Annotated in this window: 45 protein-coding genes, 2 tRNA genes and 1 pseudogene (1 of these 48 running past the window's edge); 30 read left to right on the top strand and 18 right to left on the bottom strand. The window is 41.6% G+C overall.

Features of this window, described 5'->3' with window-relative positions; all coding sequences use genetic code 11:
* Nucleotides 1–407: the 3' portion of an ATP-binding cassette domain-containing protein gene (locus H5164_RS17165; protein ID WP_182743018.1), read on the top strand. 271 nt of this gene lie to the left of the window's left edge; the window shows 407 of its 678 coding nt (coding positions 272–678); its start codon lies off the left edge, out of view; it ends in the stop codon at nucleotides 405–407.
* Nucleotides 408–494: 87 nt separating this feature from the next.
* The gene (locus tag H5164_RS17160; protein ID WP_259396853.1) at nucleotides 495–2,000 is read left to right on the top strand and encodes an ABC transporter permease; all 1,506 of its coding nucleotides are present in this window, start codon (nucleotides 495–497) and stop codon (nucleotides 1,998–2,000) included.
* 95 nt (nucleotides 2,001–2,095) lie between these two features.
* Here H5164_RS17160 and H5164_RS17155 read toward each other — a convergent pair whose 3' ends face one another.
* Nucleotides 2,096–2,767, bottom strand: a complete 672-nt coding sequence (locus tag H5164_RS17155) for a LysE family translocator (protein WP_182757163.1) — start codon at nucleotides 2,765–2,767, stop codon at nucleotides 2,096–2,098.
* A gap of 165 nt (nucleotides 2,768–2,932) precedes the next feature.
* Nucleotides 2,933–4,243, bottom strand: coding sequence for a dicarboxylate/amino acid:cation symporter (locus tag H5164_RS17150; protein WP_124016486.1), 1,311 nt, complete (start codon nucleotides 4,241–4,243; stop codon nucleotides 2,933–2,935).
* Between the two features lie 224 nt (nucleotides 4,244–4,467).
* On the opposite strand from H5164_RS17150, the gene H5164_RS17145 reads away from it, so the two are divergent.
* Nucleotides 4,468–6,927 (top strand): hypothetical protein, encoded by a 2,460-nt coding sequence (locus H5164_RS17145; protein ID WP_182757162.1) that lies wholly within the window; start codon nucleotides 4,468–4,470, stop codon nucleotides 6,925–6,927.
* A 100-nt stretch (nucleotides 6,928–7,027) separates the two neighbouring features.
* Here the strand turns inward: H5164_RS17145 and trpA are convergent, their stop codons facing one another.
* From trpA to H5164_RS17115, 6 genes are all read right to left on the bottom strand, one after another.
* Complete coding sequence (gene trpA, locus H5164_RS17140) at nucleotides 7,028–7,831, bottom strand: tryptophan synthase subunit alpha (RefSeq protein ID WP_182757161.1); 804 nt, start codon at nucleotides 7,829–7,831, stop codon at nucleotides 7,028–7,030.
* Nucleotides 7,824–9,035 carry a tryptophan synthase subunit beta gene (trpB, locus tag H5164_RS17135; RefSeq protein WP_182757160.1) on the bottom strand — a complete coding sequence of 404 codons (1,212 nt, stop codon included), beginning with the start codon at nucleotides 9,033–9,035 and terminating at the stop codon, nucleotides 7,824–7,826. The genes trpA and trpB overlap by 8 nt, the downstream gene beginning before the upstream one ends.
* Nucleotides 9,036–9,099: 64 nt before the next feature.
* Nucleotides 9,100–10,503 (bottom strand): bifunctional indole-3-glycerol-phosphate synthase TrpC/phosphoribosylanthranilate isomerase TrpF, encoded by a 1,404-nt coding sequence (trpCF, locus tag H5164_RS17130; RefSeq protein WP_182757159.1) that lies wholly within the window; start codon nucleotides 10,501–10,503, stop codon nucleotides 9,100–9,102.
* On the bottom strand, nucleotides 10,496–11,539 hold the full coding sequence (gene trpD, locus H5164_RS17125; RefSeq protein ID WP_182757158.1) for an anthranilate phosphoribosyltransferase: 1,044 nt from the start codon (nucleotides 11,537–11,539) through the stop codon (nucleotides 10,496–10,498). The genes trpCF and trpD overlap by 8 nt, the downstream gene beginning before the upstream one ends.
* Entirely contained in the window at nucleotides 11,539–12,141 is a 603-nt protein-coding gene (locus H5164_RS17120; protein WP_124016534.1) for an aminodeoxychorismate/anthranilate synthase component II, read from the bottom strand. Before H5164_RS17120 ends, trpD begins: the two co-directional genes overlap by 1 nt.
* Before the next feature lie 41 nt (nucleotides 12,142–12,182).
* Nucleotides 12,183–13,754, bottom strand: a complete 1,572-nt coding sequence (locus tag H5164_RS17115; protein WP_182757176.1) for an anthranilate synthase component 1 — start codon at nucleotides 13,752–13,754, stop codon at nucleotides 12,183–12,185.
* A gap of 450 nt (nucleotides 13,755–14,204) precedes the next feature.
* Here H5164_RS17115 and H5164_RS17110 point away from each other — a divergent pair, with 450 nt between their 5' ends.
* The 4 genes and pseudogenes from H5164_RS17110 to scpB all read left to right on the top strand — a co-directional run.
* Nucleotides 14,205–15,065 (top strand): RNase RNM, encoded by an 861-nt coding sequence (locus tag H5164_RS17110; RefSeq protein WP_182757157.1) that lies wholly within the window; start codon nucleotides 14,205–14,207, stop codon nucleotides 15,063–15,065.
* The gene (locus H5164_RS17105; protein ID WP_124016493.1) at nucleotides 15,062–15,682 is read left to right on the top strand and encodes an L-threonylcarbamoyladenylate synthase; all 621 of its coding nucleotides are present in this window, start codon (nucleotides 15,062–15,064) and stop codon (nucleotides 15,680–15,682) included. Before H5164_RS17110 ends, H5164_RS17105 begins: the two co-directional genes overlap by 4 nt.
* Before the next feature lie 39 nt (nucleotides 15,683–15,721).
* Nucleotides 15,722–16,510, top strand: a complete 789-nt coding sequence (locus H5164_RS17100) for a ScpA family protein (RefSeq protein WP_182722225.1) — start codon at nucleotides 15,722–15,724, stop codon at nucleotides 16,508–16,510.
* Nucleotides 16,511–16,636: 126 nt separating this feature from the next.
* Nucleotides 16,637–17,197, top strand: a pseudogene (gene scpB / locus H5164_RS17095) (SMC-Scp complex subunit ScpB); the annotation flags it as partial.
* Nucleotides 17,198–17,483: 286 nt separating this feature from the next.
* Here scpB and H5164_RS17090 read toward each other — a convergent pair.
* On the bottom strand, nucleotides 17,484–18,410 hold the full coding sequence (locus H5164_RS17090; RefSeq protein ID WP_182696971.1) for a LysR family transcriptional regulator: 927 nt from the start codon (nucleotides 18,408–18,410) through the stop codon (nucleotides 17,484–17,486).
* Between the two features lie 191 nt (nucleotides 18,411–18,601).
* Here H5164_RS17090 and H5164_RS17085 point away from each other — a divergent pair, with 191 nt between their 5' ends.
* From H5164_RS17085 to H5164_RS17065, 5 genes are all read left to right on the top strand, one after another.
* The gene (locus H5164_RS17085) at nucleotides 18,602–19,681 is read left to right on the top strand and encodes an efflux RND transporter periplasmic adaptor subunit (RefSeq protein WP_182741245.1); all 1,080 of its coding nucleotides are present in this window, start codon (nucleotides 18,602–18,604) and stop codon (nucleotides 19,679–19,681) included.
* Nucleotides 19,682–19,684: 3 nt separating this feature from the next.
* The gene (locus tag H5164_RS17080) at nucleotides 19,685–22,750 is read left to right on the top strand and encodes an efflux RND transporter permease subunit (protein ID WP_182757155.1); all 3,066 of its coding nucleotides are present in this window, start codon (nucleotides 19,685–19,687) and stop codon (nucleotides 22,748–22,750) included.
* 419 nt (nucleotides 22,751–23,169) lie between these two features.
* On the top strand, nucleotides 23,170–24,042 hold the full coding sequence (rluB, locus tag H5164_RS17075) for a 23S rRNA pseudouridine(2605) synthase RluB (protein WP_124016499.1): 873 nt from the start codon (nucleotides 23,170–23,172) through the stop codon (nucleotides 24,040–24,042).
* Between the two features lie 194 nt (nucleotides 24,043–24,236).
* Complete coding sequence (locus H5164_RS17070; protein WP_182757154.1) at nucleotides 24,237–24,566, top strand: hypothetical protein; 330 nt, start codon at nucleotides 24,237–24,239, stop codon at nucleotides 24,564–24,566.
* 215 nt (nucleotides 24,567–24,781) lie between these two features.
* Nucleotides 24,782–24,867 (top strand) — tRNA-Leu (locus tag H5164_RS17065).
* Between the two features lie 356 nt (nucleotides 24,868–25,223).
* Here the strand turns inward: H5164_RS17065 and H5164_RS17060 are convergent.
* Nucleotides 25,224–25,499: an HU family DNA-binding protein gene (locus H5164_RS17060; RefSeq protein WP_124016501.1), complete on the bottom strand. Its 276-nt coding sequence runs from the start codon at nucleotides 25,497–25,499 to the stop codon at nucleotides 25,224–25,226.
* Between the two features lie 270 nt (nucleotides 25,500–25,769).
* Between H5164_RS17060 and H5164_RS17055 the strand changes: the two genes are divergently transcribed.
* From H5164_RS17055 to rplY, 3 genes are all read left to right on the top strand, one after another.
* The gene (locus H5164_RS17055) at nucleotides 25,770–27,206 is read left to right on the top strand and encodes a murein L,D-transpeptidase (RefSeq protein ID WP_182757153.1); all 1,437 of its coding nucleotides are present in this window, start codon (nucleotides 25,770–25,772) and stop codon (nucleotides 27,204–27,206) included.
* Between the two features lie 238 nt (nucleotides 27,207–27,444).
* The gene (locus tag H5164_RS17050; RefSeq protein ID WP_124016503.1) at nucleotides 27,445–27,996 is read left to right on the top strand and encodes a DUF882 domain-containing protein; all 552 of its coding nucleotides are present in this window, start codon (nucleotides 27,445–27,447) and stop codon (nucleotides 27,994–27,996) included.
* 349 nt (nucleotides 27,997–28,345) lie between these two features.
* Complete coding sequence (gene rplY / locus H5164_RS17045) at nucleotides 28,346–28,633, top strand: 50S ribosomal protein L25 (RefSeq protein ID WP_124016504.1); 288 nt, start codon at nucleotides 28,346–28,348, stop codon at nucleotides 28,631–28,633.
* Between the two features lie 64 nt (nucleotides 28,634–28,697).
* On the opposite strand, the gene H5164_RS17040 is transcribed toward rplY, so the two are convergent.
* Nucleotides 28,698–32,591 (bottom strand): translocation/assembly module TamB domain-containing protein, encoded by a 3,894-nt coding sequence (locus tag H5164_RS17040; protein WP_182757152.1) that lies wholly within the window; start codon nucleotides 32,589–32,591, stop codon nucleotides 28,698–28,700.
* Nucleotides 32,588–34,378: an autotransporter assembly complex family protein gene (locus tag H5164_RS17035; protein WP_259396856.1), complete on the bottom strand. Its 1,791-nt coding sequence runs from the start codon at nucleotides 34,376–34,378 to the stop codon at nucleotides 32,588–32,590. Before H5164_RS17035 ends, H5164_RS17040 begins: the two co-directional genes overlap by 4 nt.
* A gap of 188 nt (nucleotides 34,379–34,566) precedes the next feature.
* Here H5164_RS17035 and H5164_RS17030 point away from each other — a divergent pair, with 188 nt between their 5' ends.
* From H5164_RS17030 to hrpA, 3 genes are all read left to right on the top strand, one after another.
* Nucleotides 34,567–35,601, top strand: coding sequence for an isoaspartyl peptidase/L-asparaginase family protein (locus H5164_RS17030; protein WP_182757150.1), 1,035 nt, complete (start codon nucleotides 34,567–34,569; stop codon nucleotides 35,599–35,601).
* A gap of 245 nt (nucleotides 35,602–35,846) precedes the next feature.
* Nucleotides 35,847–36,263, top strand: a complete 417-nt coding sequence (locus H5164_RS17025; RefSeq protein ID WP_124016507.1) for a CBS domain-containing protein — start codon at nucleotides 35,847–35,849, stop codon at nucleotides 36,261–36,263.
* A 77-nt stretch (nucleotides 36,264–36,340) separates the two neighbouring features.
* On the top strand, nucleotides 36,341–40,216 hold the full coding sequence (gene hrpA, locus H5164_RS17020) for an ATP-dependent RNA helicase HrpA (protein WP_182757149.1): 3,876 nt from the start codon (nucleotides 36,341–36,343) through the stop codon (nucleotides 40,214–40,216).
* Nucleotides 40,217–40,845: 629 nt separating this feature from the next.
* On the opposite strand, the gene H5164_RS17015 is transcribed toward hrpA, so the two are convergent.
* Nucleotides 40,846–41,280: a DUF4878 domain-containing protein gene (locus H5164_RS17015; protein WP_182697080.1), complete on the bottom strand. Its 435-nt coding sequence runs from the start codon at nucleotides 41,278–41,280 to the stop codon at nucleotides 40,846–40,848.
* 569 nt (nucleotides 41,281–41,849) lie between these two features.
* Nucleotides 41,850–42,629 (bottom strand): hypothetical protein, encoded by a 780-nt coding sequence (locus H5164_RS17010; protein WP_182757148.1) that lies wholly within the window; start codon nucleotides 42,627–42,629, stop codon nucleotides 41,850–41,852.
* A 387-nt stretch (nucleotides 42,630–43,016) separates the two neighbouring features.
* Between H5164_RS17010 and cysB the strand changes: the two genes are divergently transcribed.
* Nucleotides 43,017–43,994: an HTH-type transcriptional regulator CysB gene (cysB, locus tag H5164_RS17005; RefSeq protein WP_124016511.1), complete on the top strand. Its 978-nt coding sequence runs from the start codon at nucleotides 43,017–43,019 to the stop codon at nucleotides 43,992–43,994.
* 90 nt (nucleotides 43,995–44,084) lie between these two features.
* Here the strand turns inward: cysB and purN are convergent, their stop codons facing one another.
* Both purN and purM read right to left on the bottom strand, forming a co-directional pair.
* Nucleotides 44,085–44,729: a phosphoribosylglycinamide formyltransferase gene (purN, locus tag H5164_RS17000; protein ID WP_124016512.1), complete on the bottom strand. Its 645-nt coding sequence runs from the start codon at nucleotides 44,727–44,729 to the stop codon at nucleotides 44,085–44,087.
* The gene (gene purM / locus H5164_RS16995; protein ID WP_124016513.1) at nucleotides 44,729–45,766 is read right to left on the bottom strand and encodes a phosphoribosylformylglycinamidine cyclo-ligase; all 1,038 of its coding nucleotides are present in this window, start codon (nucleotides 45,764–45,766) and stop codon (nucleotides 44,729–44,731) included. Before purM ends, purN begins: the two co-directional genes overlap by 1 nt.
* 241 nt (nucleotides 45,767–46,007) lie before the next feature.
* Here purM and upp point away from each other — a divergent pair, with 241 nt between their 5' ends.
* Nucleotides 46,008–46,634, top strand: coding sequence for a uracil phosphoribosyltransferase (upp, locus tag H5164_RS16990; RefSeq protein WP_124016514.1), 627 nt, complete (start codon nucleotides 46,008–46,010; stop codon nucleotides 46,632–46,634).
* A 145-nt stretch (nucleotides 46,635–46,779) separates the two neighbouring features.
* On the opposite strand, the gene H5164_RS16985 is transcribed toward upp, so the two are convergent.
* Nucleotides 46,780–48,102: a Na+/H+ antiporter family protein gene (locus tag H5164_RS16985; protein ID WP_124016515.1), complete on the bottom strand. Its 1,323-nt coding sequence runs from the start codon at nucleotides 48,100–48,102 to the stop codon at nucleotides 46,780–46,782.
* Between the two features lie 388 nt (nucleotides 48,103–48,490).
* On the opposite strand from H5164_RS16985, the gene H5164_RS16980 reads away from it, so the two are divergent.
* Complete coding sequence (locus H5164_RS16980; protein ID WP_124016516.1) at nucleotides 48,491–49,096, top strand: peroxiredoxin; 606 nt, start codon at nucleotides 48,491–48,493, stop codon at nucleotides 49,094–49,096.
* Nucleotides 49,097–49,239: 143 nt separating this feature from the next.
* Here H5164_RS16980 and rnt read toward each other — a convergent pair whose 3' ends face one another.
* Entirely contained in the window at nucleotides 49,240–49,905 is a 666-nt protein-coding gene (gene rnt, locus H5164_RS16975; RefSeq protein WP_124016517.1) for a ribonuclease T, read from the bottom strand.
* A 187-nt stretch (nucleotides 49,906–50,092) separates the two neighbouring features.
* Here rnt and H5164_RS16970 point away from each other — a divergent pair, with 187 nt between their 5' ends.
* From H5164_RS16970 to H5164_RS16930, 9 genes are all read left to right on the top strand, one after another.
* Nucleotides 50,093–50,962 (top strand): OmpA family protein, encoded by an 870-nt coding sequence (locus H5164_RS16970; RefSeq protein WP_124016518.1) that lies wholly within the window; start codon nucleotides 50,093–50,095, stop codon nucleotides 50,960–50,962.
* Nucleotides 50,963–52,097: 1,135 nt separating this feature from the next.
* On the top strand, nucleotides 52,098–52,499 hold the full coding sequence (ybgC, locus tag H5164_RS16965; RefSeq protein WP_124016519.1) for a tol-pal system-associated acyl-CoA thioesterase: 402 nt from the start codon (nucleotides 52,098–52,100) through the stop codon (nucleotides 52,497–52,499).
* Nucleotides 52,489–53,178: a protein TolQ gene (tolQ, locus tag H5164_RS16960; RefSeq protein WP_124016520.1), complete on the top strand. Its 690-nt coding sequence runs from the start codon at nucleotides 52,489–52,491 to the stop codon at nucleotides 53,176–53,178. The genes ybgC and tolQ overlap by 11 nt, the downstream gene beginning before the upstream one ends.
* Nucleotides 53,178–53,606 (top strand): protein TolR, encoded by a 429-nt coding sequence (tolR, locus tag H5164_RS16955; protein WP_124016521.1) that lies wholly within the window; start codon nucleotides 53,178–53,180, stop codon nucleotides 53,604–53,606. Before tolQ ends, tolR begins: the two co-directional genes overlap by 1 nt.
* A complete protein-coding gene (gene tolA, locus H5164_RS16950; RefSeq protein ID WP_182722238.1) occupies nucleotides 53,607–54,569 on the top strand; it encodes a cell envelope integrity protein TolA in 963 nt (320 codons plus the stop codon).
* Between the two features lie 43 nt (nucleotides 54,570–54,612).
* Nucleotides 54,613–55,941, top strand: a complete 1,329-nt coding sequence (tolB, locus tag H5164_RS16945; protein WP_124016523.1) for a Tol-Pal system beta propeller repeat protein TolB — start codon at nucleotides 54,613–54,615, stop codon at nucleotides 55,939–55,941.
* Nucleotides 55,942–55,964: 23 nt separating this feature from the next.
* Complete coding sequence (gene pal, locus H5164_RS16940) at nucleotides 55,965–56,501, top strand: peptidoglycan-associated lipoprotein Pal (RefSeq protein WP_124016524.1); 537 nt, start codon at nucleotides 55,965–55,967, stop codon at nucleotides 56,499–56,501.
* 55 nt (nucleotides 56,502–56,556) lie between these two features.
* Nucleotides 56,557–57,294 (top strand): tol-pal system protein YbgF, encoded by a 738-nt coding sequence (gene ybgF, locus H5164_RS16935; protein ID WP_124016525.1) that lies wholly within the window; start codon nucleotides 56,557–56,559, stop codon nucleotides 57,292–57,294.
* A gap of 270 nt (nucleotides 57,295–57,564) precedes the next feature.
* Nucleotides 57,565–57,640: transfer RNA gene (locus tag H5164_RS16930), tRNA-Lys, on the top strand.
* The last annotated feature ends 31 nt before the right edge of the window (nucleotides 57,641–57,671 follow it).

Raw genomic sequence — 57,671 nt, 5'->3', positions numbered from 1 at the left:
TAATATTGCCATTTAATAAGCCACAACAACAAATAGCCGCTATTTGTCAGCAGTTAGAGCTCACCATGCCATTAACACAAAAGGTCAGTGAGCTGTCTGGTGGACAACGTCAACGTGTCGCATTAGCCAGAGCATTATTTCAACAGCAATCCATTTTTATGGGTGATGAGCCCTTTTCTGCATTAGATCCATTAATGGGCTTACGGCTATTAAATTTGATTAAACAAGCACATCAAAGTGTGATTTGTGTGCTGCATGATGCTGAGTTAGCCTTAGCGCATTTTGATCGCATTATCGTGATTAGCGAGGGCAAAGTGGTGCTAGATGATGGCGCCGATAAGTTATCTCTGGCCCGTTTATCACAGCATTATGCTTTGGCCGATATGCCAAAGCAGGTTATGGCGTGAATATGATCACATCGCTGCAGCTCATTATATTGCTTATCACAGCTCTATCTGTGTGCTGTTACTGTCTTTTCTATTATGTCTGACGCCATGATTTTTCGTGGACGCGCTTTTGTGGGCCACTGGCAGAAAATCACTTTACTACTTTTAGTTACGGTATCTGTGTGTTGGTTTTTTGCTGATACCGAAGTGATAGCAATCGATCCTTGGTCCGAACTCGGCCGTATGTGGCAGGGTTTTGTGCATCCCGATTTTTTTGCGACAGAGAATCTGTTTGATGCACTGTGGCAAACTATCAGTTTTGCCTTGCTTGGGATCACGGTTGGATTGCTAGTGGGGTTTCCATTAGCCTTGTGGTATCAACATCCCTTAATTGCGGCCGTGTGTGCCTTTATCCGCGCGATCCATGAGATTTTCTGGGCGCTGATATTTTTACAGATCTTTGGTCTATCAGCCATTACCGGTATCTTAGCCATTGCACTACCTTATGCTGCCACATTTGCCCGAGTTTTTGCGGATATATTACAACAAGCGCCAATCCATACTTTATTTTCACTGCCCAAGGGTACTGATAAATTATCGGCATTTATCTATGGACGTTGGATGCACATGTATCCACAGATTATTGATTATATTCGTTATCGTTTTGAATGTGCGTTGCGCAGTAGTGCGGTATTGGGTTTTATTGGTATGCCGACATTAGGCTTTTATTTAGAATCCGCTTTTCGTCAAGGGCGTTATGAGCAAGGTGGGGCATTACTGATTTTATTTGTGTTATTAATTGGCAGTATACGCTTTTGGGCTAAACCGATTTTGCTGTGGCTATATTTACCGCTTGCGGTGTATTTTTTACCACCAATACCTGTGATTGACTCGCAACTTATTTGGCGCTTTATCAGTGTTGATATCTTACCGCCAATGCTCCAAGGGCAGGCTTTTTTTAACTGGTTTGATGCAGATAATCTATCAAAGTTGTTTGACTGGGTTTATGAATTAATAAGCCAACAAGTATTTCCGGGAATGATTGCCACTTTAGTATTGGCTTTTTGTGCCTTAGGATTAACTCACTTATTCACCATGATATTGTTGCCGCTAAACACGCGTTTAATGATGCCAAACCTGATCATCTTGTTCATGCGTGCGGTTAATTTAATATTACGTTCACTGCCAGAGTATTTATTGGCTTTTGTGTTTATGATGTTGCTGGGGCCTTCTATGTTACCCGCTATTATCGCGCTAGCATTACACAATGCCGGTCTTATGGTGTTTTTAATGGCGCGCCAAGCTGACAACGTGAGTGTTCCGCTCACATATCTGCCAAGAATTGACCAATATAGTTATTTGGTTGTGCCTACGCTATATCCACATTTTATGGGATTACTATTTTATCGTTTTGAAGTGATTATTCGTGAAACGGCTATTTTGGGTATGCTTGGCGTGATGACGTTAGGCTTTTATGTTGACAGCAACTTTTCTGAAATCCGCTTTAGCGGTGCCTTATTGTTATTGGTGTTCACTGCGGGTTTAAATGTTGCCGTGGATTATTTAGCGCGTCGATTACTCCATTATCCTCGACATCGTATACAGGTTTGCTAAAGCAGCCTTAAGATTAATCCTCGGATTAATCTTGGCCACGAATTACTTATAAGGCTTAAAACTCAGGCCGCTTTAAATGAGTATATCTATGTCAATTAGCTGATAATTTGTTGGATAATATTACTTGCAATAGTCAGCGCAACGGCAATAAAAATAATCCCTACCAGTAAATCAATAATGGTATTCGCTGCGAGTAATTTCTGCTGAACTCGAGGTTTAGATAATACTAATGCCAGTAAGCTAAACCATGCTAATGACAACACAAACAATAATACTGTCGCGGCTATTTTGGTTGAATGATTGACTTGTGGCGTAATTAATACTGAAAATAAAGTAATAAAAAAGATCAGCGCTTTAGGGTTGAGTAGATTGGTATAAAGACCCGCCTTAAACCCTTTTAACGACGAGACTATAGCCACCTGGGTGAGATTTTGCTGAACTGAAGGGATGTCTACAGTCCGGTGTTTGCTGATAATACTCGTCATCGCTGATTTAAGCGCCCCATATCCCATCCAAGCTAAGTAGCTGCTACCAATGAGTTGTACAGCCATGAACGCAATATGAGATTGTTGGATCATCACACTGATCCCCATCAAAGATAGAAAGGTATGTATCAAGATCGCCACCGCAATACCTAAGGCACAATAAAGTGCGGTTAAGCGTGTTTGTTGTGTGGCCATTTTTACAATAATGGCGAAATCGGGTCCAGGGCTCATCAATGCCACTATGTGAATAACCGCTAAACTTGCCAATAAAGTAAGGTCCATATTTATTCCGTTTTTTTTAAGCTATGACGAGTCATTTACCCATGAGTTTTAATGATAATGAAAGCCTATATCAATGTAAGTTGATGATAATGACATATTTATGCAGAAAAAAGATAATAAAAAAGCGCTAAATTAGCGCTTTTTTATATAAGGTGATGTTAAGTGTTAATTTTTGGAATTAAGCACTTGATCTTCAAAGTTTTTAGCGACTTTACCCGCTTGTGAGTCATTGAATATTTGTTCATTGAATTCACCCTCTGATTTAGCAATAATCACTGTCGCTACCGCATCACCGGTTACGTTCACCGCGGTGCGGATCATGTCGAGCATTCTGTCGACACCAATAATTAATGCAATCCCCTCTACAGGTAAGCCAACTTGGTTTAACACCATGGCGAGCATGATTAAGCCTACGCCTGGCACCCCCGCAGTGCCAATGGAGGCTAACGTTGCTGTGACCACCACAGTAGCGTAATCCATTATGCTCAGTTCAATACCAAACACTTGGGCAATAAATACCGTGGCGACACCTTGCATAATGGCGGTACCATCCATGTTAAGTGTTGCACCCAGTGGTAAAGTGAATGAGGCAATTTTATTGTCAACCCCCATTCGGTGTTCAGCTGTTTCAATGGTGACAGGTAATGTGGCATTTGAACTGGCTGTACTAAAGGCAAACAGTTGCACATCACGAATTTTACGCAAAAACATCAGCGGACTCAGGCCTGAGAATAACTTTAATAACGTCGGGTATACCACTAAGCCTTGAATAAATAATACTGCAACGACCAGGAAGAAGTATTTTACTACACTACCGAAGGTTTCTAAGCCTAACGTTAAGCTGAGAGTCGCCATCAGTGCAAACACACCATAAGGCGCGAGCTGCATAATCAAGGTAACTACACGCATAATCACATCATTTAAATCGTTAAAAAATGACGCTATACGCGTACCGCGTTCACCAATATGTGAGATGGCAAAGCCAAAAACAACTGCAAATAGGATAATCTGCAGCATATTGCCTTCACTCATGGCTTGCATAGGGTTTGTCGGTACAATATTAATAATGACTTCAGACAGGCTAGGTGCGTCTTTTGCTGAGTATTCTAATGCGTTACCGGCCAAACTAGCATTACCAGGATGGATCAACACTGCGGCTAGAATCGCAATCGTGAGCGCAATAGCGGTAGTGAATAAATAGAAGGATATGGTCTTGCCACCAAGACGCCCCAGTTTAGATGGATCGCTAAGGGAGCAAGTACCGCACACTAATGAGATAAATACTAAAGGTACGACAAGCATTTTTAAGCTTGAGATGAAGATAGTGCCAATGACATGCAAGAATCCATCGGTAATGTACTCTTGAATAAATTGGCTATCAGGAAAAGAGTTTCTCAATACTAGGCCAAATATAATGCCTAATGCCATGCCAAATAAAATTTTGCTCGTGAGTCCGAGCTTGTATTGTTTACTCACAGAGTGTTCCTTTTCATCATATTATTTTATTTCTTTATTGAATGCGCTAAAGACTAGCAGGAATCGTTAACTTAGGAAATGGCCTAAAAGTGAAAGTTTTAGCCGATAAATAGCAAAGAAATTATTATAGTTATGCTAAAGTTATAGGATGTTTGTGTATTGTTTAAATATAAGTAACTATAATAATTCTTAAGTTTTATTTCAATGTAACAGGGAGCCTGACAATGAGGTCAGCATATAAAGTTTATTTCGCACTTTTATGTACTTTTTTTCTCGTCGCATGTGGTGGCGGCGGCGCTATAACAGATGATGGCACTGGAGGAGGAACAACTCCCGATCCAACAGTCTCTATTACGTTAAGTATTGATAACGATCAAATTTCTGTTGCAGAACCTGCAACTATTACTGCGACTGTCAAAGACTCAACGGGGGCTGCAGTCAGTACCCTGGTTTCTTTTTCATTAAATAATGCTCAATACGGCACTTTTGCTCCTGGTACAGGTGAAGTTGCTACTAATGCTGATGGTATTGCTACTGTTCAGTTAAATTCCGCCGCAATCAACACTGGTGCGACCGTCACGGCAACCACTTCATCTGGCGAGACAAGTTCACTCAATGTGACTATGGCCGGTGATGGTGGTGTAGCAGGCGGTGGCGCGCAAGTTTCATTGGTATTAACTGATGCAGCTGGTAATGCCATTGAATCAATCAACACATTATCTCCTGGTAAATTAACGGCTACGGTTAGTGGGCTTTCTAAGTCTGTTATTGTCACTTTTGATAGTCCAATAGGTGATTTGCCGGTTAAAACAGCAGTGACTAATGCACAAGGAAAGGCGACCGTCGATATTTATGCGGGTAGCTCTTTAGGTGCCGGCGAAGCAACCGCTTCGTTATCAACTAATGAAACGGGTTCGACGATTGTTGTCGTCGGTGCCACCAATGTTGTGATGGGCAGCGGAACACCGTTTGTTCAAGGTGTAGCATCGGTAAGTACAGCCGATCTTTCGGCGGGCGGTACTGCAACGGTTTCAGTTTTGATTCAAGATGATCAAGGTAATCCTTTTACTCAGCCAGTTGATGTGAATTTCTCATCGACGTGTGCAACTAAAAATCCTGCTCAAGCCGTTATTAGCTCGCCGGTATCATCGAGTAATGGTGTTGCGACCTCAACCTATCGTGCTCAAGGTTGTGTTGGTGAAGATCAAATTAACGTCACAGCAAACGCCGGTGGCATTAGTTTATCAGCAGTTGGGACTATTAATGTACTGCAGGCGGATGTAGGTAGTATCGTATTTGTATCTGCAACACCTGAGAATGTTAGTATTTTGGGTACTGGTGGCGATGAATCGTCAGTGGTTCAATTTAAAGTACTAGATAAAAATAATAACGTTGTGACCAATCAAAATGTATTATTTGAACTCAATACAGAAATTGGTGGAGTGAAAATTGATCCTTTACAAGCCACAACCGACAACAGTGGTTTGGTTCAAACGGTAGTCACTACAGGTACAGTGGCTACCTCGCTGCGAGTCACTGCGACGGTAGACAATGGCTCAACCCCTGCAATATCGAGTCAGTCTAGTCAGTTAATTGTTTCAACAGGCATCCCTGACCAAGACAGTTTCTCATTATCTTCGACAATATTAAATGCTGAAGGTTGGGATGTTGATGGCACTGAAGTTACGGTCGTAGCCCGTATGGCCGATGCGTTTAATAACCCTGTACCTGATGGAACTACGGTATCTTTTACTACCGAAGGTGGCTCTATTGAAGATGCATGTCAAACGCTTAATGGAGCTTGTTCAGTAAAATGGACCAGTCAGTTGCCAAGACCAGAAGGTGAGACGATTCTCAATGGCGCGGGGCAGATGTTCCGTAATCCTAATGCTGATTTAGCTTTTGATTCAACGTTGGGTATTTATGGCAATATATATGGTCAAAAATACGGTGGTCGTGCAACGGTTACTGCAACCGCAATTGGTGAAGAGTCTTTTCCTGATTTAAACGGTAATGGTCGTTTTGATGCTGCAGAAGCATCTGAATTTCTTTCTGGTACAGACGTCACTGGGCAAGCATTTGATTTAAATGATGCCTTTAATGATTATAACGAAGATGGAATATTCAACCCGCAACAAACAGGTGGTCAGTCAGGTGGTTCATTAGAAAAGCTAGTTGATTTTAATTCAAATGGTGTATTTGATTTAAAAGACGGCAAATACAATGGGGTACTTTGCTCGGACCCTGTTCACAGTGCATGTGCTGATGGTACAAGTGATTCTAAATCTTTGTTTGTGCGTCGAAGTCTTGTCATAGTGATGTCTGGTAGTACTGCTTATGCTACTGAGTCAAATAACATTGTTATAGCTGACAGTACAGGTACTCATACTGGCGGTAGTATTCAAATTATTGGAAAAGGTTCTGCGACTGCAACATTTACTATTTCTGATTTACATAATCAGCAAATGCCAGCAGGGACTATTGTTAGATTTACAACCTCTGCAGGTTCTGTGGTAAGTACCAGCGAATATACTTGGCCAAGCACTAACTATAATGGTGGCCGTCAGTTCACGGCTACTCTAAAAGGTGAAGACCAACCTAACACTGGAGTGTTCATTGTTGAAGTTGAGTCACCAGGCGGGTTAATTACTCAAGTGGTTTCAATTGGTGTAGCGATTTTATAATCACTTGATACACCCCTAAGCAGAACGTTAGGGGCATCCATTAAAAAAGGCGCTTTAAGCGCCTTTTTTGTTTTTACTTTTTATTAAGAACACAACGTTTCTAGGTTGCCGCTTTCATTGCTGCGGTAAATTGAGCAAGTTTTGTCAGTAACGTGACTTCATCATGTTGATGAGCTTCGATAATTTTAACCACGGCAGAACCAGATATCGCGCCTGCGGCACCGGCTTTGATGGCCGCGCGTACTTGCTCTGGTTCGGCAATACCAAAACCTAATAGTGGCGGTGGGGCATTAAATTCGACCAACTGTGCCAGAATATTCTCAATTGGCACACCGGCTTTTGATTCAGTACCCGTTACGCCGGCACGAGATAATAGGTAGGTATAACCTTCACCTTGTTCACTGACCAGTTTTAAGGTGTCAGCATCAGCATTAGGCGGTGCGATAAAGATAGGTGCGATACCATGTGCTTTTGCGGCTAAACTAAAAGGTTTTGACTCTTCAACCGGCACATCGGCAATCAATACCGAATCTACACCAGCAGCTTGTGCTTTGGCATAAAATGAATCGATACCATTAGCAAATACTAAGTTGGCATATAGCAATAATCCGATAGGCAGATCAGGATATTGCGCGCGTATTTTAGCGATAATGTCAAAGCAATCGCTTTGTTTAGTTCCAGCGGCTAATGAGCGTAAGTTAGCACCTTGTATTACTGGGCCATCAGCTAATGGATCTGAAAAAGGAAAACCTAATTCAAGTGCATCAGCACCATTATCAACTAAGGTTTGAATGATCTTTAACGATAATTCAGGGCTCGGATCGCCAATGGTGACAAAAGGAACAAAAGCACCTTGATTTTGTGCCTTAAGTGCAGCAAATTTTGCTTGATAACGGTTACTCATTGCCGCTCTCCTGTTGTTTTTGTTTCGTTTCTAAAATATCTGCCACAGTGAAAATATCTTTGTCACCACGGCCTGATAAATTAACCACTAAAATGGTCTCTTTAGTCGCTTCTTTTGCCATGCGAACTGCGTAAGCAAGTGCATGCGCTGATTCTAATGCCGGAATGATACCTTCACAGCGAGCGAGGGTTTGGAACATCTCTAACGCTTCATCATCGGTTGCTGATTCATATCGTGCACGACCAATGGCATTTAAATGTGCATGTTGCGGGCCTACCGAGGGGAAATCAAGCCCGGCAGAAACAGAATACGACTCTTCAATTTGACCATCACTGTTTTGCATTAACGGTGATTTCATGCCAAAGAATATACCGGTTTTACCGTGTTTAAGCGGCGCGCCGTGCATTGCCGTATCAAGTCCTTTTCCTGCCGGTTCAACACCAATTAATTCAACTGATGGTTCGTCAATAAAGTCGGCAAACATACCAATAGCATTTGAGCCTCCGCCAACACAGGCGATGACAGCGTCAGGTAAACGGCCTTCTTTTTCAAGAATTTGTTTTTTGGTTTCTTCCCCAATAATACGCTGAAATTCGCGCACAATTGTCGGGAAAGGATGTGGCCCAGCAGCGGTGCCGAGTAAGTAGTGAGCTTTATCATAACTTGCTGACCAGTCGCGCATGGCTTCGTTACAGGCATCTTTTAGGGTTGATGAACCTGAAGTCACCGGAATCACTTCAGCACCCATTAATTTCATTCGAAATACATTTGGCGATTGACGTTCAATGTCTTTAGCGCCCATGTAAACTCTGCATTTTAAGCCTAAAAGCGCACAGGCTAGGGCAGTGGCTACGCCATGTTGACCAGCACCTGTTTCTGCGATGATTTCTTTTTTACCCATACGTCTTGCTAACAACGCTTGACCTAACACTTGGTTGGTTTTGTGGGCGCCACCATGGAGTAAGTCTTCACGTTTTAGGTAAATTTTTACCATTGGATTTGGACTTAAATTACGGGTAAGTGTTAGCGCTGTTGGGCGGCCTGCATAGTTTTTCAGCAGGTCGGTAAATTCAGCGATAAAGCTTTCATCTTGTTGCGCGTCAATAAAGGCTGTTTCGAGTTGTTTTAATGCAGGCACTAAAATTTGCGGTACATACATACCACCGTATTCGCCGAAATAAGGGTTAAGCTTGAGCTCGGTCATAAATGTTCCCTTTGAGTAATCGTATATTCATGTTGATTCGTTGTTCGTTGTTCGTTATTCAATGTTAATTGCGGCGTAACTGGGCAAATGCAGCGTTCAGTTTTTGATGGTCTTTATGGCCAGGAGCTGATTCTACTCCTGAATTTAAGTCGACCCCATAAAATCCCTGTTGGCTGGCAAGATAAACATTCTCTGCGGTTAACCCGCCGGCCAAGATGGCGTCTTGTTTATTACCAATATTGGCTTGCCAGTTAAATGTTTTTCCGGTGCCACCAAATTGCTGTGCAGATTTGCTGTCGTACAAATAACGATCGGCCCCGGCAGGTTTTGGACTCACTTCACCGCTCTGACTGTCAATTGCAATGGCTTTCCAAATCTCGGTGCTAAGTTGCTGCTCAGTCAGTAATGTTTTTAACTCTTTAATTTCAAGTTCTGTTTCATCGCCATGTAGTTGCACTGCAAAAAGATCCAGTGTTTTGGCTAAAGCTGCGATATCAGTAACGGCATGATTAACAAACACGCCGACCATGTTTAATCCAATATGATGTTGCTGCATTTGGGCGACTAAGTCACTTGCTTGTGCTGGCGTTACAGCTCTGGGTGATTTAGGATGAAATATTAATCCTCCAAATACTGCACCAGCTTGTGCCACTGCTGCAATATCGTCAATTTGAGTCAAGCCGCAAACTTTATTATTACCATAAATCAATTGTCTACAGGCTAAATCAATATCGTCTTGCGCCATTATTGAGCTACCGACAAGGTAACCGTCAACTAATGGGTTTAAGCGACACACTTGCTGATGATAATAAATCCCTGACTCACTGATCACCACTCTGTCAGCGGGGATTTGCGGTGCTAATAATTCTGTGGTGGCAAGGTCGGTACTCAAGTCGCGTAAATTACGGTTATTAATACCAATAATCGGCGCGTTTAGATCAATCGCTCTAACTAATTCTGCTTCGTTACTGACTTCAGTTAAGCAATCTAAGTGATACTTTGCCGCTTCGTTTGCTAACAATCGATATTGTTGATCATCAAGCACTGACAGCATCAGTAAAATGGCATCAGCGCCTTGGTGAGCCGCTAATTTCACTTGGTAAGGGTCGACAAAGAAGTCTTTACAAATAATCGGCTGAGTCACTCTAGCGCGCACTTTAGGAATGTAGTCCATGTCACCTTGGAAAAATTCTTCGTCGGTTAACACTGAGATGCCTGCAGCATATCGAGTATAAATATCAGCAATAGCTTCTACATCAAAGTCGGCGCGGATCAGTCCTTTTGAAGGGCTGGCTTTTTTACATTCAAAAATAAACTGAGCATTCGGCGCTTTCAACGCATCAAATAAGCTACGATCTGATATTTTAGGTTGTAAGCTAGCTTCGGGGAAACGCAATTTAAGTGCGCTAATGTGCGCGACTTTAGTTGCAACGATGCGGGTTAATACATTATTTTCTGGCTTACTCATGGTGTTCTCCTGCTTGGCTCACGGCAGCTAAATCGGTTAATAAGGTGAAGGCAGCGCCACTGGCAAGGGTTGCTAATGCTAGCTGTGTACCGGCTTGAACTGAGTCGCACACACCACTGATATACAAAGCACAACCTGCGTTAATGGCCACAGCATCTCGGTGAGCAGGGAGGCCATTACCTTGTAAAATAGCTTGCGTTATGAGGGCATTGTCTGCCGGTTCGCCGCCGGTGAGTTGCTCGATACTTGCGCGCTTAACCCCTAGATCTTCAGGGCTAAGTTGGTAAGTACGCACCACACCGTCTTTTAGTTCTGCCACATAGGTATTGTCATGCAATGCCACTTCATCTAAACCACTACCATGTACCACCATGGCGCGTTTTACCCCCAAAGCATGGAGCACATGTGCGATAGGCTCGATCAGTTCAAGTGTGTAAACACCTAGAAGCATAAATTCTGGGCTTGCAGGGTTTATTAACGGTCCTAGCACATTAAAAATGGTCCGGGTTTTTAACGCTTGTCTAACCGGCACAGCATGTTTTACTCCGCCATGGTAATGCGGCGCAAATAAGAAACACAAACCAAGTTTATCTAAACACTGGCTTGCGGCATCTGGTGCCATGGTGAGTGCAATACCGAAATGGGATAATAAGTCAGATGAGCCAGACTTACTCGATACACTGCGATTACCATGTTTTGCTACTTTAGCGCCAGCTGCAGCGGCAACAAAAGCGGCTGTAGTGGAAATATTGATGGTGTTATGTCCATCACCACCGGTACCGACAATATCAACAATGCCGCTTTGTTTTGAGGCATCACTGCGTGGGAAGGGTTTAGCGGCTTGCCGTAATGCGTCTGCCGCTCCGGCTATTTCATCAATGGTTTCGCCACGCATTTTTAGCGCCACTAACATCCCTGCCATGGTGGCAGGTTGCATATCCCCTTGAATAATCGCGCTAAAAACTTGTGTCATTTGTTCACGAGTTAACGCAGTACCTTGATAAAGGCGGTCGAATAAAGTTTGCAGATTATCCATTATTCTCCTCCAGTAAAGGCGTGGTCTTGGGTTAAATACGCTAATGTTTGCGTCAGCAGTTGGCTACCTAAGGTGGTTAAAATCGATTCTGGATGAAACTGAAAGCCTATTGCTTGATGTTGTGGATGCAATATTGCCATCGGCATATCATCGGTAGTGGCAATGATTTCTAAGCAGTCAGGCACCTTTGTCGCCACCAAACTGTGGTAACGAGCCACTGGTAATGGTGAGGGCAAATTGGCAAATACGCCTTGACCATTATGGAAGGTGGGGCTGGCTTTACCGTGAACCACAAATGGTGCTCGTTCTACTTTACCGCCATAATATTCGACCATAGCTTGATGACCTAAACAAATGCCCAACATTGGAACTTTGCCGGCTACTTTACCAATCAGTTCCATCATGCAGCCCGCTTCATGAGGGGCCCCTGGGCCTGGTGATAATACCAAGGCTGCTTTTGAGGTTTCATTAATAAGCTTTTGTGCAACATAATCGGCGCTGACATCATTACGGTAAATGATGACTTCACAACCAAGGCTGCGGAATTGATCGACTAAGTTGTAGGTGAATGAGTCAAAGTTATCCAGTAAATAGAGTTTCATGCGGTTAGTCGCTTGGTTACTGGCTTGTGTGGTTGCAGTGCTCATAGGCCACCTCCCATCTTTATTGCTGAGATAACCGCTTGGGCTTTTTGACGAGTTTCATCGGCTTCGGCTTGCGGGTCTGAATCAAACACCACGCCAGCACCTGCTTGTATATGAGCAACCCCATTTTTAACAAAGGCTGAACGGATAACAATGCAGGTATCCATGTCGCCAAGACCATTGAGGTAACCTACAGCGCCACCATAACTGCCGCGACGAGCTTGCTCTGCTTGGCGAACTAATTGCGATGCACGTACTTTTGGCGCGCCCACTAATGTTCCCATGTTCATGCAGGCTTGATAAGCGTGCAGGGCATCTAAATCTGAGCGTAATTGACCGGTGACGCGACTGACTAAATGCATCACGTGCGAATAACGATCAACTTTTAACAGTTCGGCCACTTTACGGCTACCGCTTTGGCTGATGCGAGCAATGTCATTGCGGGCTAAATCGACTAGCATTAAATGTTCAGACAATTCTTTCTTATCTAAACGTAGCTCGAGCTCTATACGACTGTCTAGGTCAAAATCAATCTCACCTTGGGCATTTTTACCGCGCTTTCGGGTGCCAGCAATGGGATACACTTCAACTTGGTTACTGGCCGCATCGTATTTCAGGGCACTTTCTGGCGATGCGCCAAATAAGGTGAAATCAGGACCTCTGAAATAGAACATATACGGACTAGGATTGGTTAAGCGCAAAGCCCGATACGCCCCAAGGGTATTCGGACAAGGTAGACTGAAACAACGTGATGGCACCACTTGGAAAATATCACCGGCGACAATATGTTCTTTTAAATCAATCACGGTCTGCTTAAATTGCTCGTCGGTGATGTTAACTTCTTCGTCGGTTGTCACTGGCGTTAATTGAGCAATATCACCTAGTTCAGCGCATTGTTCGGTAACGTGTTGCAGTTGCAAGGCTAATTGCTCTGCAATGATGTTATCTTGACCGAATTGGTGGCTGACAATCTCAGCTTGCTGAGTTTGATGGTCAATTAAAATAAGTGTCTCAGCTAGATAAAATAAATAGTCAGGGCAATCATTATGCGCATTGGGCGCAGCAGGGAGTGGCTCGACGGTATCAATTAAGTCATATGCTAATACGCCACCTAAAAATAAATCTTCAAATTTAAGCGGATTATTGGTTTGAATGTGCTTGATAAACATTCTTAAGCCATCAAGAGGCGATGTTGACTTTAACCGTGCATCTTCATCTTGTAACTCGGTGGCTTTTTGCAGCGTCACGATGAGAGTATCATTATCTCGTTGTTGCTGTGCATCACCGAAGAAGTTCGCTATTGGCGCTAACAATGCGGCACCATTTTGAGTTAATGCGCTAAAGCTAAGCTGATAACCGTCGCAACGAATCATCATTGCCGCATGGGTGAGGACGATACTTTTTAAATGGTCTTTACTTTCGACCTCCGCAGACTCTAACAGCATGGTATGCGGCGCGTTATTAGTCACTTGCTGATACAGTTTTAGCGGATCTGTATGGTAGGTTAGTGCCTGCTTTTGCGTGGTAACCTGAGCGAGTTGGTTTGGTGTAGTCACTGTTGTCGTCACTATGTCGCCGCTCCTTGTATCATGTTTATTTATCATCTATTGGCCTCTAATATTGTGTAACCCGAGTGACTAATTTTGCATGGGCCAGATAACAAGAAAGCCCACATTTCTGCGGGCTTTTTGGTAAAATCTTGTCTCTTAAAAATGAGCACAACGCTTCACACCACCCGTTAATTTGGGAAGTGCCACCACCAAGTAATGTGTAATGAAGCTAAAGAATGTGTCATTGTTAATCGCTATGTTATGTCTTTGTTTAATGCCTATAGGAAAACCCAGCTGGAGAGTAATGTCAATTGAATATTTCTCAAAAGCCATTAAAAAATGACAACCAGGATAACGAGAGGCTAATTATTGAGCGCTTTAGGTGGCTTGTGTATAAATAATTCATCAATTGCCATCATTTATTCATAAATCCAAGCAGTATTTTTATCGCTACTCTTGTACAATAAGCACATGATTACAGAGACTCTCCTGGCCGATCTTCATAGCCACACGACCGCATCAGACGGTCAATTAACACCAACCGAATTATTAACTCGCGCTATTGAAAAAGGCGTCGAGATGTTTGCTATTACTGACCACGACACAGTCGGAGGGTTAGCAGAAGCGCATCTTGCCAATCAAGCGCACGCCACACCATTAGTGTTAATTAATGGTTGTGAGATTTCAACGCGTTGGAACAGTTTTGATATTCATATTGTCGGTTTAAACTTAGATATCGGCCATATTGGATTATTAGACTTTTTAACTCACCAACGCCAATTGCGTGAAGTGCGTGCCCAAGAAATTGGCGAGCGTTTAGCTAAGGCCGGGATTGAAGGGGCTTATGACGGCGCAAAAGCAATTGCTGGCGACGCCGCACTTAGTCGTGGCCATTATGCAAGATGGTTAGCTGATAATGGTCATGCGACAGATATGCCTAGCGTGTTCAAACGTTACTTAGCGCGCGGAAAAACCGGTTATGTGCCTAATAATTGGGGCGACATGGCCAATGCGATAAACCACATTCATCAAGCGGGTGGCGTTGCAGTCTTGGCTCACCCTAGTGGTTATAAATTATCGGCCAAATGGCTTAAGCGCTTAGTACGTGAATTTGCAGAGGCCGGTGGCGATGCGATGGAAGTTATTCTAGGTCAGCAAACATTGGATGATCGTAATAATCTTATCGCATTAAGTAAGCAAAATAACCTACTTGCTTCTGTGGGGAGCGATTTCCACTTCCCCAGTAATTGGATCGAGCTAGGTAAAAACTTATTCCAACCTCAAGGTGTGGAATGGGTTTGGCAATCACAACATTGGACGGAAAGAGCATGAGTCAATTTTGGTATATTCATGATGAAAACCCACAAGCAAGGTTAATAAACCAAGCGGTGGCGATTCTTAAACAAGGTGGAGTCATTGTTTACCCAACAGACTCTGGTTATGCATTAGGCTGTATGATTGGCGAAAAAAATGCCATGACGCGCATGGCGCGTATTCGCCAGATTGAAAACGACACCAATTTTTCATTAATGTGTCGTGATTTATCTGAGCTGGCTAATTTTGCCCGGGTTGATAATCAAGCATATCGTTTATTAAAAAGCTGTATGCCTGGGCCATATACGTTTATTTTCAAAGCCACTAAAGAAGTGCCGCGCCGGTTACAATGCGATAAAAAACGCACCATAGGTATCCGCGTGCCTAATAATGTTATTGCATTGGCGTTACTTGAAGCATTGGGTGAGCCGATGATGACCACCAGTTTGGTTATGCCAAATGAGCAATTTGCTGAGTCAGACCCTGAGCATATTCGCGACATTCTCGATCACTTAGTCGAAGGTATTATTCATGGCGGCTATTTGCCTGAAAATCAAACGACTGTGATTGATATGTCTGAAGATGAGATGGTGATATTACGTCATGGTGCTGGCGATACCAGTGCATTTGAATAACCACAGGTGACCATGGTTGATGAACCGTCAAGGATAAATATGCAAGGTAGCCAGCAGAGCCTGCCATTGGCAGTGGTTCGTGGCCAAGTACTTGATAGCATGCCACTAGACTTGTTTATTCCGCCTGAGGCCTTAGAAGTGTTTCTTGAAACCTTCGAGGGCCCGCTGGATTTATTGCTGTATCTTATTCGCAAACAAAAATTGGATGTGGTTGATTTACCCATTCAACAAATTACCCAGCAATATTTACTCTATATTGAGATCCTGACTGAAGCACGGATTGAGCTGGCGGCTGATTATTTAGTGATGGCCGCAACCTTAGCTGAAATTAAGTCACGTTTGCTTTTGCCTAAAATGGCCAGTGAAAATGATGAGGAAGAAGACCCTCGCGTGGTACTGATCCGGCAATTAAAAGCCTATGAAGTGATAAAGCAAGCTGCTGCAGATATCGATGCATTACCACGGATTGAGCGAGATGTATTACAAGCATCTGTGAGTGCAGCTCCAGACATTAAACCTGTCACTGTGCCTCCTGAAGTGTCGCTGGTGGATATTGCCCGCGCGTTTGGTGAAGTGTTGAAACGCATTGATGCCAATGAAGATCATCATGTTAAGCGCGAACAGTTATCAACCCGCGAGCGTATGAGCCAAATTTTAGCCAAGTTATCCAGTACCGAATTCATTGGTTTTGAGTGTTTGTTTGATGTCAGTGAAGGTCGAGCCGGTGTGGTCGTGAGCTTTTTGGCACTTATGGAGCTGGTCAAAGAGTTACTGGTTGAATTAGTACAAAATGAACCTTTCTCGCCCATTTATGTAAAAGCCTATTAATCAAGCTCAACGCTATGAGCAAAACACATGACAAGTTTGACATAACGGACTTAACATAACGCAAATATTAACGATTTATCCCTCTCTTTTATTCAAAGTTGAGGTTAACGATATTCGAAGAGATCCATGAAGCCAATTAATCCTACACAGCTAAAGCAACTTATCGAAGCCAGTTTATTTGTCTTAGCTAAGCCATTGTCAGTTAACGCTATCAAAGAAACTGTGTTGGCTGACTTTAGTGTGTCGCGCTCGCGCATTCAGGAAGTGCTTGATGAATTACAACTAGATTATCAAGAGCGTGGGGTGCAACTAGTGAAAGTTGCCAGTGGTTATCGCTTCCAAACTCAGGAAATGCTCAGTCCTTACTTGCAACCTCTGTGGCAAGAGAAATCTCCTAAGTATTCACGTGCAACCCTGGAGACCTTAGCGGTTATTGCTTATCGACAACCGGTAACACGTGGCGATATTGAATACATCAGAGGCGTGGCTATTAGCAGCCATATCATAAAAAGCTTAGTCGATCGCCAGTGGATTAAAGTAGTGGGCCATAAAGAGGTACCTGGTAGGCCTGCGTTATTTGCCACCAGCAGTGTATTTCTCGATTACTTTAATCTTACCAAGCTAGCCGACTTACCAGCCTTAACTGATGCCGACTCTTTACATGCTTTATTTGAAAAAGCACAGCTAGGCATGGACAATCAATCTGATCTTGAAATCGTCGTTGATCCAGATAACGATGACGTCGTTACCCTTGATGAGGTATCTGACCCAGATGGAGCTATTAAGTTTGATGAACAAGATGGCGCGGTTAACAATGACATTGATCCTGACAATCAAAACGATAATAACCCTTCGCATCAGCCACATCATTAATTAAGCATGTGATATAACCCTTATCGGTAACATCTTGGTGAACCCTCTAGCGCTATTTCGTTTTCCTCATCAATATCTAAGAGTTGGTCTAGTCGCTTTATCACATCCACACTTTTACATGTGCCGACGGCGATTGATAATGGCCACTTTGAGGCAGATTGGCTAACATGTAATCGATAAAGCGTTGGCTGGCAAGACTTAAAAAACGCCTCGATGGGTAAACTAAAAAGACTACCGCCATATAAGGTGGGAGTTCATCAAACAATCGCACCAATTTGCCATGTTTAAAATCCTCCTGACAAATTCGCAAAGGTAAATAACCTATGCCGCGGCCAGAAAGCGTTGCTTCATAAGCGAGTTGGATACTATTGGTACACAAATTGCCTTTGACCGCTTGCATCGCATCATTTGCCAAAGGCACTTCGCTGAAGGTTTTACCATTAGGGAAGCGAAATAAAATCGAATTATATTGTTCTATGTCCTCTGGTGAATGCGGTGTTCCGGCGTTAGCCAGATATTGTGGACTGGCAACAAAATATAACTCTTCGCGAATAATCGGTTTTGCCACCATGTCTATTTCGCTAAACGTTTCTTGGACCATAAATGCAATATCGATATTGTGTCTGACCATATCGAGAGGTTCTGTGCTGCTAATAATTTCAACTGACAGCTTTGGATTTGCGTCCATAAAATTAAAAATTTTGCTGACAATGTCCATCATCTCTGGGATAGGGAAGATTAATATCCGCAGATGGCCATTGAGTTCAGCTTTGTTATCGGTGATCTCATCTAATGTCTGTGCCAAATCAGCTAGCATAGTTAAGGTTTTTTGATAGAAATGACTGCCTGCGGAGGTGAGGGTGATGGCGCGGCTTTGACGGTGAAACAGCTTTAAATTTAATGACTCCTCTAACGATTGCAAGCGTCTACTGACGGTTGACTTAGGCAAATTCAATAAGTTAGCCGCTTCAAGAATGCTGCCGGTTTCGACGATGCGGTGGAATAATGCAATGTCTTCAGTTTTCATATTGTTTGCTCTAATAATGCTTGATAAGTCAAACTCAAATAATGGGATTGATATTCCCAAATAAACCCATTTATTGCAACTATAATTCAGCGTATTGTTCGAACCAATTGTAAATTAACTGTCATCTCAAAAAGAGATGATGATGTTGTCATTACGTCAGTTTAAATCTCTGTTACCAAGGAACATAATCGATGAAATATCGCTCAACATTGCCGTTGGCATTGCTTATTTCTACTATTCTAGCTGGTTGTACGCCTGTCGAAAGCGCCGTTCAAGAAGAGCTTGTACGCCCCGTTAAATTGTTTGAGGTCGCGCAATCTTCAGGCAATACTATTCGCCAATTTCCTGCCAGAGTTGAAGCCAACAGTCGAGCACAATTATCATTTCGGATTTCAGGTCAGCTTGTCAGACTGGATCTTGTGGAAGGGCAGCAGGTTAAACAAGGTTTTTTACTGGCTCAATTAGACGATCGCGATGCGCGTAATAATTTAATGACGCGTGAAGCAGAGTACGATTTGTTGCTGGCCGATTTCAGCCGTAATCAAACGCTACTCGATCGTAAACTGATTTCACAAGCACTATTTGACAGCAGTAAAGCCCAACTTAAGTCGGCCAAAGCCGCGCTAGCAGCAGCCAATGATCAAGTGAGTTATACCCGTTTAGAAGCACCATTCAATGGCACCATTGCTAAGCGACTAGTGGATAATCACCAAATTGTTCAGGCAAACCAAGGGGTAATGACCCTGCAAAATAATCATTTGCTTGATGTCACTATTCAAGTGCCTGAAGCTATGGCAGCAGTCTTAACTCAAGATATTGCCAATGGCTTAGCGGCAAAAGTACGTTTTAGCGCAGTAGAGGGCATGTCGTTTGATGCCAAATTTAAAGAATACTCAACCCAAGTGACGCCGGGCACCCAAGCCTATGAAGTGGTGTTTTCATTACCACAACCTGACAATGTGCAATTACTGCCAGGCATGAGTGCTGAATTAACCTTAGCTACGCTTAACGAATCACCACAAGGCTTTACTGCGATTGTGCCTATTTCTGCTGTAGACAAACAAGATCAAACTGGTGAGGTGACGGTATGGCGCTATCAGCCAGATAGCGGTGACATTAATCCGGTGAAAGTGACGCTTGGTCGCGTAAGCACAGATGGTGTTGAAGTGTTGAGTGGTTTGCAAAAAGGCGACGTTATTGTTGCTGCTGGATTGTCGCAATTATCTGCAGGCATGAAAGTGAAGCCATTACGCTGGCAACGGGGAGTGTAGTTGATGAATGTTGCTGAATATTCCATTAATCATAAAGTGATTAGCTGGATGTTTGTATTTTTACTGCTTATTGGTGGCAGTGTGGCTTTTACGGGACTAGGACAATTAGAGTTTCCAGAATTTACCATTAAACAAGCGCTAGTGATCACCGCCTATCCTGGTGCATCGCCTGAGCAAGTGGAAGAAGAAGTGACCTTGCCGCTTGAAGATGCGTTGCAGCAGCTTGATGGCATTAAACATATCACTTCTATCAACAGTGCTGGGTTATCACAAATTCAGGTTGAGATTAAAGACAATTATGACAAACATCGCTTACCCCAAGTGTGGGATGAGGTGCGTCGAAAAGTAAATGACACCACAGGGGGCTTACCACCTGGTACCGCTAAGCCACAAGTGATTGATGACTTTGGTGATGTATACGGTATTTTATTGAACTTGTCAGGCAACGATTTTAGTAATCGAGAACTGAGCAACTATTCCGACTATTTACGCCGTGAGTTGGTGCTTGTTCCCGGGGTAAAAAAAGTCTCTGTTGTAGGTGATGTGACAGAGCAAGTGGTGATTGAGATTTCACAGCAAAAACTGTCAGCTCTTGGCTTAGATCAAAGTTACATCTATGGATTAGTGAACAATCAAAATGTGGTGTCTAATGCTGGCAGCATTGTGATTGGTGATAATCGTATCCGTTTACATCCCACTGGTGAGTTTAGTTCTGTAGAAGAGTTGTCTCGTTTAGTCGTCAGTTCACCGGGCAGTACTGAACTTATTTACCTTGGAGATATTGCCAATATTGAAAAAGACTATGACGAGACCCCTAATGTGCTTTATCACAATAGTGGTGAGGCGGCATTATCGTTAGGTATTGCGTTTTCTGGCGGCGTAAACGTCGTTGATGTGGGCAAGCGTGTGAGCGAGCGTTTAGTTGAGCTTGAATCGCAACGGCCGTTAGGGATGAGCCTTGATACGGTTTATAACCAAAGCTCTGCGGTTGATCATACCGTACAAGGTTTTTTGATTAACCTTTTAGAGTCGATTGCGATTGTCATCGCAGTATTATTATTATTTATGGGCCTGCGTTCTGGATTATTGATGGGCCTAATTCTGCTGTTAACTATTTTAGGTACTTTCATTGTAATGAAGGTATTGGACATTGAATTGCAGTTGATATCTCTGGGGGCGCTGATCATTGCGTTAGGTATGTTAGTCGACAACGCGATTGTGGTCACCGAAGGTATTTTGATTGGCTTACAGCGTGGTAAAACTCGTCTTGAAGCCGCCAAGCAAGTGGTATCGCAAACTCAGTGGCCATTATTAGGCGCAACTGTGATTGCCATTATTGCCTTTGCGCCAATTGGTTTGTCACAAAATGCGGCCGGTGAGTTTTGTCGTTCATTGTTTCAAGTGTTAATGATTTCTTTGTTTATTAGTTGGATTACAGCAATCACCTTAACGCCATTTTTCTGTAATTTGTTATTCAAAGAGACTTCACCACAAGCTGAACAGGTAGACCCTTATAAAGGCTGGTTGTTTACCACTTATCGTCGTTTTCTGTATTTTGTATTACGTTTTCGTCTAGTGACATTGTCAGTGGTGTTGGCGATGTTGGTCACCGCAGTGATAGGCTTTGGTCACATTAAGAACGTGTTTTTTCCCGCATCAAATACGCCAATATTTTTTGTTGATGTATGGATGCCTGAAGGGACAGACATTAAAGCCACGGAACGATTTACTGGCGAAATAGAGAAAAAGCTACTGCAAGAAAGTGAGCTTAATGACTCCGGGTTAGTGCACCTGACATCTGTCATCGGTCAGGGTGCCCAGCGTTTTGTGTTACCTTATCAGCCTGAAAAAGGCTATCCAGCCTTTGCTCAGCTTATCCTAGAAATGCGCGACCTAGCAGCCGTTAAGGCTTATATGCCCCAAGTTGAAAAGTTGTTAAATAGCCATTTTCCCCAAGCACAATACCGTTTAAAAAATATGGAGAATGGTCCATCACCAGCGGCGAAAATTGAAGCGCGTTTCTATGGCGAAGATCCTCAAGTGCTGCGCAGTTTAGCCGCGCAAGCGGAAAGTATTTTTAGAAACGAACCGACAATGGACGGTGTTCGCCACAATTGGCGCAACCAAGTACCACTCATCCGTCCACAATTACAAAATGCTCAAGCACGTGAAACCGGCATCAGTAAACAAGATTTAGATAATGCCTTATTGGTTAACTTTAGCGGTAAACAAATTGGCTTGTATCGTGAAACCAGCCATCTATTACCGATTGTTGCTCGTGCACCAGCAGCAGAACGGCTTCAAGCGGATAGTTTATGGAAGATGCAAATCTGGAGTACAGAGAACAATACCTTTGTCCCAGCAACACAAGTCGTCAGCGAGTTCAGCACTGAATGGGAAAACCCTTTGGTGATGCGCCGTGATCGTATTCGTATGTTGGCTGTCTTGGCAGATCCTAAACTGGGCTCTAACGAGACTGCAGACTCAGTGCACAAAAAAGTTAGGCATAAAATAGAGGCGATTAAACTGCCTTCCGGTTATCGCTTGGAGTGGGGCGGGGAGTTTGAATCGGCAGGCGAAGCGCAAACAGCTGTTTTTAGCTCGATTCCCATGGGTTATTTAGCGATGTTTTTAATCACAGTGTTTCTGTTTAACTCTGTACGACAACCCTTGGTCATTTGGTTTACGGTACCGTTGGCGGTTATTGGTGTATCAGCAGGGTTGTTGATATTTGATGCTCCGTTTAGCTTTATGGCATTACTTGGATTGTTGAGCCTGTCTGGGATGGTGATCAAAAACGGCATAGTGTTGGTTGATCAAATCAATCTTGAACTTGAAGAGGGGAAAGAGGCTGTATTTGCACTGGTTGATTCGTGTGTGAGTCGTGTTCGCCCTGTTATGATGGCTGCGATTACCACCATGTTGGGCATGATCCCTTTAATTAGTGATGCTTTTTTTGGTTCTATGGCGATTACCATCATCTTTGGTTTAGGTTTTGCTTCACTATTAACTTTAGTGGTGTTGCCCGTTATGTATAGCCTAGTGTTTAACCTTAAAGTGACTCGCTGATCGATCAATAATGCTATTTGATTGATTAAGGCTGCTGATACAATTGTGCCAGCAGCCTTTTTGAAGGCATTAATCTATCATTAGCGTCGTTGTACATCAGGCAGCTTAATGTATTTCTGTTATCAACAATGGCTGACTCAAAATCGGTTAGCTTTTACGCCTCCATTGGTCTTGTTCGCAAACCAATCGCCAGCTTGATATTGATGACATAGCATAGATTGATTTTGCTGCGTTTCAGTTACCTCTTATCCTTAGTTGAATGTAACTGTGGTATTTTTTGCTCACCAGCCCCATTCAGCGTATAATCTACGCACTTTTCTAATTGTATGCGCCTTAGGCGGGTACAATCCTAAAAAGACAATAAAACAAGAGTAATTAACCTTTTGTTTTTTATAAAACTTCTTTAAAGAGTCCCGCTAATGAGTGAAAAATTGCAGAAAGTCTTGGCCCGTGCAGGCCATGGCTCCCGTCGTGAGATGGAGGCATGGATTGCTGCAGGCCGAGTTAGTGTTGACGGTGAAATTTCTGGTTTAGGTGATCGTGTTGAGGCAGATGCCAAAATACGTATTGATGGCCGTGCCGTTTCATTAAAATCAGCTGACGACATTATTTGTCGTGTACTGGCATACCATAAACCTGAAGGTGAAATTTGCTCGCGCAAAGATCCTGAAGGTCGTACTACCGTGTTCGAACGTTTACCTAAAGTGCGTGATGCTCGTTGGGTTGCGGTAGGGCGTTTAGATATTAATACTTCAGGGTTACTATTATTTACCTGTGATGGTGAATTAGCTAATCGTTTAATGCATCCGTCTAATGAAGTAGAGCGTGAATACGCTGTGCGTACTTTTGGTGAAGTGCCAGAGGCTGCAGTGCAGCGTTTACGTACCGGTGTGACTTTAGAAGATGGCCCAGCCCAGTTTGATACCATCAAAGCTGCGGGCGGCGAAGGCATCAATCAATGGTGGCATGTCACCCTTCGCGAAGGACGTAATCGTGAAGTGCGTCGTTTGTGGGAGTCTCAAGACGTACAAGTTAGCCGTTTAATCCGCGTGCGTTATGGTCAAGTTGAATTGCCAAAAACATTGCCTCGTGGTGGCTGGATTGAACTGCCAATTGACCAAGTGAACTACTTACGTCAACTTGCTGGTTTAGAACCTGAGACACGTTCAATTTTAGGCTCGGACAAACACAGTGTTGCCCGTTCTAAAGTGAAAAGTGCTAAAATTCGCCGTGCAGTTCATAAGCATAAAGTGGTGGGTAATCACGGCAAACCAACGCGTCAGCGTAGCTAATACATCAGTTTTGCTTTGTTTATAGAAGGTCGCGAAAGCGGCCTTTTTTGTTATTTTTTATTGATAAAAATTATATATTGCTCGCCTACTTGTCAAAAGTTTTTTCTCAGATATGATTCTCAAAATTTACGGCCTATTGAGCTGTTATTCGACAATTTATGCGCTGCGGCGTTAATACTAATGATTAGGAATGTATGAAAAAAGTATTGGTTGGTTTATTGGTCTTGTTACTAGTAGCTTGCGCATCTGCACCGAGTTGGCAAGGTATGTCTGAGCGTGAGATCATTCAATGGAAAGCGATAGGGTTTGATTCAACCCAAGCGCAAAATTGGCGTGTCAGAGGCTTTGGACCTGCAGAATCTGATGGTTGGATAAAAGCAAACTTCACGTTAGATACGGCAACGATTTGGGCCAAAGAAGCCTTTAATGTTGAAGAAGCTCAAGTGTGGAGTGAAGCCGGTTTTGAGATTGAAGAAGCGGTAACTAATCGCAGTAAAGGCTTAACACCAGTAAGAGCAAATTAATTATTTATTGTGCTAAGCACTTTGTTTTGTTGGATTTTACATCGGATTGGCGTTTTTTAAAGCGTTCAGTTTGATGTAATGAAAATTTTAGTTGCTTGGCTCAAAAAAATCAGTAAAGTGTGCCCCAAGTTAAGCCGGACGCGAAAGCAGCTTGGTTTACCTTACGTAATAACAAATTAAGTGAGTTGATATTTTTATCAAAACACGCTCAGTTTGCCCGAGTGGTGGAATCGGTAGACACAAGGGATTTAAAATCCCTCGCTGAATAAGCGTGCCAGTTCAAGTCTGGCCTCGGGTACCATTATAATCTCTAGTAATAGAGAGTGGTGTAAAAAAGCCTCAACTTATGTTGGGGCTTTTTTACGTCTGTAATTTGGTGGTTAAGGGTAACAAACGCAAAAGAAGGTGAGGGCGATAAGAGCGAACGAGCCTAGATGCTAGGGCGGACTTCATCCTACTAGTTCGCTACGTGGCTATAAGAGCGTTTGAGGTCTGAATACTACAGAGTTATAGCCTATAGCTGCTAAACATTCTAGTACTTAGACTTTTAAGGTTTTAACGCTGACTTCAGTGGTATTCGCATTCGACAGCCTGCATATCGCCCTTTAGCTACTTCAGTTATACTAGCACCTCGGCTTTTAATCTCTAGTGCCTTAGCTAATCGTTGATTAGCGCTTTTAATGTTGGCGACGCTTTAAAGCTGGGTTGATTAAATCCGTCAATCTCTATGGCTGCACCCGTTTGTGGATTACGGCCTACTCTAGGTAAGTAAAAACGCAATTCAAACGTGCCAAATTGTGGAATGTAGATTTTCTCACCTTCAGCTAAACCTTGATGAATAATGGCTAGGATCTGTTCAAGTTGTTGCTTTGTTTGAGCTTGAGGTTGGTCCATTTTATTGGCCATTGATTGGATGAGTTGCTTTTTATTCATGACAGTCTCTATAACTTAAGTACTTCAAAACCCTCTTATAACAATTCAATATCGACCTTCCTAGTTGTGTATTCATAAATTAATGTTAAGTGGTTACTTTTTATATTTACGATTAACTTTTATACAAAGAGGTAATATTTTAGTATTCACTTTTGTTGCTTAAATGTTTCGTTCATTCAAAGCGCGTTATTATTTGCCATAATGACTATACCCATTTCACTTATGTCATAAACATGACAGTATCGTGGGGTGTCGCTAATGGGGAAGAGTATGTTCAGTAAACATAAACTGTCTATAAATGTGAGCATAGTAGCCATATTGCTTTGGAGTATATCGTCATTTGTTTTGGCCGATACTGATGATATATATCCTAACTTAACTCAAAATCTGCAATTACAGTATTTGGCTGAACCTAATGCGCAGCGAGCACACTATTTAGCAATATTACAAACAGGCTCAGCTGCAAAATCATTAGAATATATCGATCTCATTCAGCAAAGTGTTGCCACTTTTTGGCGCAATAAAAAGGTGCCTATCGCATTTGATGCAATCGAAAGTTCGGCCTCGTTGCTTGAAAAAAATATCGCACTGGAACCTGCCGTCGATGATTACCTGAGTGTCATAAACGCGCTACGCAAATTAATGTGGTTATCGCAAACTCAAGATTGGCAGGCTATCACAGTTGATGCCTTGCTTCGCCCTGGCGATAGCGATCCCAATATTAAGTTAATCAACCAACGTTTGTGGCTATTAGGTGATGCCAGCGAATTACTTGCTGATGAAGTTGTGTATCAACCCGCTTCAGCGGAAAGTGTTAAACGTTTTCAGTTTCGCCATGGGCTAAAACCTGACGCCGTTATTGGTCCAAAGACCTTATTTTGGTTAAATCAAACTCCGCTTCAACTGGCTTCTTTATTAGCAAAGAGCTTTGTTGAAAAAACAGCATATTTAAGTCAATTGCCTCAACCTTATTTGTTAATTAATATTCCTGCTTTTCAAATGGTATTGGTGGATGATAATCAGGTCGTATTGTCATCGAAAGTTATCGTGGGTAAACCGGACCGGCCTACTCCGCTGATGACAGGGCAAATTTCAAATATCATTATCAATCCTACTTGGACGGTACCTCGACAGATTTTACGCCAAGATATTTTGCCGCAAATAAGACACTATGGTGACTATTTTGCCGACAAGCATTTTGATGTGTTTGATTATGAAGGCAATCGAGTTAATAAAACTGCGGAGCAATGGCAGCAAGCAGCAATAGGGCGCTTTCCTTATCGAGTCGTGCAGCGTCCTGGAGGTGATAATGCTTTAGGCCGATATAAATTCCATTTCAATAATGATCAAAGTATCTATTTGCACGACACACCCAATCGAACGCTATTTTCAAAATCACAAAGAGATTTATCATCAGGTTGTGTCCGCATTGAAAAGGTACAGCAATTAGCCGACTGGTTTGTCAACCATTTGGTTATCGATAAACGAACCTGGAATCGCTTAGAGTCTAATTATACTCAAACCCAATGGTTTGCCTTATCTGCATCTTTACCCGTGCACATGGTCTATTGGCGTGCTTGGGTGGATGAGCAATATGTTATTCAGTATCGTGATGACATTTATCAGTTAACTCCAAAGGCAGCGGTCAATTTATTAAGCCATCAAGGCGCCAGCAAAGATATTGTGCAGGCATTATCAGTTAATTAAGTAAAGTTAATGGCTGCTCACTTTGCTGCTAAGCACTTGAGCAATATCACACTCTTATATTAGCGTGCGTGTTTTTAATCTCACGCAACAGCGCCAGACTTGCATTTATGAGCATTAATGGTTAATTTATTCGCCAGCTGGATAAAAAAGCAACAACTAGTTCGATCGTGTTGTGAAGATTAAATCATGCCTCAAAGGCTGATAAGTCCTGAATTTAGATAATTAAAGTGGTGTATAAATGACAATTGAGTGCCTAACTCGTCGGCAGGTATTATTAGGCTTAAGCGGTGCCGCAGTGGTGACTCTGTTACCTAATACCGCCCAAGCAAGTCGTGCAACTATTGGGGTTAAAGATTTACGTTTTTATAATCTACATACCGGTGAAAGAAGTCAGGGAAGCTTTTGGGTTGATGGTCAATATCAATCAGCGACACTGACTGAGTTTGATCATGTATTACGTGATCATCGTCAAAATGTAGCCGCACCAATTGATAAACGATTATTTGAATATTTGTATAAATTGCAGGCTACGTTAGATAATCAAGATGAAATCCATGTTATCTCCGCTTATCGTTCACCGAAAACGAACCAAATGCTCGCATCTCGTAGTAATGGCGTAGCGAAGAAAAGTTATCACATGAAAGGCATGGCAATGGATATTGCTTTACCTGGGGTAAAAACCAAACATTTGCGTGATGCAGCCGAGTCTCTTAAGTTGGGCGGTGTTGGGTTTTATCCTCGCGATGGCTTTGTACACATTGATTGTGGTCCAGTGAGACGATGGGGTTAATAAGACAAATCTCATTAAATATCTGGTCAGTTCAGAGTCTCTCAGGTTTCAAAGTCCTTTAGGCATCTTTAGACGCTTTAAAAATAAGACATTCCCACCATCCATTGCGGTCAGATGCTGGAGGGTGAGTTACCCAGGAGCTTGTTACCGAGAGTCACTGTTTGTTTCAATCATCTGTCTTGCCTATAGCACTTTGAACTCTCGCTGAAAGATCACATATTTAATAGGATTAGTATATCTTCTTGTGGCTTGATAATGGCTGTGGTAATATCCGCGCGCTTTATTTGAGTCATCGTTGGTCGAGAATGATGACGCCTTCATACTTTATTAATTATTAAGTGAGTGACTAATGTCTTACACAATCAACGCAGTAACCCGCACAGAAATCGGGAAAGGTTCGAGCCGCCGCCTACGTCATGCCGGTAAAGTTCCTGCAGTAATTTATGGTCCAGGTAAAGAGCCTGTATCAATCACGTTCGAACACAAAGACATCATTAACATCCAGTTAAATGAAAACTTTTACACAACTGATTTAACTATCGTTGTCGATGGTAAAGAAGTTAAAGTTCGTGCAAAGGCTATCCAACGTCACGCATTCAAGCAATTAGTTGAACATATTGACTTCATGTTTGTCTAACTTTTGCTTTGAAAAAAGCGCCTAAGGGCGCTTTTTTTGTGTCTGTTTTTTACAACCCTAAAGTTTAATCAATTTCGAAGCTATAGTAGATATCCAGTGATTGACTTAAGGTACTCGATACACTTTCTAAATATAATTGTGAAAATAAGTAATAGCGCACGGTCATTTCATACCCTGGGTTAAACACGCCCACACCATATTTAATCATTAAGTCTTCGCCAATATAGCCACTCACAGCTACTTTTCCATCATCATTGGTATCAAGTTGTACATTAGAAAAACCAAATTTTTCAATGAGTCCTGTCGCTGTACTGCCAATACTATTCATTGCGCCACCATCAAATTGTGAGCCTAAACTCAGCGCTGCCCCCATCATTAATGAGTTGCTTTGTTGGTTACTTGAACTGGTAAAGCCTTTACCCGTTAAAATGTACGATAATATCTCAGCTTGTTCTTTTGCCGGATTAGAAAATAAGGTTACAACAGGGCGCATTGGTGTCCCCGTAACTCTGACACCTGCGGTTATATCGCTTTCCTTAATCTCTCTGGTTGCCTCTATATTAAGATTTGGTGATGCAGTTGGTCCAATAAATTGCACTTCACCGGTATTGATCGTTAGGGTCTGCCCCATAAACTTATAGGTACCTTTATTGACTCTAATATCGCCAAACAACATCGGTGGTTTAAATGCTTGTTGCTGAAGTACAAGGTCACCTTCTAGCTTACCCTTGAGGCCCATGCCATCAATAGTGAGGTTTTTACCTACATTGATATTTAAGTCGGCTGTGATGGCGTAAGGGCTGGTTTTAACCGTTTGTTGAGACACTGAATCATTGAATACCACATCATTTGATACGGCTATGCCTCCTTCAGCCAATGGGGTGATTTTTATTTGTCCTGAGGGAACATTCACTTTGCCTTTTATTGCGAACAGTTGGTCATCAAAGGTCATATTAATATCTGGAGAGACATTTAAGATTGCCATTGGCGGTTGAATAACCGCTAAGTTACTGCCTTTAATGTCAATATCACCACTAAATTTACCTTGTGGCCACGCTAGGGTACCTTGGGTGGTGACTTGGCCATCTCCCATATGCCACTGGCCATTGAGCTGCCCTTGCTGACCTTCAAGTGAGAGTGATAAATAGAGTTTATCAATCAATGTCGGGTTAGTTGATAAGGCCAATGCTGCATCATTGAGTTTAATATTACCTGATAGACTAGGGTCCATAAGGGTACCGGATAACATTAATCGGCTCGATAGCATGCCTTCTAAGGTTTCAAGTCTTGGGAAAAATTCTCCAAAGGGAGCGAGATTGAGCTCATTCACATTAATCGTTCCTTGTAAGGTACGATCGGGAGTGATATTAACACTTAGCTGACTTTGCCAACTGGCGATTCCGGATGAATCGAAACTTAATGAACTGGTCACTTTTTTCTCATCAAGTGACGCTTGTAATAACAGCTGCTGATAGTCGATGCTAATGGTGTTGTTTTTAGTACGGCTTAGCTTAATATTACCGGGCAGGAGTGTAAATTGAAGATTGGCCGTAGGCTTTTTAGCTTTGGCCCAATTAACTTGACTGGTTAACGCTGCTTCACCGCTCCAGTTGATTTTTTTAGATAAAATGGGCTCCAAGGTTTTACCTGGGTTACCCGTAAGCGTGATATTGGCTTGGCCAGTGTGGCCCAAATTAACATCATTGATCAAACATAATTTATTGTGTGGGTGCACTAAACAGAAGCTGCTGATGCTACCTCTATGGTTAAGTTGATCCCAGTTTGCTGTAATGGGTTTATCTTGTTGCCATTGTCCAAGGACATTACTGATACTGAACTCGGTTAAGGTGGCATTAAATTGTTGTTTATCAATATTGCTACTACTGCTAATTTGAGTATTGACGACCAAATCACCTTGAGTATTCAGTTTACTTTGCTGTTTGCTTTGGTTGCCTTCACTGATAAAAGAAATATCTGTCAGTTTATAGCTACTCCATACAAGATTGTTATTATGCAGTTCTATTCGATATTGGTGTTGTAAATAAGGACGATAGTTAGCGAGTAAATTGAGGTTATCAATTTTACTACCTTGGTAGCTCAACTTGTTAATTTGTGCGTTCACATCAACGATAGGGTCTGCACTATTGCCGCTGACATCTACTTTAGCGAAGATACTACCGCGAGCGCCTGTTAGCCACTGGCTGACATCTGGCACACTCAGTTCAGCATTGATGTCCCAGATTTTATCTGCTTGACCGTTGACGATTAATTGGGCGCCGAGAGCATTGGCTTGTAAGTTAGACGCGTTAACTGCAAAATCTTGATTTAATGAAATATCGCCCTGTAAATTCAATGGATAACCATTTAAACGTCCTGTTAAATTAGCCTGTTCAATTGCCACTTGCCATTGTTTATCCGCAAGGCTGCCCGAACTATTAAAATGACCACTGAATTTACTTTTGACTGGATTTTGCTGATTAATATAATCAATGTATTGCAACTGGATATTGTCGCTAAACACCTTAGCTTGCCATGTTATGTTATCTTGATATGACAGTTCTCCCGTTAGCTCCACATTGCCAGCCAGCGACTGCACCTTCAGCTTATTAACCGTCAGTTTTTGCTTAACGTTAACAATATCAGCACTTACCGTTAAAGGTGGATGGTAAGGCGTGGTGATCTGCCCTTCAAACTGTGCCACTTGATCTTTACTATCGCCTTTGCTGGTAAAACGGCTAATGTTGCTGGTGTACAAGGGGTTACTCAGTGGCCACTGTAAAGCTGCGTCGGTCAGTGTTACTTGGTAGTCAAGCGCAGGAGACGTGAGATCGACTTTAGCTGTGAGGTTAAAATGGCTATCACCCTTAGCAATGGCGTCGATGTGTAACTGGCTTAAGTCTTCGCTAAGTTCAAGGCTAAGTTGTTGCTGTTTAAGCCCCGGTAATTCAGGCAGATTATCGACATTTGCTGTTAGTGTTAATGCGAGCGGATAGTGGTCATGCAAAGCAATGTCACCACTAACACTGACATTACCATCATCATGCTGAATGTCGAGTTGGCTTATTCCAAGTTGAAATTGACGAAAACTGGCCGCCAATGCGATATGGTTAAAATGATCAGTTCGTTCACCCAATTTGAGCAGACTGTCTGTAGCATTAAATTGCCTAATATCAATAGGAAAAGGCATAAACACTTGTGGTAAATTCGCTAGTGGCCATGCTGTCGCTTTTGCATCAACCGTTTGTGCAGTTTGTATACTCTCCACTGGAACATTGATTGGCTTGGTTGATGCTGGTGCTGCAGGGATATCAACTATCAGGCCTTGGCTGGTAAATGATTCAACCATCAGGCCTGCGCTGTTCCAAATAGCTTGAGTCGACAGCTCATCGGCATGAAATGTCATGCTATTGACCGCAATATCAACCTGGGTTAATTTTGCTTGGCTGAGGCTAATGTTTATCGGTAATTCAAACTTAGTAAAAGGGGCTGGTAACTCAGTGGATTTATCCGCATCTTTTGCAGCAGGAATATTATCGCTGACAATGTTCACTCCTATGCTTGAAGCCATTAGGTTTGTCACACACAGCTGTTTATTCATCAGACAGGTTGGCACCCATTCCAATGTTACATTTTGAGCATTAACGCTAATGCCAGGCATTGACCATGACATGCTATGAAGGGTGAGATCGCCATTTAAGGTGCCAGAAGCGTATTCAACTTCAACATCGCTGACTAATTGGTTAACCAAGAACACCGCTGTTTTGCTGCCAAATGGCGTGCCTATGAGGACGGCAAACAACATCAATAATGCTAAAGGCACATAAATTAAGATCCGAGTATAAAGCTTAATTTGGCGCCAAATGCGTGCAGGTAAGCTAGTTGCACGCTTAGTTTTGGTATTATTATTGGCAGCGGTCGCTTGTGGCTGCTGACCTTGCTCAGAATGCTCATCTGTCATAAATCAGTCCCCATGGTTAAATGGAAACGAAACGAGCGTGCAACGGTCTCAGTTTCTTTTAAGCCAAACCCTAAGTCCATTCGGATTGGACCAATCGGTGATATCCAGTGTAAACCACCGCCAACCGATACCACGGGTTCAAACTTCTGTGTATCAAATGCATTACCCGCATCGACAAAGGTAGCAACGCGCCAAGTAGGGGTGAGATAGTACTGATATTCTACGCTGCCAACGGCCAAAAAACGGCCACCGACCACTTGTCTCGATAAGCCGCCTTCACTGTTGGTGTAGTCAATATAGGGCCCTAATTCTTGGTAACTGTAACCCCGTATACTTTGGTCGCCACCAGCAAAATAACGCAGTGATGGGGGAATGTTGGCAATATCGTTATCATTTGCAATATTGGCGCCTAAGTCAACGCGAGCAACAAATCGATGCTTATCAAATAAGGTTTCTATCCATTTAAATCGTGCTTGTAAGCGAGTGAGACGAATAGTCGATCCTACAGATGGATCTGCATATTCAATGCTGTATGTTTGACGATAGCCAGATTTAGGATCGAGGGTATTGTCACCTCGAACCGTTTTGGTGAGGTTGTAACCTAATAAATAAAATCGCGGATCGTAATCTGTATCGAGTTGATTATAAAACTCTCTTGTGGATTCAAGGGAATAACCATGCAGCCAATTACTTTTGGACCGTCGTTGACGCGTTAAGCCAATAATGTATTTTTCAGACTCTAACTGGCCAGTATTATTAAATTGACGGTTATCTGGATCATAATCTTGAGTGACACCATAGGTGTCGCGTAATAATCCTAGTTTTATTTTTAGTTGATCATCTAAAGGATGCGTTAATGGAATGGTATAGGTAGTTAAAATTTTCGGCCGTTCAGGCGACCACTCCATACTGGTTTCTTGATAATGCCCATAGCGGTTTATTTGTGGGGTACGCCAAGTCACTCGCACGCGAGGATCGATACTTTTTTCGGTACTATTACCAATATCAGCACCTAAACCGACCTCAATAAGATGGCTAGGACGAGGACTTAGTTCAACTTTAATTGGCACAACACCGGTTTCAATCTTGTCTAATTGTGGCAATACTTTGATATTACTAAAGTAACCAGTATCTAACAAATTACGATTAAACTCAGTCAAAAGTTGCGTGGCATAAGGCGCATCAGCACCAAAAGGGATTAATGCTTCGACAATATCGTCATTAAGCGTTGAACCTTCAAAGTCAACATCACCAAATAAATATCGCTTACCTGAATCAAATTCGAGGTTAATTTGGGCGCTATTTAAGTCACGATTAATGCTGATTTCTGATTTTGTGTATTGACCATCAAAATATCCTCTTGCCATTGCCAGAGTGACTAATTGTGATTTAATTGAATCGTAAACCCCGTGGTTTAAGGTGTCACCAGGTTTGATTTTTAGGCTATTAAGCCATAGCGAAAAAGTATTGTCTTCAAGCATCTCTCCCTGAAAATGAATATCAACCCACTGAATAATCACTGGTTCCCCAAGGGTGATATCGAGCTTTAGCTCCCAAGGCCCATTGTCTTTTTCGTTAACGTCAATATCTACAATAGCGTGATAGTAGCCCATAGATTCAAGCGCATCATGGGTGTTATCGTCAACTGTGAATAAAAAAGCTCGGCGTTGAACATCATTATCTGGCAAGGTACCTAAGTGAGCTGAAATATTATTTTCAATTTGTTTGTTAACGCCATTAACGTTAATCGTTAGCCAATTATTATCAGCCAGCACAAAGCCTGACATCAATAATGTCAACGAAAGTAATAGAAACTGACTAAATTTAAGGCGTTTTGTCGGCAAATTAAGCTAATTTTTCCAAAAGTGATCATGATGACTATTGTCGCTACAAAGTCTAAAAGTCGCAAGGATATGATTGAAATTACAACCACAAATGGTTACAAAGATAAACCACTTTCAAGGACTTGCCTAACATGAATAAATTATATTTAACGATTGCAGTGTGTTTATGCTTAACCGCAAATATCTGTGCAGCCACAGATGATAAGCCTTTTTCAATTGCCATCCATGGCGGCGCGGGAACCATTTCTGCTGCCAGTTTAAGTCCTCAACAAGAAAAAGCTATTCGCGATAAACTCAAACAGGCTGTTGATACAGGCTATAAGGTGCTAGATAAAGGCGGTAATAGTCTTGATGCGGTTCAAGCGGCAATTAATGTGTTAGAAAATAGTCCATTTTTTAATGCTGGTGTTGGCGCGGTTTATACTTTTGACGGCGGCCATGAACTAGATGCCTCGGTAATGGATGGTAACACCATGAATGCTGGAGCCGTTGCGGGGGTTAAACACATTAAAAACCCAATTGATTTAGCTCGAAAAGTGATGGAAAAATCACCTCACGTGATGCTATATGGCCAAGGGGCAGAGGAGTTTGCATTAACGCAACAATTTAGGTTGGTGTCTAATAGCCATTTCGACACGCCTCATCGTTATGCACAATTGCTGGATGCCAAAGCGAGCATCATTGAAGCTGAGCGCGTAAATGGTGGTGATCACCAGGCGTCAGTTGCCCAGTTACCTGCTAACTACAAATACGGCACAGTCGGCGCAGTGGCGCTTGATAAACAAGGCAACCTTGCCGCCGGAACATCAACTGGCGGCATGACGGCAAAACGTTTTGGCCGCATTGGTGACTCACCGGTTATTGGTGCTGGAACCTATGCTGAAAATGGTGTTTGCGCCATATCAGCGACGGGTCATGGCGAATATTTTATTCGCTATCAAGTGGCAGGCGACATATGCGCTAAAGTCAAATACCAACAGAAATCGATTATTCAAGCGGCCGATGAGGTCATCAATCAACGCTTGCTCTCGGCTGGGGGAACTGGAGGAGTGATAGCGATTGATCAACGTGGCAATATCGCGACACCATTTAATACAGAAGGGATGTATCGCGCCACACGAAGTAAAGGCCAAGCTGCAACCGTTATGATTTGGCGTGACAAGTAAGTATTACTGCGCTGAATTGACTTAGGTTTATCAAATAGATTCATCAAGTCAGTTCATGACGTGGTTAATGCAGTGGGCTAATACCATTGATTAGTAAATCGATTAGTGCAATCGGTTATATTTTCTATCTCCTTAGCCATTATTGACTAAACTTAATCAAGTTAGTACCCGAGAGTTGATTCCTTATGAATTGCTTGACGGGGTTTATTAAACACGTAGTTAATTAGCGTGTAATAGGGGGCAACATGGATTCAATAAAAATTAAAGATTATATGGATAAGCATCCAGTATTATTAACTGCAGATATGTCACTGGCTATTGCGGTTGAAAAACTACTCGCCAGTAATAAAAATGGTGCTCCGGTTGTTGATCATATCGGTCAATTAGTGGGCTTTCTATCTCAACAAGATTGTTTATCTGTGATGCTAAAAAGCAGTTACCATTGCGATATGACCAGTACAGTAAAAGATTGCATGAAAAGCCCTGTATTGTCGGTGACGCCCGATGAAAGTATATTGGAATTAGCGGATCAAATGTTAGGCGCTAAACCGAAGATTTATCCTGTAGTGAGTGCAGGAAAAGTCATTGGAACGATTAATCGGACGAATGTTCTTAAGGCGATGAATATTTATATGCAACAGTGTTACTTATCTCCAATATAACAATCGTTAAAATCAATACCATTCTGCTGTTTTCCTTGCTAGGATCGCTTTTTTTGATGTAAGCAAGGGAATCAGATTTGAATTCGGACCTTCACCCGCTATCTAAGGCGTATCTCAATCTTTGTTATCAAACCGACGCCGCTAAAATTCGACGTCGTTTGTATCGTGTCAATAAAGAAGCCGAGTCTGAAAAAAAATCCCAAACGTTAGCGCAGTTAACTGAAGCTGCGCAGCAAGCCTATGCCAAAGCGCAGTTGCGCTTACAGTCTCGACCGGTTATTCATTACCCAGACGAACTGCCTGTGTCACAAAAACGTGATGATATCGCTTCTGCCATTGCCAATAACCAAGTGGTCATTGTCGCGGGTGAGACGGGATCGGGTAAAACGACTCAGTTACCTAAAATTTGTCTTGAACTAGGCTTAGGCACTCGTGGCTTAATTGGCCATACTCAACCTCGTCGTCTAGCCGCCCGTAGTGTTGCCAACCGTATTGCTGATGAACTTAATAGCCCTTTAGGTGATATTGTTGGTTTTAAAGTTCGCTTTGCAGATGCTCTGAGCGACAACAGTTATATCAAACTGATGACCGATGGTATTTTGTTAGCGGAACTCACTTCAGACCGATTTTTAAACCAGTACGATGCGATTATTATCGATGAAGCGCATGAACGCAGTTTAAACATTGATTTTATTTTAGGGTACCTAAAGCAAGTATTAAAAAAACGTCCTGATTTAAAAGTCATTATTACTTCCGCAACCATCGATGTAGACCGTTTCTCAAAACATTTCAATAACGCGCCAGTTATTGAAGTATCGGGGCGTACCTTTGACGTTGAAACGCGTTACCGTCCTTTAGTTCGCGATAGCGATGAAGATTTAGATGTCAGCGATGGTATTTTTGCTGCTGTTGAAGAGCTCATGGCGGCAGGGCCCGGCGACATTTTAATTTTTATGAATGGTGAGCGTGAAATCCGTGATACAGCTGATTTACTCAATAAACAGCAATATCGCGATACTGAAGTATTACCACTATATGCGCGCCTTTCTTACGGTGAGCAATCTAAAGTGTTTAAAAGTCACATTGGTAGGCGCATTGTACTGGCCACTAACGTTGCTGAAACCTCATTAACTGTTCCAGGGATCCGTTATGTTATCGATCCCGGAACCGCTCGCATAAGCCGATATAGTTACCGGACTAAAGTACAACGTTTGCCGATAGAACCTATTTCCCAAGCCAGTGCTAATCAACGTCAAGGACGTTGCGGTCGTGTAGGCCCTGGTATTTGTATTCGACTTTACGATGAAATGGATTTTATTCAGCGCCCAGAATTTACCGATCCTGAAATTTTGCGGACTAATCTTGCCTCGGTGATTTTACACATGTTGGCGATTGGTTTGGGTGACATTGGCGGATTTCCATTTATTCAGCCACCGGATCAAAAACATATTCGTGATGGTTTTTTATTGCTTGAAGAGTTACAAGCAGTGAAGAAATCAGGTAATGATTTAGTGTTAACCCCGTTGGGCAAAGATTTAGCTAAAATTCCACTTGATCCTCGTTTAGCTCGAATGGTTATTGAAGCGAACAAATTAGGCTGTTTGCATGAAGCATTAGTGATTACCTCTGGTTTATCTATCCAAGATCCGCGTGAACGTCCTGTGGATAAAAAACAAGCAGCTGATGAATGTCATCGTCGCTATGCCGATAAAGACTCTGATTTTGCCAGTTGGGTTAAGTTATGGGACCACGTTAAAGATCAAAAGCATGAGTTGTCAGCCAGTCAGTTTAGAAAACAATGTCGCGATGAATATCTCGCCTATCTACGCGTGCGTGAATGGCAAGATTTATATACTCAAGTGAAACAAGCTGTTCATGAATTGAAATGGCGTATTAATGACAGTGCAGCCAGTTATGAACAGTTACATCGAGCATTATTATCGGGCTTGTTAAGTCATGTTGGTTTTAAAGGCGAGAACAACGAGTATCTAGGGGCGCGTAACCGTAAGTTCTTTGTGTTTCCGGGGTCGCCTTTAGCCAAAAAAGGTCCTAAGTGGATTATGGCCGCAGAGTTGACTGAAACGTCACGATTGTTTGCCCGTTGTTGCGCTAAAATTGATCCTGAATGGTTGGAATCGCTTGCGAGCCATTTAGTGAAAAAGAATTATCTTGAACCGCATTTTGAAGCCAAAGCAGCAAGTGTTATCGCACTTGAGAACCAAGTGCTTTATGGCTTAACTATCGTTAATCGCCGTCGAGTGCAATATGGGCCTATTGAGCCTATTGAAGCTCGAGAGATTTTTATTCGTAGCGCCTTAGCAGAAGGGCAGTTACAGACTAAAGAAGCTTTTTTTGTAAATAACCAGCAGCTACTCAATGACATTGAAACACTAGAGCATAAGTCTCGTCGTCGAGATATTTTAGTCGATGAGCAAGTGCTGGTGGATTTTTATGAACCCTTGATCCCTGCAGGTATTTTTAACGCGCCGTTGTTTTTTGCGTGGTGGAAAAAAGCTCGCCAACAAACCCCTGATTTACTTGATTACAGCCAAGCCTTGTTAATGCAGCGAAGTGCCGAGCATATATCGGCGCTTGATTTCCCTGATATATGGCACAAAGGGAATTTAGCCTTAACTGTGAGCTATCATTTTGAACCTGCTAGCGCTGATGACGGAGTCTCTGTACATATTCCTGTTGCACTGATCAACCAAATTGACGACAGTGATTTTGATTGGCTTGTACCGGGATTACGACAAGATAAACTCATTGCGTTGATCAAGTCACTGCCGAAAAATTTACGCCGTAATTTTGTGCCTGCTCCAGACTATGCCCGAGCATGTTATCAAGCGATGAAACCGTTTGAGTTATCGATGCTCGATTCTATGTGTAAACAGTTACTGCGTATGAGTGGTGTACGCATATCGGCTGATGATTTTGATTTAACGCAACTAACAGAACATCTTAAGATGAACTTTAAGATTGAAGATGATCAAAGTCGTTTAGTCGCCCAAGGCCGTGATTTAGAAGCGTTAAAAGGTCAGTTACAAGGGGTAGTTGCCAAAGCTATTCGTAAAGTGGCTGATAAAGGCATTGAGCAACAAGCTTTAACTAGCTGGTCGTTTGGTGATTTACCGGTTCAATATCAGCAGCGTAAAGGTAATTACGAAGTAAAAGCGTATCCTGCCTTAATAGACAATAAAACGGATGTGGCGATCAAGCTATTTGATGATGAACACGAAGCTAAGCGCCATCATCGAGTAGGCCTGCGTCGGTTGTTATTGATTAATATCCCATCGCCAGTGAAGCACTTACAGCAAGCATTACCTAATAAAGCTAAGCTTGCAATGTACTTTAATCCCTTCGGCCAAGTGCAGATATTAATTGAAGATATTATTAATGCCGCGGTGCAGCAGTTATTGGATAAAAAGCAACTCGATATTCGCAATGAACAGCAGTTCGAGCAAGCAAAAAATTGGGTTCGCCAAGAGCTTAACCCAACTGCTGAGCAAATAGCATTAAATGTTGAGCAAATATTAACTATTTATCAACGTGTTAAGAAGCGTTTAAAAGGTAAAATTAGCCTGGATATTGCCTTTGCGATGAGTGATATTCAAACTCAGCTTGATAGTCTGGTTTATAAAGGCTTTGTTGAGGATTGTGGTTGGCAACGCTTAACCGATGTGAGCCGTTATCTCAGAGCCATTGAAAATAGACTCGATAAGCTACCTGTTGACCCAACACGCGATCGATTACACATGCATAGCATTGCTAAAGTACAAGAGGCGTTAACGGCGCAATTAGCTAAAGTGCCGCGTTCACAAGCAATACCTGAAGCATTGATTGAAGCTCGCTGGATGATTGAGGAGTATCGAGTATCATGTTTTGCCCAAGTGCTAGGCACAGCTTATCCTATTTCAGAAAAGCGAGTATTGAACCATATTAGCCAAATATAATTGTTGAGAATAATATTATCGCCGATGCCATGCATCGGCTTTTTTATGTAAAACTGAAAGTGTTTCATTTATTTTTGCTAAAAATGGGGTTTTTATAGGTTATATCAATAAAAAACCTACAAAACTGAAAGTTTTTCGTAATTTTGATTTGATTGTGATCTGACTATTGTTATACTCCACGGCATGAAGAATGTGATTGTCAGTCTTCTCTCTGTAAGGCAAATGTCATCCCCTCAGCATTAACAAGATGTTGTCTATATTAAAGATTTATCATCTTGTTGCTGTAAATAAAAAGACAGGCCTACACCTACAAAACGACCTAAAAGATTGGAGTTATTATGGAAGTTCATGAATACGAAAATGCTTACTATCAAGTGAAAGATGACGTGTTAGAGTCTTTACCTTCTGACGAAGAATAAGACGATTGAACGAGCATATTGATGTACTGACACTTGGTTCACTACATTAAAAAAACTCCGACACTAAAAACAAAAATAGCAGCCTAGGCTGCTATTTTTATTACTGATTACACTACTTTAATATGGCTAAGTATTTATTGAATGACAATTTAATAGCTATTCTATCCAATAGTGCAATGAAGCGAAGACAATACTTAAGCCTATTCAATATCAACCTTCAATACGACCTTTTTCAGTTAATATTTCAACAATAACCCAAGTATTACCTATTTTATGTAGACGGATAGTTCGATCATCAATCCAATTTCTGCCACCTTTCAATCCTTGCATTTTAACCACCACTGTTACGTCATCGGTGAATTTACGGAAGAAATCGATATCAATCTCATCGATAGACATAGTTACTTGCTTCATGGATAAGCCTAAGACATGTCGTTGTACCGCAGATGCAATATGGTAGTGATCCATGATCTCTTGGATATCAGCAGAGACAAACTTTTTTGCTTTATCTACATCACGATCGACGTAAATTGCTTCGAAGAAGCCCAAGGATACTTGTTCTGGCGTGAGTTGGGCTTCGCCAAATTCATCTGATTGACCACAGGCACTGAGAATGAGTAGCAGGAAAAAAGGTAAAACTCTTATCAAATTCATATTTAACATCATATTCTAATACAGTTGTTTTTATAATTTTAACCAGTATCTCGATTTATGTCATGGCTTACAAGGATAGGAGTGATATAAACCATCCTTTTATAGATCGCCATCATGTTAACCATTGCTTACCGGGACGAATAAGTGAGATTTTGTATATTGGAAATATAGAAGCAGATAATAAATGAGTGGATAAACTATTATTTGTTCAATTGACAGCATAAGAGAGTACTTTTGATCTTAATGGCTTGACGCGCTCTATATGACATGTCATAAATCAATATAGTAACTTTACGCGAGTTGTACACAGCCAGCTATGCCGTATCAGCGTACAGATGAATTATTACTTATTAATCCAGTAATAATAACGGATTAAAATGTTATCCACAGAATCTGTGGACAACTTTGTTGACGAATGTTGTTTATATCACTAAGCCTTTGTATTAAGTGATGTTTTGTGTGTGGTTAAAAAGTAACGACGACTTTACTTAAAATCAATTTCGCCTATAAAAAAAGCCTCATAACGAGGCTTTTTTTATAGCAAAATTAAAGCAAGACCATCACCATTTCTTTTTCGGTTGAAATAGCATATCAAGATCATCACCTTCTTTTTTCTGTTTTGGTGCACTTGGTTCACTATGCTTTTGAGCACCCATTATTTCATCGAGTAGTTGCTTGGCTTCATCGACTTTACGAGCAATAAAAGGATCATTCGGCGTTTGTCCCTTGATCGTGTGCAAAGTGTTTAAAGCTTTAGTGACCATCTGTTTACTTGAACCGTACTGTTTCATAAAGCAAGCGGCACGTGCTCGAGTAATCATAGATTCAACATTAATTCTTAATTGAAGGTTATCAATACGCATTTCTTCTTGACTAAAAATAGACGGATCAACTTTTCCCTTGTTATGTTCAGCTCGTAATATCGCTTTAAGTTTTTTGAGTGTTTTGACTAACTCTAAAACTTGTCTGTCATTATCAGGTAAGCGGAAGTTCTCAATCGCAGGGACTTGGCTTGCTGAGCTAGATACACTAGATACTTGTGCTTTTATGTCGTTTAAGCGACGTTCGTAATCAGATTTTAATTGCCCTGATGCATGTAATAATGACTGTTCTAAAGCATCTTGAATGCGGCGATAAAGGATTAACATGATATGGCTAGAAGATGGTGTCATACCTGTGTTAGATAAGACGGCATCGGTTTCATCTATGATGGCGCGCTGACGAGCAATTTCTATGCGACGCTCGGCTTCTGCACGCTCTTTTTGTTGTTGGACAATACTAAAGCCAATAATCAGCAGTAGCAGTGCACCAATAAGAATTAATACCAAAATTAAGGACATAAAGGTTCCATTTTATCTTTCATATCACATGGTAAGTATAGCCAAACAACGATGGCTAGAAGTAAATTTGATGTTGGAATAAGCTGTGCTAATAAAATTTCATCAAAAAGATTCTATATCTTAGCGTATGTTATCGTGGCTGTCGTTGAATAATAAGTCGTTTTGTTGATAAATCATTAAACAGACTAACCAAGATGTTTATAAAAAGCTAAGTCGATTCAATAACCGCTATTTTTACTTGCTCGTTATTCCTATTTATATTACATTTCAAGTGTCATATAACGTTTTATTATAGTTGAACAATTGTTCTTGTTATGTAAAACAACGACCGATTTTTTCTTATTTGCATATTTGCTGATGAGTGCCGGTTAAATCAAGGATAAAACCATGAAGCTGCAACAACTTAGATATATTGCAGAGGTTGTTAAACACAACCTAAATGTGTCATCAACGGCTGAGAATCTCTATACTTCACAACCCGGTATTAGTAAGCAAGTTAGAATGCTAGAAGATGAATTAGGCATTCAAATATTTGGTCGAAGTGGTAAACATTTGACTCACGTGACCCCTGCAGGTCAGCAAGTTATTGATATTGCAAATGATATACTTGGCAAAGTCGATAGTATTAAGAAGGTGTCTGAAGAATATACCAAGCCCAATCAGGGGGAATTGAATATTGCTACGACAGATACACAAGCTCGCTATGCTCTGCCACAAATAATTCGTGAGTTCATTAAACGATATCCAAAAGTTAATTTACATATGCATCAGGGCACGCCTTCGCAAATTAGTGAGCAAGCAGTCAGAGGCGATGCGGACTTTGCCATCGCGACAGAAGCGATGCATCTATATACCGATCTCATTATGTTGCCTTGTTACCATTGGAATCGTTCAATTGTCGTCACACGGGATCACCCGCTAGCTTCTCAATCGGCAAAAATCAGTATCGAAGACTTAGCGACGTTTCCATTGGTCACTTATGTGTTTGGTTTTGATAAAGCATCTGAAATTGAAAAGTCGTTTAAGCGTGCAGATCTTGATCCGCGCGTGGTGTTTAGTGCAACCAGTGCTGACGTTCTTAAGACTTATGTTCGTTTGGGGCTTGGTGTAGGGGTGATTGCCTCTATGGCAATTGATCCAGCGGTTGATAAAGATTTAGTGGCAATTGATGCAAGTCATCTGTTTGCCCATAGTACAACCAAAATCGGCTTTAGACGTGGTAGCTTTTTACGTAGCTATATGTATGATTTTATGCGTCATTTTGCACCGCATTTAACCCGAGATGTTGTTGAAAAAGCCGTGGCTCTTCGTGACCAACAATTGATTGATGAAATGTTTTCTAATATTGACCTACCAGTACGTTAGTACTTAATCTCATTTTTGTTTGTTACATAAAAAACCTCGCATGTCAGCGAGGTTTTTTTATGAGCAGCATGTTAAAAGCTGAGAGACAGATTAGTCCGGCGCATACCCAGATTCACCGATTAATAGGCCATCTAAATAAGCTTTACCATCAGTCATAGTCAAACGACCCAGACTGAACCATTTTACCACCAGTGGATAAATAGCATGTTCTTGTTCGTGAACACGCTCTGCTAATGTTTCAGCATCATCTTCAGGGTAAATCGGCACTTTAGCTTGCAATATAGCAGGTCCAGCATCGAGTTCTGGTATCACAAAATGTACACTCGCGCCGTGTTCGGTATCGCCAGCATCAATGGCACGCTGATGCGTGTGTAATCCTGGGTATTTAGGCAATAACGATGGATGGATGTTAATCATCTTTCCAAGGAAATGGCTAACAAAATCATCAGTTAAAATACGCATAAATCCGGCTAGAACGATCAGGTCTGGCTGATACTTTTCTATTGCCTTTAATAAACGCGCATCATATTCACTGCGTATTTCATTGGCATAAGGAATAACACAACTGGTATCAATTTCGCTTTGATGGGCGCGTATTAATCCATAAGCATCCGGCTTGTTACTGATCACTCCAACAATGTTAGCTTTTAAATTATCATCACAACCATCAATGATAGCTTGAAGATTACTGCCATTACCGGAAATCAGTACCACAACACGACAGCTTTGGCTCATTAGATGATCTCCACTTGCTCTTCGTCACCTTGACGAGAAGCAATTTCACCTATTAACCAAGCATTTTCGCCTTCGGCGGTTAATAATGCTAATGCGGCATCGACTTTATCTGCTGGTAGTGCAATCACCATACCGACACCACAGTTAAATGTTAGGAACATTTCGTGTTGTGCAATATTGCCGTTTGTCATTAGCCAATCAAACACCACTGGCCACTGCCAAGAGTCACCTTTGACGACAGCTTTGCAATCATCAGGCAGCACGCGTGGGATATTTTCCCAGAATCCACCACCGGTAATGTGTGCCATTGCATGAATGTCTGATTGTTCAATCAGCTTCAATAAAGGCTTAACATAAATTCTTGTTGGTTCAAGTAAATGGTCTATTAATGGCTTACCAGCAAGATCTTGCTGCGGGTCTGCTTTACTCACTTCTAATACTTTGCGGATTAACGAGTAACCATTTGAATGAGGACCACTAGAACCTAGAGCGATAAGTGAGTCACCCGCTTTGACTTTGGTACCATCAATGATGTCTGCTTTTTCAACAACACCAACACAAAATCCAGCTAGATCGTAATCTTCGCCTTCATACATGCCTGGCATTTCAGCAGTTTCGCCACCAATTAAAGCACAACCTGATTGGAAACAACCTTCAGCGATACCTGTAACAACAGAGGTAGCTGTTTCAACGTCAAGCTTACCTGTTGCATAATAATCGAGGAAGAAAAGTGGTTCAGCACCAGAAACAATCAGATCGTTGACACACATGGCAACTAAATCAACACCCACGGTGTCATGCTTTTTGTAATCAATAGCTAATCTTAATTTAGTGCCAACACCATCTGTGCCGGAAACCAGTACAGGGTGTTTATATTTAGTTGGTAATTCGCATAATGCGCCAAAACCACCTAAATTGCCCATAACCTCTGGACGGCGAGTGCGTTTTACCGCAGATTTAATGTTGTTTACTAACGCATTACCTGCATCGATATCAACGCCGGCGTCTTTGTAACTTAGGGGGGTTGGAGTGGTCACGGAGGATCCTCTAGGGTACATCGTTTTATGGAATTTTATGCGCCGATATTCTACCAGTTTGTCGTGCGAGTCGGAAGCCATCTTTTTACTTTATCCTATAAAGAAAACGATGATTTGCCTATTTTTTATTGGTTTAGCTCACGATTTACAGCAATTTTGAAACTTTATGTTTTATAGAGAGGATAAATCGTCTAACATTTATCAAATTTGCCTGAAATAGTCAGAAATCTAGGAGAAATAAATGAAAGTCGTTGAAGTAAAGCATCCTCTGGTTCGTCATAAAGTCGGTTTGATGCGTGAAGCAGATATCAGCACCAAACGATTTCGCGAACTTGCCACTGAAGTTGGCAGTTTATTAACCTATGAAGCAACAGCTGATTTTGAAACTGAAACGGTTACCATAGAGGGGTGGAATGGCCCTGTTACTATTGATCAACTTAAAGGTAAGAAAGTCACTGTCGTGCCTATTTTACGTGCGGGTTTAGGAATGATGGATGGTGTGCTTGAGCACCTACCTAGTGCTCGTATTTCTGTTGTCGGTATTTATCGTGATGAAGAAACATTACAGCCTGTGCCTTACTTTGAAAAAATAGTCAGTAATGTCGAAGAGCGTATCGCATTAGTGGTTGACCCTATGTTAGCCACTGGTGGTTCGATGATTGCGACTATCGATTTACTGAAAAAACGTGGCTGTACTTCGATCAAAGCACTGGTTTTGGTTGCCGCGCCAGAAGGTATCAAAGCGCTTGAACTTGCGCATCCTGATATTGAACTTTATACCGCAGCAATTGATGATTGTTTAAACGAGCAAGGTTATATTTTGCCTGGTTTAGGTGATGCTGGTGACAAGATATTCGGTACTAAGTAATATTAACTGAGTGATTTTTGTGCTCAATGTTACAGACCATTGTTTGATGGCTTGATGCTTTAATACCAGATAATAAAAAACGGGAGCCTTTGTTAGGCTCCCGTTTTTTATTATATCAAGACAGCTCGTCAGTATTTAGTCTATTTTACAATACCATCGCTGCAATCCAGCCAAATATCAGTAATGGGATATTGTAGTGAATAAACGTTGGGATAACGCTGTCTCGAATATGGTCATGTTGCCCATCGGCATTGAGACCAGCAGTGGGGCCCAGAGTGGAGTCCGATGCTGGCGATCCTGCGTCACCAAGTGCGGCGGCTGTGCCGACGAGTGCAATGGTTGCCGCAATCGAGAAACCAAAACTGAGAGCTAATGGCACATAAATGGTGGCGATAATAGGAATCGTTGAGAATGAAGAGCCAATTCCCATTGTAATTAACAGTCCAACAATCAGCATCAATAGCGCAGCTAATGCCTTGTTGTCACCAATGATGTCACCTAAAGAGGTTACCAGTGTGCTAACTTCACCAGTTGACTTAACTACTGCTGCAAAGCCTGCCGCTGCAATCATAATAAAGCCAATATTAGCCATCATGTGCACGCCCTGATTAAACAAGTCTTTGCTGACTTCGTGCTTGATTATTCCTGAAAACCGAAAAATGATAAATCCACTTAATGCGCCAAATATCATCGAGTCAGTTTGTAATTGAACAATTAGCGTCGCCAAAATGGCAGAGAGTGAGACCAACAAACTTTTTCGGCTAATGGTGGTTGAAATACTGTCACTGATCACAGGTTGTTCAATCATGTATTCTCTAGGTTTGCGATAACTAATAAATATCGCCGTAAGCAGACCAACAACCATACCTATTGCTGGTAGTAACATTGCCTTAGGTATTTGTTCGGCTACTGCATTTAAGCCATTAGTGTTTAAATTTGCTAACAGGATGTCATTGAGGAAAATGCCACCAAAACCGATAGGTAATATCATATAAGTGGTGACCAAACCGAATGTCAGAATACAGGCAATAAGACGTCGGTCGATATGGAGCTTAGAAATCACATGCAATAGTGGCGGAATAAGGATAGGAATAAAGGCGATATGAATAGGCAAAATATTTTGCGATGATATTGCCATTAACAGTATCGTGATCAATAACAACCACCGTACAACTTGGGTATTACCACTATTAGGTTCTTTACCCAGTTTTTTTATAATTGAATGAGAAATTAACGTTGTTAAACCTGAATGCGATAATGCTGCGGCGAAGGCACCGAGTAATGCATAACTTAATGCGATTTGAGCACCGCCGCCTAAGCCGTCATTAAATGCTGCTATTGTTTGATGAATATCTAATCCACCAACGATACCTGCGACAACAGCACTAATGGTCAATGACACCACAACGTTAATTCGAATAAAGCTTAAAAACAACATTAAGCAAACCGCGATGACAACCGCATTCATAATCATTTTTCTTAAAAGTAAGTGAGGCGGCTATTCTTGACTGCCAATAGTCTATTTGTCCAGCGTATATCGCTTTTTTGATTGTTTATGCTGATTTTTTAGCAATATTGACTAACGTTCATCAGTTGCTGCAAGTAAGGCATCAGTGAAATCTTCTCAACAAATCATCTTGTCATATTGGAAAGATATTATTCAAAGCGTCATGATGTTTTATTTTTCAGCAGGTAAACCAATTTTCATCTGAAATAACTTATAAGTCCGTTGAATTAGATGTATGGTATACAACTGATATATGTCCCAACGTTATAGTTAATTGTTTGCTAGATCACTATTTAGTAAGAACCTTATAACGTTGTCGAGTGTTTAAGCCATTAAATGGAGATAGATAATGAGCGTATTAGTAGGCCGTCCAGCCCCAGATTTTACAGCAGCAGCCGTTCTTGGTTCTGGTGAGATTGTTGACACATTTAACCTCACTACCGCAATTAAAGGTAAGCCTGCGGTTATTTTCTTCTACCCACTTGATTTCACTTTTGTGTGTCCATCTGAGCTAATTGCTTTTGATCACCGCATGGAAGAGTTCACTAAGCGTGGTGTTGAAGTGATTGGTGTTTCTATTGACTCACAGTTCACTCATAACGCATGGCGTAACACTCCAGTAGACAAGGGTGGTATTGGCCAAGTTAAATACACTCTAGTTGCTGACGTTAAGCACGAAATTTGTAAAGCATACGATGTTGAACATCCTGAAGCGGGTGTGGCTTTCCGTGGTTCATTCTTAGTAGATAAAGAAGGCCAGGTTCGTCATCAAGTGGTTAACGATTTACCACTAGGTCGTAACGTTGATGAAATGATCCGTATGATTGACGCACTTCAGTTCCATGAAGAGCACGGTGAAGTTTGTCCAGCGGGCTGGTCAAAAGGCGAAAAAGGTATGACTGCAAGCACTGAAGGTGTAGCGGCATACTTAAAAGACAACTCTGATAAGCTATAATTTAGCGTATTAGAGACAATAAAAAAGCTGCTTCGGCAGCTTTTTTATTGGATCAAACTCATGGTTTAGTATTGAGTTTGTCGATGTAAATAAATAGTTGGCCATTGATAGCCGGCGAAAAGTGATAAAAATACTGAGCTTAACTATTCGTTTGCTAGATCCTTGCTATCATCTTGGTCCACTAACGGCCAACCGCCCAGCGCCTTCCAACGGTTAACGATTAGGCAAAATAATTCGGCCGTGCGTTCAGTATCGTATAAAGCTGAATGCGCCTCGTTATTATCGAAAGCTATCCCAGCCATTTTACAAGCTTTAGCTAACACTGTATGGCCAATCGCAAGACCTGCTAGTGTCGCGGTATCAAAACTTGCGAAAGGATGAAATGGAGAACGCTTTAAGCCGTTTCGTTCAATAGCTTGGTTAACAAAACCTAAGTCAAAAGCGGCATTATGAGCAACAATAATACTGCGATGGCAATCTGCTGCTTTTTGAGCCTTTTTGACTTCTTTGAATATTTCTAAAAAAGCGACTTTTTCGTCAACGGCTCCACGAAGTGGGTTGGTGGGGTCAATACCATTAAACGCCAGTGCTGCAGGTTCTAAGTTTGCGCCTTCAAAAGGTTCAATATGAAAGTGAAGCGTTTTATCAAGTTCAATAATCCCATCGCTATTCATTTTTAATAAGCTGACTGCAATTTCAAGCAACGCATCGGTATTGGCATTAAACCCTGCTGTTTCGACATCGATAACCACAGGGAAATAGCCACGAAAGCGGTGTTTAAACTTGTTAGCGTCGCAAATATCAGTCATTACAGTCTTTATCCTCAATAGCTATCATTTATCGGTGCAAATGATGTAGGCCGAGTATTATGCGCAAACTCAAGCGCAGTGTCATGTTTGATTGTGGTTTTTATCATCGATTAACCATGATTGTTTTCTAAAGGAACAGACTTTGGGGCCGATAGTAAGAATGTAACTAGGTATAAAGGGTGTTTTTATGTGGCGAAAACTGATCGTTCTCACAAGTTTGTGTCTTTGCTCAACAGCCCATGCTGATTTGAGGCACTACGTTGCATCACTTGAAAACTCAGCATGGCGTGTTGGCGAGAATAATCCAATAGAGTGTCGCTTGGAGCATGATATTCCTGATTATGGCCGTGCAATATTTACCAGTAGAGCCGGTAAAAGTTTAAATTTAAGTTTCACCTTAGATATGTGGCTCAAGCCTGATGCTGTGACTAAAGCAACGTTAATTAGCCGAGCCCCTAGCTGGCGTCCAGGGCATAATGCTAAAGAAATTACTGAGTTAACTTACAGTAAGCAGTTTAATGGTGAAGTGCCTAAAAAAGCTGCCTGGTCAATGTTAAATGAGTTGAGTCAGGGGATGGAGCCGACGTTTTATTATGCTGATTGGTACAATAACGATACTAAAATTGCAGTGGGCATATCTTCAGCTAATTTCGGTGGAAAATATCGTGAGTTTCGCGCTTGTTTAGCAAATTTACTGCCTTATAGTTTTGATGATATCGCTTTTACAGTATTAAATTATCAAGAAGGTGGGGTAGAACTGACGCGTTTTTCTACCCAGCAATTACAAAAAATACAGCGTTACTTGTCTTTTGATCCAGACGTTGAGCTGATTTTAGTTGATGCATACACAGACAGTTACGGTGGGCGCTCTATTAATCAGAGGGTGTCAGATAAACGAGCTGCCTCAGTGAAAGATATTTTAATTGCTAGCGGTATCCCTAAAGATCGTATTCATACATCCGGTCATGGTGAAAAACGCCATGTTGCAGGCAATGATCTTGCCGAAGAACGTAAGCTAAATCGCCGAGTTGTAATTAAAATAACCAAGCCTATCTAATTCCTCTCATTTATTTTTTAGCTGCGCTACTTAGCGCAGTTAAACTCAGTTGTTTATTTATCACTATCTCTTTGGCCTTGAGCTAAAATAAATACCTTTTGATTGAATGCCGAAGTGTAAAAAGCTTACTAACTTTTTATTAACGGGTTCGATGCTGAAGGTTGAATACCAAGATGTATACTCATATGAGATTAATGTTGATTGCTGCGGCAAAAAAAAGACAAAAAAAACCCACTTAATCCAAGTGGGCTAAATAATTTGCAATCAACAAATCTAAGGAAGGAAGTCAAACATAAGAACTAGAGAAAACTGAGGTATTGGGTTACATCAGTTTGGAGTTCTTGATTTTCAATATCTGAATCACAAGTCTTGAAAACAGGATCATAATAGAATTAATACACTAAACTGACAAACTAGAAAAATTACTCTTTACGATTAGTAAAACTAATCCTTTTTAATGGTCTTATATTTTTATATCTGCCCTAATCGGCTTATATAGCGGTTTTGTAAGTTGTTATTTACATTTTTTGCATAAGTATTCGGATTAGATAATTGTGTGATAATATTATTTAACAAATAGAACATATTTGCGTAAATCATGAAGCCTAATAATGTTCCACAATGTGATTAATATTGCTCTTAATCGTTATTGATAGCATTAATAGACTTCAGTTACTGCGATGAAAAATACTTCAGATCAGTGTCTTTTGATCCTGTCCCCGAATAGTGTGATAAATAAGCCGCACTTTACCTCGCTCAAAACCATATTTAAGTGGAGTGTATTTTTAGCTTAACTTTTATTAACGTTTACGTTTATGTGGACGTGCGATAATGGGACTGCAGCGATTATTTTATATTCATTTGTGGTTACATTTTTTACTTTCGCAAGGGCTAATTGTCGGCTGTCAGCGCCAAGTAATATACTATCTTGATGGCATACTTTAGTTAACCGCTTGTTAATTATTAGGTGGAATACATTAATAAAGCTTCATCTCTTGCTGTTCCTGAGGTTTTTCGAGTGTTTCAGTTCATTTTGAGCAAAATAAAGTCTGTTTTTACCTTGGTACATTATTCACAAGCGTGTTGGTACTCGGTATAGTAAGCCAACTTTTACAACCTAAAAATTGATGTTCAAATTATGTTTGTTTGGCCCATTTCTGTCTATTACGAAGATACCGATGCTGGCGGTGTTGTGTACCATTCGAATTACCTAAAATTTTTCGAACGAGCTCGTACTCAATGGTTAAAAGCGATGGGTGTTAGTCAAGCGGAACTGTTGACAGAAGACATTGCTTTTGTCGTTAAACATGCTGCATTAGATTTTTGTAAAGCAGCGAAGTTTGAACAGGATTTAGTCGTTGAATCCAAGGTTATAGAATTAAAAAAAGTGTCGTTGGTGTTTCACCAGCGCCTAGTTGATCATCAGGGTGATTGCTATTGTGAAGCGACAGTGGTTGTCGCGTGTATATCTTTATCACGTATGCGTCCCCGCGCTATTCCCCTAAATATTGTTCAGGAGTTTGACAGTGCACGCTGAAATTTCATTTATTGGTTTGTTTTTAGAAGCCAGTGTGTTGGTAAAGTTAGTTATGCTGACCTTGTTGGCATTATCGATTGCCTCATGGGCTGTGATCCTTCAACGCAACAAATTATTAAGCTCAGCAAGAGTCAAGTCATTACGTTTTGAAGATACTTTCTGGTCTGGAGTGGACTTAAATCGACTTTATAAAGAACTGATAGCCAGAGGAAGTGCGATTTCTGGCTTAGAATCGATGTTTGTTGCTGGTTTTAAAGAATATACCCGTTTGAGTAAAGTAAACAGTAAAGCACCTGAAGCGGTTATGGATGGCACCTCTAGAGCGATGCGAGTGAGTTTGTCACGTGAAATGGAAAAACTTGAAAACCATTTACCGTTATTGGCAACCATTGGTTCAACGAGCCCATACATTGGTTTGTTCGGAACTGTTTGGGGGATTATGAATTCCTTTATTGCGCTAGGTGCGGTAGAAAACGCAACTCTTGCAATGGTTGCTCCAGGTATTGCAGAGGCATTGATTGCCACGGCAATGGGTCTGTTTGCCGCTATCCCTGCTGTTATTGGTTATAACCGTTTTACAACGCAAGTTGATAAAATTGAAATGACTTATGCTAACTTTATGGAAGAATTCTCCAACATATTGCAACGTCAAGCATATAGCGAGAAGGAAGCTGTTTAATGTATCAGCGTAAACGTCGTCGCCCAGTTGCAGAAATCAACGTTGTGCCTTACATCGACGTTATGTTGGTGTTGTTGATTATTTTTATGGTGACAGCGCCTATTGTATCCCAAGGGGTCAAAGTAGAATTACCGCAAGGTAATGCGGAATCTTTACCTCCGGACAGTAAGCCTCCTATCGTTGCTTCAATTGACGCTGATGGGCAATATTTCTTGAATACAGGTAGTAGCTCAAATTCTCAGGCAATGGACTTAGAGCAGGTATCAACTGAAGTTGGCGCGTTAATCCTACTTGAACCGTTAAGGCCTGTAGTCGTAAAGGCCGATCGTGCAATACCTTACGAAAGTGTTATTCAATTAATGATTAGCTTGCAAGGCGCTGGTGTGCCAGCAGTAGGGTTAATGACCGATTCACCAAAGGAGAAATAGGTGGCTGGCAAATCAGATTTAACTGTACCGATGTCTATTTCTGCTGGTATTCACATTGGGTTTATCATCATCTTGGCTTTAGGCATTAGTTTTGACGATAAGCCGAAGGTAATGCAAACGGCTGCTGCAAGTGCGCCAGCTTTGAAAGCGATCGTGATTGATCAACAGAAAGTGAATGATAGAGTTGAGCAGTTAAAGAAGCAAAAACAAGATGTGGCTCAGCAAGAAAAGGCTCGTCAAGCAGAATTAGAACGTAAAGCATTAGAAGCCCGTCGCGAGCGTGAACGCGAGCAGGAAAAAATTAAAACCTTAGAGATCCAGCGTAAACAAAAAGAGCAGGAAACTCAAAAGGCCAATGATGCCGCTAAAGCTGCTCAAGCAAAGCAGGTACTAGAAAAAGAGCGCGCAGATAAAGCTGAAGTGGTTCGCAAACAGAAAGAACAGGAACAAAAAGCTGCAGAAGATGCAGCTAAGAAAGCAGCTGAAAAGCGTAAGCAAGAAGAAGCTGCAGCGAAAAAAGCTCAAGAAGAACGTCAACGTGCTGAAGATGAACGTAAACGGAAGGAAGATGCTGAGCGTAAACGTAAAGCTGAAGCTGATAATAAAGCGCGTCAAGAGCGTGAAATGGCTGAAGCTATGGCTGCAGAGCAAGACTCACTTTCTAAAACGCGCAATAAGCAGGTGTTGTCAGAGGTTGATAAATATAAGGCCATGATTATTGCCACTATTCAACGAAATCTAGTGGTTGATGAGTCAATGCGTGGTAAAAGCTGTCGGGTATTTATTCGTCTAGCTGCAGATGGTTTTGTAACAACAAGCCAAACGTTAGACGGTGATCAGGTTGTTTGTCGAGCAGCGAAAGCCTCAATAAATAAAGCAGGGCGGTTACCTGTGTCACCTGAACCGGCTGTTTATCAGCAATTAAAAGAAATTAATTTAACCGTTTCACCGGAATTTAATTAATATTAATCGTATTTAATGATGGAATTGAGTTAAAAGGAGTCGCATGAAAAATTTGGCTAAATGGCTAACGCTGGTATTGATAGTGTTAACTACACCCGCTCGCGCAGCGTTAGATATTGTGATTACAGAAGGGGTTGATGCTGCAAGACCTATAGCTGTGGTGCCTTTTGTATGGCAAGGGCAAGGTCCTGCTCCAGCATCTATTTCTGATGTTGTGGTATCTGATTTGGCTCGTAGCGGTACCTTTAAAACTCTCGATGTACGTGCATTACCACAGTCATCTATTGCGTCAGTGAATGATTTTACTGCTCAGAATTGGACTAATGTTGAAGCTGAAGCACTTGTTGTTGGCTCGATTAAGCCCTATGGCGCCGATCAGTATTTAGTGAGTTTTGAACTCATTGATTTAGTTAAAGCACAGCTTCAAGCTGGCAAAGGACCTCAGAATAACAGTGAGTTATTGCTTGAAAGCCGTGAAACCGTTATCAGTGCAAACCAATTTAGACAATATGGTCACCGGATCAGTGATATTGTTTATGAAAAGCTGACAGGAATTCGTGGTGCATTTTTAACCCGTATTGCATATGTTGTGGTAAAACAAGGTCAAAAAGCACCTTACCATCTAATGATTGCTGACTATGATGGCTATAATGAGCAAATGTTATTGCGTTCACCTGAGCCATTGATGTCACCTACTTGGTCTCCTGATGGTCGTCGTTTAGCGTATGTGAGTTTTGAAAATAGAAAAGCCGAAATTTTTGTGCAAGACATTTATAGTCAAACACGCACTTTAGTGAGTAGTTTTGATGGCATAAATGGTGCGCCAGCATTTTCACCAGATGGTAAAAAACTCGCTGTCACTTTGTCAAAAGACGGTCAACCAGATATTTATATAATTGATATAACAACTAAAGCTGCTCGACGTATCACAGACCATTACGCAATTGATACCGAACCTTCTTGGTTCCCAGATGGTAAGTCTATTTTGTTTACGTCTGAACGAGGTGGCAAGCCACAGTTATATCGAGTAAATTTAGATACAAATAAAGTCTCGCGCATGACTTTTGAAGGAGAATGGAACCTCGGTGGTTCAATTACCCCAGACGGTCGTAGTATGATTTTTGTAAACCGTACTAACGGTAAGTACCATATTGCTAGAATGGATCTTGCAACACGTTTTATGCAGGTGCTTTCATCAACTCAACTTGATGAATCGCCAAGTGTTGCCCCTAATGGCACTATGGTTATCTACGGTACAACCCATCAAGGTAAGCAAGTATTAGCTGCTGTTTCTATGGATGGCAGATTTAAAGCAAGATTGCCTGTCGGCCAAGGCGAGGTGAAATCACCAGCATGGTCTCCGTTTCTCTAAATAGATATTGATAAGGATTTAAAATGGATCTGAATAAGTTGTTTAAAGCTATGTTGGTTGCAGTTCCGCTTATGGCACTGAGTGCCTGTAGCTCAACTTCAGACTCTGAAACTGACGCTAACGGTTCTATGAGTGGTACAGGTAGTGAATATGGTGTTGGTGGTATTGAAACAGGTGGTGTCGCTCCTGTGTTAAGCCCAACAGAGCAGCAACGTTTAAAAGAACAGGAATTACGTCGTCAAAATATCATTTATTTTGATTTTGACCGTAGTGAAGTTCAAAGCGAAAATGCTGAAATACTTCAAGCTCATGGTAACTATTTAGTTGAGCATCCAAATGTTCGCGTATTGATTGAAGGTCATGCTGACGAACGTGGTACTCCTGAATACAACATTGCACTAGGTGAGCGTCGTGCTAAAGCGATTGCTAAGTATTTACAAGGTATGGGCGTTCAGGCTGGCCAAATGAGCATAGTCAGTTATGGCGAAGAAAAGCCATTGGATTTTTCTCGTAACGATACTGGTTTTGCTAAAAACCGTCGTGGTGTGTTAGTTTACTAAGTAAAAGAAGTACAAGGCCAACCTTTATCGGTTGGCCTTTTTTTAGGAGATAAAAATGAAACAAGCCATATTAGTTGCGGCAATGTTTTTCACAACGGCTTCAGCTTTTGCTGCTCCAGCCCCTGTTGAAGATGTTGCAGGTGGTTCTAATAATGACAGAGTGTCAAGATTAGAACGCATCATTAAAGCAAAGCAGCAAGGCGAGTTTGATATGCAGCGTCGTATGGACTCGTTGCAAAATGAAGTGTTAGAGTTAAGAGGTATTACTGAGCAACAAAATTATCAAATGAATCAGATATTGCAGCGTCAACGACAGCTGTATGAAGAAATTGCTAATCTTACTGCTAAGTCATCAACTCCAGCAGTGCCAGCTCAAGCTGACGCGACAACAGTGGCGGCTGCCAGTTCAACGTTGGATGAAACCGGAAGCTATGAGGCTGCAGTGAATTTAGTCCTCAAAGAACGTAAATACGATGAAGCAATTCCTGCTTTTCGTACCTTCATATCAACATACCCTGAATCTAATTATGCCGCTAATGCAAACTATTGGTTAGGCCAGTTATTGTATAATAAAAGTGAATACAATGACGCGAAACAAGCTTTTAGTACCGTTGTCAGTAAGTTTGCTGATTCAAATAAGCGTGCTGATAGTTTAGTTAAACTGGGCATGATTGCCGAAAAAGAAAATGATTCAGCCGGCGCCAGATCGCTTTATAATAAAGTATTAAAAGAGTATGCAGATAGTGCATCTGCACGCCTTGCACAGCAGCAATTATCGGCATTGAAAGGCTAATCAAGACAAAAAACAGCCTCTTAGTCTGTTTTTCATGCAAACAACAAGAAATTATAAATTTGCGCTTGCATGAGAAATTGAAAAAGGTATTATAGGCGCCCTCAGAACGGCATAGCCTTCTGGGGGTGTTAAGAGCTATAACTTATTCTATCGTTACTGTCTAAGTTAGTGTTTCTTAGTTACCAAGATGGGTCGTTAGCTTAGTTGGTCTTGAAACAGAGACAGTTGGCTTTTTCCCAGTAAGAATAGATATTCTTGCAAAACCAAGATGGGTCGTTAGCTCAGTTGGTAGAGCAGTTGGCTTTTAACCAATTGGTCGAAGGTTCGAATCCTTCACGACCCACCACTTTTTAAATCGTGGCTAAACAATTTAAATG

Source organism: Shewanella sp. SG41-3, assembly GCF_014164545.1.
GTDB classification, from domain to species: domain Bacteria; phylum Pseudomonadota; class Gammaproteobacteria; order Enterobacterales; family Shewanellaceae; genus Shewanella; species Shewanella vesiculosa.
The sequence above is the reverse complement of the archived record's forward strand: the minus strand, read 5'-3'. Positions and strand labels throughout refer to the sequence as shown.

Coding starts and splice junctions, on each gene's coding strand:
- rnt (WP_124016517.1), bottom strand. CDS start 49,905: ATGACTGATATTTGCGACGCTAACAAGTTTAAACACCGCTTTCGTGGC.
- H5164_RS17110 (WP_182757157.1), top strand. CDS start 14,205: ATGATTACAGAGACTCTCCTGGCCGATCTTCATAGCCACACGACCGCA.
- H5164_RS17080 (WP_182757155.1), top strand. CDS start 19,685: ATGAATGTTGCTGAATATTCCATTAATCATAAAGTGATTAGCTGGATG.
- H5164_RS17010 (WP_182757148.1), bottom strand. CDS start 42,629: ATGTCCTTAATTTTGGTATTAATTCTTATTGGTGCACTGCTACTGCTG.
- cysB (WP_124016511.1), top strand. CDS start 43,017: ATGAAGCTGCAACAACTTAGATATATTGCAGAGGTTGTTAAACACAAC.
- H5164_RS17085 (WP_182741245.1), top strand. CDS start 18,602: ATGAAATATCGCTCAACATTGCCGTTGGCATTGCTTATTTCTACTATT.
- ybgF (WP_124016525.1), top strand. CDS start 56,557: ATGAAACAAGCCATATTAGTTGCGGCAATGTTTTTCACAACGGCTTCA.
- H5164_RS17025 (WP_124016507.1), top strand. CDS start 35,847: ATGGATTCAATAAAAATTAAAGATTATATGGATAAGCATCCAGTATTA.
- upp (WP_124016514.1), top strand. CDS start 46,008: ATGAAAGTCGTTGAAGTAAAGCATCCTCTGGTTCGTCATAAAGTCGGT.
- trpCF (WP_182757159.1), bottom strand. CDS start 10,503: ATGAGTAAGCCAGAAAATAATGTATTAACCCGCATCGTTGCAACTAAA.
- H5164_RS17155 (WP_182757163.1), bottom strand. CDS start 2,767: ATGGACCTTACTTTATTGGCAAGTTTAGCGGTTATTCACATAGTGGCA.
- rplY (WP_124016504.1), top strand. CDS start 28,346: ATGTCTTACACAATCAACGCAGTAACCCGCACAGAAATCGGGAAAGGT.
- trpA (WP_182757161.1), bottom strand. CDS start 7,831: ATGAGTAACCGTTATCAAGCAAAATTTGCTGCACTTAAGGCACAAAAT.
- H5164_RS16980 (WP_124016516.1), top strand. CDS start 48,491: ATGAGCGTATTAGTAGGCCGTCCAGCCCCAGATTTTACAGCAGCAGCC.
- H5164_RS17145 (WP_182757162.1), top strand. CDS start 4,468: ATGAGGTCAGCATATAAAGTTTATTTCGCACTTTTATGTACTTTTTTT.
- trpB (WP_182757160.1), bottom strand. CDS start 9,035: ATGACCGAGCTCAAGCTTAACCCTTATTTCGGCGAATACGGTGGTATG.
- H5164_RS17105 (WP_124016493.1), top strand. CDS start 15,062: ATGAGTCAATTTTGGTATATTCATGATGAAAACCCACAAGCAAGGTTA.
- purN (WP_124016512.1), bottom strand. CDS start 44,729: ATGAGCCAAAGCTGTCGTGTTGTGGTACTGATTTCCGGTAATGGCAGT.
- H5164_RS17040 (WP_182757152.1), bottom strand. CDS start 32,591: ATGACAGATGAGCATTCTGAGCAAGGTCAGCAGCCACAAGCGACCGCT.
- H5164_RS16970 (WP_124016518.1), top strand. CDS start 50,093: ATGTGGCGAAAACTGATCGTTCTCACAAGTTTGTGTCTTTGCTCAACA.
- H5164_RS17160 (WP_259396853.1), top strand. CDS start 495: ATGATTTTTCGTGGACGCGCTTTTGTGGGCCACTGGCAGAAAATCACT.
- H5164_RS17100 (WP_182722225.1), top strand. CDS start 15,722: ATGCAAGGTAGCCAGCAGAGCCTGCCATTGGCAGTGGTTCGTGGCCAA.
- H5164_RS17035 (WP_259396856.1), bottom strand. CDS start 34,378: ATGTCAGGCTTTGTGCTGGCTGATAATAATTGGCTAACGATTAACGTT.
- tolR (WP_124016521.1), top strand. CDS start 53,178: ATGTATCAGCGTAAACGTCGTCGCCCAGTTGCAGAAATCAACGTTGTG.
- H5164_RS17120 (WP_124016534.1), bottom strand. CDS start 12,141: ATGAAACTCTATTTACTGGATAACTTTGACTCATTCACCTACAACTTA.
- H5164_RS17050 (WP_124016503.1), top strand. CDS start 27,445: ATGACAATTGAGTGCCTAACTCGTCGGCAGGTATTATTAGGCTTAAGC.
- pal (WP_124016524.1), top strand. CDS start 55,965: ATGGATCTGAATAAGTTGTTTAAAGCTATGTTGGTTGCAGTTCCGCTT.
- H5164_RS17090 (WP_182696971.1), bottom strand. CDS start 18,410: ATGAAAACTGAAGACATTGCATTATTCCACCGCATCGTCGAAACCGGC.
- H5164_RS17055 (WP_182757153.1), top strand. CDS start 25,770: ATGTTCAGTAAACATAAACTGTCTATAAATGTGAGCATAGTAGCCATA.
- rluB (WP_124016499.1), top strand. CDS start 23,170: ATGAGTGAAAAATTGCAGAAAGTCTTGGCCCGTGCAGGCCATGGCTCC.
- trpD (WP_182757158.1), bottom strand. CDS start 11,539: ATGGATAATCTGCAAACTTTATTCGACCGCCTTTATCAAGGTACTGCG.
- tolB (WP_124016523.1), top strand. CDS start 54,613: ATGAAAAATTTGGCTAAATGGCTAACGCTGGTATTGATAGTGTTAACT.
- H5164_RS17070 (WP_182757154.1), top strand. CDS start 24,237: ATGAAAAAAGTATTGGTTGGTTTATTGGTCTTGTTACTAGTAGCTTGC.
- H5164_RS17060 (WP_124016501.1), bottom strand. CDS start 25,499: ATGAATAAAAAGCAACTCATCCAATCAATGGCCAATAAAATGGACCAA.
- H5164_RS17030 (WP_182757150.1), top strand. CDS start 34,567: ATGAATAAATTATATTTAACGATTGCAGTGTGTTTATGCTTAACCGCA.
- H5164_RS16985 (WP_124016515.1), bottom strand. CDS start 48,102: ATGAATGCGGTTGTCATCGCGGTTTGCTTAATGTTGTTTTTAAGCTTT.